The following is a 57389-nucleotide window of genomic DNA, read 5'->3' as shown; positions in this document are numbered from 1 at the left end:
GACCAAGAGCAAATCCGTCAAACGATTGTGTCGATGCCTAACTATTTTTCCGATTACGATACAACCGTAACTTTCATTACGCAAGAAGAGCTTGAAGCTGAGCATGCAGGCATGCCTCATGGCGGATTTGTCATTCGCAGCGGCGTAACCGGAAGCGGTAATAAACAAATTGTTGAATTTGGCCTGAAGCTTGACAGCAATCCGGAATTTACGGCCAGTGTGCTGGTATCTTATGCAAGAGCTGCCCATCGTTTGAGCAGAGAGGGACAGCAAGGCGCCAAGACGGTGTTTGATATCCCGCTGGGATACTTATCTCCAAAATCGGCTGAAGAGCTCCGCAGCGAGCTTCTATAAGCTGCAAAAAGCCCTGCCGCATATGCGGCAGGGCTTTTTTTGTTCTTATTTATACGATACCTTGTGCGATCATGGCATCAGCTACTTTAATAAAACCTGCGATGTTGGCACCAGCCACAAGATTGCCGGCTACGCCATATTCTTCTGCAGCATCTACGGCACTGCTGTAGATGTTTTTCATGATCTGATGGAGCTTTGCATCCACCTCTTCAAAGGTCCATGACATTCTCATGCTGTTCTGGCTCATCTCCAGCGCGGATACGGCAACCCCGCCTGCATTGGCGGCTTTAGCCGGTCCGAACAACACGCCGCTGCTGATGAACTGCTCAATCGCTTCCAGCGTGGAAGGCATATTAGCTCCCTCACCGATGGCTTTTACGCCGTTCATGATGAGTGTCTTCGCTGCTTCTTCATCCAGCTCGTTCTGCGTGGCGCATGGAAGCGCGATGTCGCATGGAATGTTCCAGATGCCCGTGCAGCCTTCGGTATACTCGGCATGCGGGTGAATCTTGACGTATTCGCTGATCCGCAGGCGATCCCGTTCCTTGAGCAGTTTGACGGTCTCGAGGTTAATTCCGTCCGGATCATACAGGTATCCGTTGGAATCACTGCAGGCGATGACGTGCGCACCGAGCTGCTGTGCTTTTTCAATCGCATAGATGGAGACGTTGCCCGAGCCGGACACCACGACGCGGCTGTCTTTGAAGCTAAGGCCCTGCGAAGCCAGCATCTCCTGTACGAAGTAGACGCAGCCGTAACCGGTTGCTTCCGTACGTGCCAGGCTTCCGCCATAGATGACGCCTTTGCCTGTCAGCACGCCGGCCTCATGTCCTCCGCGGATACGCTTGTATTGGCCGAACATATAACCGATCTCGCGAGCGCCGACACCGATATCGCCGGCAGGCACATCGGAATCAGGTCCGATATGGCGGTAGAGCTCGGTCATGAAGCTCTGGGTAAAACGCATGACTTCCTGATCGGATTTGCCTTTTGGATCGAAATCCGAGCCGCCCTTGCCGCCGCCGATGGGCTGGCCTGTGAGCGCATTTTTGAAGATTTGTTCAAAGCCAAGGAATTTGACGATGCCGGCATAAACCGAAGGATGGAACCGGATGCCGCCTTTGTACGGACCCAGCGCGCTGTTAAACTGGACGCGGAACCCGCGGTTTACTTGGGTTTTGCCTTGATCATCCACCCATGGTATACGGAAGGTGATCATTCGTTCAGGCTCGACAAGGCGTTCCAGAATACCGTGTTCCCGATATTTCGGATGCTGGGCTAAAACAGGGACGAGGGAATCGACAAATTCCCGGACGGCTTGATGAAATTCTTTCTCGTGCGGATCCCGGGCCACCACTTGGTTATAGATGGATTCCACATAGTCTTTCGCGGCATTAAGGGGTGAAGAAACAGAAATATTCGTAGTCACTTTTGCGATGCACTCCTTCAAATCGTTAAAGTAGAATTGCGTGATAAATCGTCGGTTTTGCTGGAAAAGAAAGCCTGTCTCGGACAATTTGTACTAAAACATTAAAAGTTTGCACTCAGCATTTTTAAGTTAAAAAGAATTTTATAGAATCTTGCCTCGTATTACCAATAAAATGTTTTTTGCGAACTCATTAAATATTTCTATAAAGTTGTCATTTGGTGTAAGTTAATAAGCCATAACCCCATGTTTCGTGTAGCGAAAATGCAAAAAATGATCCGAATTTGTCATGGAAAAATACAAATAAAAGGAACTTTGCCTTCAATTTTTTCGGCATGTTTCGCGTCTGACTATATGGAAAAATTGGAATTTAATTACAGTGATTAAAGGCATGAAAAAATTTTTGGCAGCGATGTTTATTTTGGCATTAAGTGCCTTGACGGCATAATAAAAAAAGATCGAAACATGCCCAAACGGCTGTTTCGATCTTCTTCTTATTCATATAAGGATAAGTCCGGCTTTATTTCGAAATATCGATAAATCCTTCGCCAAACACGTCGCGTACGTCGTGAATCGTGACAAAGGCATTTTTATCCTCCGCACGGACGATTTTTTTGAGCATGGAAACTTCCTGTTTACTGATGACGATGTAGAGCACATCTTTGGTCTGACCGGTGTAATATCCATAACCCCGAAGTACGGTCACCCCGCGGTCCATAATCTCCGTAACCCGAATCGCGATGCGGTCATGATGAGTCGAGATGATGGTAACGGCCTTTTTGGGATTCAAGCCCTCGATAATGAACTCCATCGCCTTGGTTCCAATATAGAGGATGACCACGGTGAACATCACCTTCTCGATCCCGATTACAAAGACGGACAGTCCGGCCACGATCAGGTCAAAGAACAGCAGGGCATAACTGATATTCCAATCCCAATATTTATTAGCCAGACGGGCCAATATCACCGTACCTGCCGTTGTGCCGCCCACCCGGACGATGAGTCCAATTCCGACGCCGGCAAACAGCCCGGCGAAGATGGCATTGATCACCGGCTCATCCGAAGCGATGTGCCAGTTCTCCGTCAAGTGCAGGAACAGGGAGTGAAAGGCTACAACGATAATGGTATAGACGGTCGTTTTTTTATCCAGAAGCTTATAGCCGACAATCAGCAAAATTCCGTTAATCACTATGCCGACCAGCGCCGGGGACCATTTCAGCACATAAAACAGAATAATCGATATCCCGGTGACGCCGCCTTCGCCAAAATCGTTGGGAATGACGAATAAATTGACGGCCAGCGCAAAAATAAATGCCCCGATAAGCAGCATGATCATATCAAACGCTCTTTTTTTCATACGATATACCTCCATGACTTTCAACAAGCTCACAAAAAAAGCGACTAAAGGAAAAAATCATCCTTTAATCGCTTTATGCAAACACAGGTTGCGCAGCTCTTTTGATACTCTCATTATAATAATCATTACATGGAATGTAAATGATTTTAATTCACTGAGCGTAGGTGACGACGGAAATGCCTGCGTTGTAGCCCCCCCTTGCAGGCGGGGCATTTTTTATGGGGTTTATCGAGAGGAAGGCGAGAATAGGAGCGCAACATTTCGAAATGGGGTCTGTGATAAAACTAAAAGTGAAAGAAGAAGAGGGGATGATGAGAACATGAATACATTGAATGGGAAAGTTGCTATGGTCACGGGCTCCAGCCGAGGCATCGGACGTGCCATCGCGATACGATTGGCGAAGGAAGGAGCGTTGGTAGCCGTTCATTATGGCAAGAACCATGAGGCGGCGGAAGAGGTCGTCAGCGAGATAACACGGGCTGGAGGAGAAGCTTTCTTGGTAGGGGCAGATCTCGCATCCTCGGATGGAATAAGTGCCCTGTACGCGGCGCTGGATGAGACATTGAAAGCACGAACAGGCAATACGTATTTCGATATTCTGGTTAACAACGCAGGGATCGGCTTAGTGGAAACCATCGAGGAGACCACGGAGGAGAGCTTTGATGAAGTGATGCGAATGAACGTGAAGTCGCCATTCTTCATGATTCAGCAGGCTCTGCCACGTCTTCGGGACGATGGGCGCATTATCAATTTATCTTCTGCAGTAACGCGAATTTCCTTGCCTAATATTCCGGCGTATACGATGACGAAAGGGGCTATTAATTCACTGACCCTCTCTCTGTCGAGCCAGCTGGGTTCCCGCGGAATTACGATCAATGCGATCCAGCCCGGATTCGTAGCTACCGACATGAATGCTGCCATGCTTCAGGACTCGGCCTCGTTTCAATTCGGAGCCGGTTATTCGATCTTCGGAAGATGGGGTGAGCCTGGGGATATCGCCGACATAGCTGCGTTTCTGGCATCTCCGGACAGCCGCTGGATCACCGGTCAATGCATCGATGCCAGTGGAGGTTCCCATCTGTGACCTCGGTCTTAGCCGCAAATCCATGAACATGGAAAGAGCTTCATTCCGGCGGCATGATTCCTTTTTCCGGTATTTCCTCTATAATGTTTGAAGAAGTTACAAGGCAGGAAGTACCAGGATGGAGGAAGGCCAAGGATGTGGAATATCGATTTTGAGCAGGCGTACGACAAACGCGTGGGTGCCACCGAAGAACAGATGGCCCGTTTTGTTAAGGAGTGGAATGAGGAGCTGTCTGCGGCAGAAATAGAGGACATCAAGGGAAGACAAGTGAATCCTTTTCACAAAACGTCTCCCTTTTACGATCAATATACGCCGCTCGATCCTGCAGGTTGGAAGCTGCCTCAGCGAAGTTTTCCCGCTAGCTATTTGGACTTGTTGAAGTACTCCAACGGTGGAGAGTTTCAACAGGGAGAACGTCTTTTTCAGTTCTTTAGCACGGATGATCTGAGGGAGATGAACCTGGCTTACGAGCTGCCGGAGTATATGCCGAACGCGGTGTCGTTTGCCATGGATGGAAGCGGAAATCATTATATGTTCGATATGAGGGAAGATTCGATAAACGGTGAATATCCGATTCTGTTCGCGCATTCCGGCAGCTTGGGGTATGAGGAGTGCGAACAGGTTGCGAATTCTTTGCCGGCGTTATGCACGGAGAAGTGGGAGCTGTATTGAGAAGGATAGGAATGCAAGCAGGGAAACCCAGGGTCCAATTGGGGGAAGGAGGAAGCGTAGGATTACTCTTATTGGCAGGGTTAGCATATCTTGAAGGAGAAGGGCCCGCGCGTAATGTGCGGGCTCTTCTATTTTGCGCTCAGCAGTCGTTCACGTACCATGTAACTATGTCATTAGGCCAGTACTTCGACAGTAAAACCGCCCGGAGCTTTAACGTAGAAGGTCCATCCGTGCGCTCTTTGAGGCGCTGTGACATCAAAGCCGTCATCGCTTAGACGCTGATGGATCTCATTTACCTTTGCTTCGTTTTCCTGAATAAAGCCGATATGAAACGTCTTGGGATAGTTGACCTCGGTACCCCGCATTAAGGTCAGCACCATTCCCTGATCGTCAAACAGTGCTGCAAACGACTGGCCACGCTCGTCTCCAATTTTGAATCCGAAATAGGTTTGCAAAAATTCCTTTGCTGCGGTTACATCGGTGACGGTGAGGTTAAGATGGTTCAGTATCATAGCGTACACACTTCCTTTCCGGAGAATAAGTGATTCTTGATTCAAGCGTAGCACATGAATGCAAGTGGAGGGCTTACGCAGGTTTAGGCCCGGAACGGGTGGCAAAACCCGTCACATAAGTTGAATGTTTCAGATAAGACTTCGTACAAGCAAGAATAGGGAAACGTATTTTGACAGTGATTCTGCTATAATAATCGGTAGATATACCCCCCTTATTCAGAAAAAAAGGTGAATTTTCATGCTTTCATTTACTAGACTAACCAAATGCAAACCCCCGATCCCGTAATTTCTTTGCCAGCCAACTAGAGATTTTTTGAAATGATAAGGGGGATGTTAGCTGTGCAAAGAAAAATCTCAAATCCATCCATATGGCTATTGATTGTCCTTGTGGGTTTCCCGCAAATTAGTGAAACGATATATACACCATCATTACCGGATATTGCCCATCAATTGGGAGCAAGCAATAATGCAATCCAACTGACGCTCAGCATTTACTTTCTGGGCTTTGCCTTCGGCGTGTTTTGCTGGGGAAGGCTTTCGGATTCCATCGGACGTCGCCCTGCTATGCTGTGGGGCATCCTGGTTTATGGAATAGGCAGCTTGGGCTGCTATCTGTCCGGTTCGGCCGAATGGTTATTGGTGAGCCGATTCATTCAGGCCTTTGGTGCCAGCACCGGCTCGGTTGTCACCCAAACCATCTTACGTGAGAGCATCGATGGAGCCAAGCGACATGCGGTGTTTGCCCAGATTTCGGCTGCGCTTGCGTTTACGCCTGCTATTGGACCGCTCATTGGCGGCTGGGTGGATCAATCTCTTGGCTTCCGAGCGGTGTTCTTGACGCTGGTTTTAATGAGTGCCGCCATTCTGGCGTATACCTGGGCTTCTCTGCCTGAAACCAGAGTAAAGGCTACCTTGAAGATTAATACTCTCTCCGTAGCCAAGCGTCTTGTCACCGACCGCAGAATATGGGGGTTCGGTTTTCTCATTGGAGCCACCAACGGCATATTGTTCAGTTACTATGCGGAGGCCCCGTTTATTTTTATTGAATTTTTTCAGATGAGTCCCGGCGGATTCGGTTTCTTCGGTATCTTTGTTGCGATGTCATCCATCCTGGGTGCGATGCTGTCGAAGAAACTGCTGACCAGGCTCCAGGCTGAGCGCATTATCGTGATTGGCACGATCATTACGATGCTGGGGGCCCTTTCCCATACCGTTCTTGCTGTTAGCGGAATTAACGCCACCCTAATGCATATGGTGTTGATGGTAGCGTGCATTTTTATTCTTCTGCTCGGTATCGGAATGGCGATTCCGAATTGCCTTAGTCTGGCGTTGAACCAATATGGAGATGTGCTCGGAACGGCAGGAGCGATCTTCGGATTGGGTTATTACATTGTCGTCAGCCTGATTACCAGCGGCATGAGCCTTCTTCACAATGGCTCGTTAATCACAATGCCCTTGTATTTTCTTGGGCTTGGGGTTGTCATGGTTTGCGTGAGCAAGAAGTTGCTGGATATACGCTAAGGTAGTCCGGTATCTTGTTCAAGTTTCATATAGGATTGAAAAGAAGCTGTCCCATTCCTAGCAGGAGGGGCAGCTTCTTCTTGTTCCACTGGATAAATAGAGCGGCGGTGGTACGCCTACTGATAAAAGATGCCCCGCAGGAGTGGAATATTTATCCATAGTTTGGTGCCATTTTTTATGGGCATAAATCCTGGTGCCTAATTGTCATACGACATTTTGAAGTGTCTTGGCATTGTGAGTGACGAAATGACACTTGTTGATATGACAAGCCATTTGCCATACTCGGTTCAGCCAGTTGTTATAAGGCAAATACATTTTGAGGAGGGACCCTGTATGAATAAAAAGATTCGCACCATCGCGGTTCTGTTATTATCCGCTATGGCAACGACCGCTATTATCCCACCTAACAGCCGGACAGCTGCCGCAACAATGTCCACGACTAATGCACCAGGCTTTGAAAGTCATGAACGGGAAGTCTTCCCATATCTTTGATCCAAAAGGAACGATGACTCAAGGCGAATTCTCAGAAGTGCTGCTTCGCGGCCATGGGTGGCATAAACAGCCTTACATGATTGAACTCAATAAGAAGCAGATGAAAGCCGGACTGCCTAATTATCAGCCTAATTCTCCGATCACTAGACAAATGGCGGCGGTGATGATCCAAAACCTGAAGCAGGTAGAGCCTGGAACGAAGGTTAAACTGAGTGGCACAACGGATGCCTGGGCAGTTGAAGCCATCAAAGCGCTTATTTCTCAAGGGATCATGGACCCGGATACCAAGGTTAAATCTGATGGCTCCGTGAACTTCCGTTCAAAAGAACTTTTGAAACGTCAAGAGGCTAGTGCCTTGTTGGATCAAGCATTTAATTACTATACTTTACCGATTAGTCATTAATTTACCTGACTCGACTATAAACATGCTGAGACTGTCCTCCGTCCGAAACCTGACGAATTTCGATGCCCTGGCGGCATTGGATCACTTGGCCTTCCTCCATTTGTCGCTGCCGAAAGTCGAGCACCTGTGCGATTTCTCTCATATAAAATCTTCGGCAGCTCGAACTGGATTACATGAAATTCCTGCAGGTGATGGACAACCTGTGGACCGCGGACCGGTTGGAGGTTCTAATGCTGAAGGAGATTCCTACAAGGATCAAGGCAGAAGTATTCGATGGCTTAACAAGAATGGAGTGCCTGCGCCAGATAGACTTCCGGTTTATCGATACCGGCAAAGGCCGAATTGCAGCACTCCGCAAGCGAATGGCGGTAGTAGGCAAAGAGTATCTTCTCTATGAGAATATCCCTGAGGAGAAGCGGATACGCTCGATGGCTCTTGAGCATCTCTTGGAAATTTTGATGTAGGAATGCAGATGATCAACAAAATAATGAAAAGCCCGCAATGGTAGCGAGCTTTTTGCGATTTTAATCTTTGTATTCCTCTCCGCTCGCAGGCCGCGAGCATCAGATCGGTCCTTCGGTTCCTTTATAGTCTTCCAATTGCCACGATCAACGCCAGAACTACAAAAAAGATATTCACGCCGATCTCCCGGTACTCTTTTCGCCAAATATGAAACATCATCCCGAGCAGTGCGACCGCAGCCAAAGCCATCGCGGCGATCGGCGTAAGCACCGGAGCTATGTTCAGCGCCCACGGCAAAACAAGGCCCAGCGCTCCGAGTAGTTCTACGATTCCGATCAGAACAACTAGAGTTTTCGGTACATCCTTTACCCAGGACCATGTTTTTTTTGATGACTCGATACGAACGGTTTTCATCCATCCCGAATATACGAAGCCTGCCGCCAATATGAATTGTACGATCCATAACGTCACATTCATCTTTTCTTTTCCCCTCACTTGTTCAATTTCGATATCTGCCTCTATACTAAAGTGAGAAAGCCCAATCAGGAAGTAGGCACTTAAACCTAACCAGGTAACCAAAAGTAAACCCTTGGCATGATCAGAAAGTGAGGAATAAGAATGACGGTGTATTGCAAATTCGGAACCGCGCTGGAAATCCTCACGGGCAAATGGAAATCATTGATTCTTCTACGCCTGCTGAGCAACGGTACAATGCGGTTCAGTGAATTACAAAAAGCCATTCCGGATATTTCGAAAAAGATGCTGGCCCAGCAGTTGAAAGAACTGGAATATCACGATATTGTGCATCGCGAAGTGTTTGCGCAAATTCCGCCAAAGGTCGAATACTCGATTACAGAGTACGGACAACTCATGAAGCCCGTGCTCCAGACAATGAGCGACTGGGGGGCCGGGCATGTGCAGCATATGCAGAAGCTGTACGGCGAAGAAGACGAAGCAGAGGCAAAACCGTCCGACCTTCGGAAAATCGATTCCTTGCGGTAAACGTTTCAGTATTAAGCGCACGCTAAAAAAGCCCGCAAAGATCGCGGGCGTTTCCTTTTTTTAAGTATACAAATAAAAACGAACGCTTAACCCTCTTCCCCTGTAGCTACCGGATTCTCCTCATAGCTGATCCAATCGCTCCAGCTGCCCGCATACAGCTTCACATTGCCATAACCGGCTTCCTCCAGGGCAAGCACGTTCGGACAAGCGGTGACGCCGGAGCCGCAGTATACGATAATCTCGGCATCCTGCGGAATGTCGGAAAAATGCTTGCGAAGCGCGCCTGCATCCTTCCAATGTCCGGAGTCGTCCAGGACGCCCTTCCAGAAGTAGTTCACCGCACCCGGAATATGTCCGGCTTTGGCGTCCAACGGTTCCTCGGCTCCGGCATATCTGCGCGGTTCGCGTGAATCGATGAGGGTTTTGTTACCATGCTGCGAAGCCGCGCGCACCTCATCTACGAGGACCAGTTTATCGGGCTTAAGATTGATGTCATAGGGTACCGGAATGACGATCGGCTGTTCATCCGTTACCGGATACGAAGCGTTCTTCCAAGCGGTAAAGCCTTCATCCAACACATAAGCCTGTTCATGCCCGGTGTATTTCAGCAGCCACCATAGTCGGCTGGCCATGGCTCCGCCCTGGTCGTCGTAGATGACGACACGGCTGCTCTCCTGAATGCCGGACTGGCCGAGACGCTTTGCAAGCTGATCCAGGTCCGGTAGAGGATGGCGTCCGCCATGTTGAGTGATAGGAGAGGAGAGGTCCTTCTCCAGGTCGAGGTAAACGGCACGCGGAATATGCGATTCCTCGTAAGCGGCTCGGCCGCTTTCCGGCTTGCCGAGGGCAAAACGGCAGTCGACGATGACCAGATCCGGTTCATAGAGTCTCGCCAGCAGCCATTTCATTGACACGATATTGTTCATATACCAGGACACCGCCTTCTATTAAGAAATAATGAGATTAAGTAACCGAATTATATCATATTGCTGCTTCCGATTACGTATATAACTAAAAAGCCGACCTGTCTCATAGAAGGATGAGATCAGGTCGACGATATGAGAATGAATAATGGCAAGAATCAGGATGAACGCTTTATTTCTTGATAGCTTGAAGCAGCATGGAGGTGTAAGCCTCGGCGCCTTCCGGCTCCAGATGGACACCGTCAGACCGGAAGTATTCCGGATGATCCTTACTGGCTGAATACCAATCCACCAGTGTAACTTTCGGGTTCTGGGCAGCTGCTTTTGCCAGCATGCCGTTCACGTTCTGTTCCCAATCGCGCGGAACCCGCGTGTTGATAAGCAGAATTTGCTTAGCTGAATCCAGAGGACGCAGAAGGGAATCGAGATCCTTTTGCGAGAAAGCGCCGTTGGTTCCCAGCCCGATGATGATAATGCCGCCATCTATCCGATTCTGGGTCTTCATGGCAGGGATCAGGTCATCGGCCTGACGCATTTGGCGGCCTATCTCTGCATCGATGTGAATGCCGGGCAGCGATTTCTCCAGATAAGGGGATACCCCGAGCATGACCGAATCCCCAATGGCCGTGACGGTGGACTGGGATACCGGAGGATTTTGAGGCTTATTCGTTGGCTTCGAATGATTGCTCTTTCCGCCTGTCGTTTCGCTTCCCGAGTCCTTGAATTGATCCGGCTTATCGGACTTCTCCTCACCAGGTTTACCCGCTTTATCTTCATTCGGTTGATCCGGGATTGTTTTTTCGGAATCAGCCTTATCCGGGTCTTCGCTCCCTGTGTCGGTGTTCTTGTCTTCGTTGTCAGCGTCAGTTCCAGCAGGAGGGTCCGGTTCTTCGTTTCCGCCTGTATCTTCATCGCCAGAATGTGTCGCTTCGTTCGGAAGCGGCATTTCATCCGTTTCTTTAGCAGGGTCCGGCTTCTTAATAACACCAGGCTGCTTCGCGTCGGTAGGCGGAGGGGAGATGTTCCCGTCGTCAGTGCCTGCAGGAAGCGGCGTTTGTCCTTGCGGTGGCTCCATCGCCCCGGACTCCCCGCCTTGTTTCTGATCCGGCTCCTCCGGGGCAGGATCATCAAGGCTCAGCATGGCAGCGATATCGCCTACCGTTCTCGCAGAAGATACGCTGCTCATCATCCCTGAGCAAAAAATACCGATTAGAATGAGCGAGCTTAGCGACACGACCCAGCCTCTTAATGAAATCGAAGCCGGACGGCGGCGAATGGAGCGGGCTTTAAACCACACTTTCTTCAGTCCGCCATGGCGTATCGGTTCTTCAACATACTTCCAGGATAGGGCGGCCAGCAGCACGCTTGCCGCGATTTGCAGTGCAACCTGAGGCAGACTCAGATTGTCTGTGCCGGATGCAGGTGAGGTCAGGATCATCACCGGGTAATGCCATAAGTAAATGCCATAGGATCGAACGCCAATCCACAGCAGGGGCTTCCAGCTTAACAAGCGGCTGATCGAAGCTGCAGGATGCGCCAACACCGCAACGAGGACGGCGGCGGCCAGAGAGAAGAGGAACATGCCCCCTTGATACAGGAACGAATCGTACCGGTCCACCCGCCACATCATGAACAGTATGATGAGCATTGCCGCTGCGCCTGTTAGGTTGAGTCTGCGCCGGGCAGCCCTTGAAACATGGGTGGACAGCTTCCAACTGGGCCATACGATAGCAAGCCCTGCTCCGATGAGCAGACCAAACGCCCGGGTATCCGTTCCATAGTAGACCCGGCTAGGATCATCTCCCGGTTGATAGATCACTGCCATGGCGAGAGCTGAAATCGCGGCTCCGGCAGCAATGAAAGTGAACAGCTGTCCCCTGCGGGGGAATAGCTTGAGTACGGCTAACATGATTAGGGGCCACAGCAAGTAGAACTGTTCTTCCACGGCAAGCGACCAGAAATGCCCCAGTGGAGACGGCGGGCCAAATGATTCGAAATAAGATTGCTGCTGAAAAATAAACTGCCAGTTGCTTATGTATGTAACCGCACCGAGCACCTCACTCCGAAGCGTAGCCAGCCGAGATCGGTCAAATAGCGTAACCCACACCACCAGGATGAACAGCATGAGCAGCATGGCCGGCAGGAGACGTCGGAACCTTCGGATCCAGAAATCTTTCAGATCGATCCGGCGATGATAATGCCATTGCGATGCCAGAATATCCGTAATGAGATAGCCGGACAGTACGAAGAATAAACTGACTCCGAGAAAACCACCGCCTGCAAAACCGAAATTCCAGTGGTATCCCATCACTCCGATCAAAGCGAGGGCCCTCAGCCCATCAAGACCGGGCATGTAGCGTGAATGTGGCTTATCTGATGCCGGCACGGGAGATCACTCCTTTCGAAGGATCTGCGCTTACGCCGCCCTGGAACAGCCGCTGCGATAATATGTAGGACATATTCTCAAACGTCTGGGTGCTGAATAGTGAATGTGTCATTTGGAACATGGTAAACCTTCCCTTTCCTTTATAGGAGGATATCTTAAATTAAGGAGACGCTTATCGAATCCTGTAATATCCTGCAACACGATGTCATAGCCAATACTATCATTCCAGGAAAAACAGAAGGTGACAAAAAAGTGAAGCTACGGCTACATTATGATGTCAATAATAAAACAGATTTTTCATTTGAAAGGATAAGTCTACACATCTCGTTATCCATGATTCGGTAACCAATTGTTAGCTGTATCACAATAGGCCATAAGAAAGAGGAGGTCCCTGCCTCCTCCAACATCAGGATGATTCGACATCCATGATTTCCCTTTTATTAATGTAGAATATGGGTCAGATCGCCGCTCCCTGCCGTTTACGAAAAAAGGTTTTGAGTGCCTCGTACACTTCCCCTTTGTCTTTAATGACATGATACATGAATTGGTCCAGCTTGATATTCTTATAAGCCGACATCAGCGTGCTGCTGCGATTGTATTGATTGACTTCGCCATAACCGAACATATTGCTGACCTTCAGCAGTTCGCCGATGAGTTTGACGCAGCGTTCATTGTCGGACGTGAGGTTGTCGCCGTCGGAGAAGTGGAAGGGATAAATGTTGTATTTGGAAGGGGGATAACGGTGATGAATGATATCAAGCGCCTTCTGATAAGCGGATGAACATATGGTTCCGCCGCTTTCACCCCGTGTGAAGAACTCTTCTTCGGTCACTTCTTTTGCCTCGGTATGGTGGGCGATAAACACGATTTCGACTTTCTCGTACTGCTTGCGAAGGAAGCGGGTCATCCAGAAGAAAAAGCTGCGCGCGCAGTATTTCTCGAAGGAGCCCATGGATCCGGACGTATCCATCATGGCGATAATGACCGCATTGGATTCCGGGATGACGGTGTCGTCCCAGGTCTTGTAACGCAAGTCGTCCGGACTGATCCCGTGGATGCCGGGTTTGCCGTCTCTTGCATTGCGGCGCAAATTCTCCAAGATGGTGCGTTTCTTGTCAATGTTGGACATGATGCCTTTTTTGCGGATGTCGTTGAAGACGATGGACTCTGTCTCGATCTGCTCTTTATCCTTGGGCTGCAGCAGCGGGAGCTCCAGTTCCTCAAACAGCATATTCTCCAGTTCTTCCAGGCTGACCTCGGTTTCCACGATGTCCTGCCCTGCCTGATCGCCGGCCGATTCTCCCTTACCGGGCTGGGCTGACGAAGGGTCGCGTCCAAGGACGTCCCCAACCTGACTGTCACCGTCGCCCTGACCGACATGCTTTTGCTTTTGATAGTTATAGATGAAACGGTATTCGTCAAGGCTGCGGATCGGAACTTTGATGATCTGCTTTCCGTCGGACAGAATAATGTTTTCCTCGGTAATAAGGTCGGGCAGGTTGCGTTTGATGACTTCACGAATTTTATGCTGATGACGTACCTGATCCTGATAGCCCTTGCGGTGCAGCGACCAGTCTTCACGGGATACGACAAACGACAGGGCGTCTTCATTTTGCATGGACAGTCACCTCCCAAGTATTGCCTTGACACGGTTGCCGTCTTTTTGGCTGTAGTAATTCATTATATTCGGGAGAAAGAGCGATATGTGAGTATCAATCCGGGTTTGTCATGAAAAAGACACTTAACCCGAGATGAATCAGGCAAGTGTCTTGAAGTGGCACTCCTTAAGCATTTAATACGAATAAGAAAAGAGCTCCGATGGTGATGATGACTACGCCGTTCACGATGGTGGCAATCACGGCGACAGCACGCTTGCGTGTTTTGGATAAGCAGCCTACAACGCCAAGCACCAAGCCGGTGATATTGATGATCATCACGATGATGAACACGGCCGCCAGCGTGGTCATCGCTTCCAGCGTTTCCTGAGTCGGCTCAAGGAGCGGTCCGTTCTCCGTCATGTATGGCTCAATCATCGTGGTGCCGAGCGCGCCGAGCAGAATATACCCGAGCAGCGTCACGATCGACAAGATGAATGAGGCGATGCCGAAGCGGGAGTTTTTTCTATCCTCGGGTGGAATAAAGGTGGTTTTGGGTCGCTTAGGTGAACCTTGGTCCTCGGATGGGGAGGCAGGTGATTGTTGATCCATGTACATAATCGCTCCTAACATAAGAATTCATTCTCTAATGGGTTCGTGTGGTCTTCAATAAAAAGACATCCTTATTAATCTTTCACAAAATGGCCCTGAAATCAAGTCCAAAGCGTCTCACATGCCGGTGGAAAAGCTTCCTTGAATCCGTTACACTTAATTTGATTACATAAGGACACGGGTGTCCGCTGAAAAAAGGGGTTGAAGAGGCATGAGTCGTAGATTCATCGCATGGGGTTCGATCCTGATGGCATTATCTGTCGCTATCGGGGCATTCGGCGCCCATATGCTGGAGGATAAGATTACGCCGGACGAACTTGCCATTTATGAGACCGGAGTCCATTATCATATGATTCACGGACTTGCGGTGCTGATTACGGGGATTGTGGCGAAGGTTCTTGGCGAATCCCGGAAGCTGTTCTGGTCAGGGACTTTATTCATTGCGGGAACCGTCATATTTTCCGGAAGTCTCTACGTGTTAAGTTTATCGGGCTTGAAGTGGCTCGGTGCGATTACGCCGATCGGCGGTGTATCCTTTATCGTGGGCTGGCTGATGCTGATGTCTTCGGCGTTGTCCCGAAAAAATGCTTGATATTAAAAAAAACGGCTTCACCGATCCCTGCTTATGGGGCGGCGAAGCCGTTTTTTTGATGAATACCGTGGACTTAATACCGACTCAGCTGACGCTGAACTCATCAATTTCATTGAGCTTGAAGGTATACACTTGTTTCTCATCGACATGATAGACGTTGACCAGGAAATTGCTTTCATCATAGTTGAGAATTCGGCAGGGAAGACTTGTCTGCTTACCGTGGCGGTTGGTTGTCAGGCGAACAAGGCGATTGTCCTTACTGTATACTTTTATCCATTCAAAGGGATCACTTCCGGTGAGTGGAGTTTGGACAGGAGGAGCGCTTGCAGCGATCTTTTTTTCCGGCGAGGAAGCCGCAGGTGGCGCAGGTTTCTCTATCTGAGAAGCGGCAGAAGCCATCTTCCCGGAGGCTTTGCTAATAACGGAATCTTTCTTGGCTTGAACCAAGGTGTTGATAATTTCTCCAAGTTCCATTCCGGACTTAACCCGGAAATCGACGACTTCAGTCTTGTCGTTCAGCATTTCCAGCAAATATTGCAAAGCCAGTGCGTTGGAGGAACTCTTGACCAGAATATCAACGTTGAATAAAAAGCCGTTATCGTCGGTGGCAGGAATTGTGTTCATAGCTTTTATTATTCACCAGCTTTCACATTGTTTCTACTGAATCAAATATACCATAATTTTCGAATATTCATAGTCCTAATGTCATGCATATTTCATCTTTATTCTATTGACTTACGAGTCATTCGCACCATTACGTGTGGGCTGGAATGCATAATATGAGAGACATTCGCACCATGTCGGTTCCAAAAGAATAAACATAATTCTAAGCCGACGTGAGGGGAGGTTTGTTGATATTGGTGACTTTACTGCCGATCGATATTGAAGGACATACCGTTATGGGCGTCGAAGTAAAGCTTCCGAAAACAACGCTGCTGGCCGTATACACTTCCCGGGGCTATATTATGTGCGGTGCACTCGATGTGGGCCTTCTTAACGAAAAGCTTGCTGACCGCAAGATTATCGCAGGAAGAGCCGTAGGGGTTCGCACATTGGAGCAGCTGCTGGAAGCGCCGCTGGAATCGGTAACCCTGGAGGCAGAGAAGTGGGGCATTCATCCTGGCTTGGCTGGCAAGGATGCGATCCTGCGCATGTTATGAGTCATGTATGCCTTCTGTTCCAAGAGTGATTCCTGTGCGGATCGCTCTTTTTTTGGAGATAACAAGGTTTAGACTTCAGATGCACTAAAATGCAAACCGTAAAAAAACGGACAATTCGGCTGGGGGCCGGTTGTCCGTTTTATGATGCCATAAAACATTTGGCGGATATAGCGGTTATTCGAACAAGCTTTTTAAGCTCTCATGATAAGGAGCTTGCACGACGCCTTTTTCCGTAATGATGGCTGTCACATATTCATTCGGCGTAATGTCGAAGGCAGGGTTGTACACTTTTACGCCTTGCGGAGCTGTGCGCTTGCCGAAACCTTCCGTGATCTCTTCGGCAGGACGTTCCTCAATCGGAATATCGGCGCCTGTCTTCGTATTCAGATCAATTGTGGACAGCGGGCAAGCTACGTAGAAAGGAATGCCGTGAGCTTTAGCAAGTACCGCTACTCCGTACGTTCCAATCTTGTTTGCGACATCGCCGTTTGCGGCAACGCGATCCGTACCGACGATAACCGCTTGGATCCAGCCTTTGGACATAACCATGGCGGCCATGTTATCCGCCAGCAGTGTAACGTCAATCCCCGCCTGCTGCAGTTCAAAAGCAGTTAAACGCGCGCCTTGCAGGACAGGTCTTGTTTCATCTGCGAACACCTTGATGTTCAGGCCCTGCTCATGAGCCAGATACATCGGCGCCAGGGCGGTACCGTATTTGGCAGTTGCCAATCCGCCCGCGTTGCAGTGGGTGAGCACGCCCATGCCGTCCTGGAAGAACGGCAGCGCGTTTTCACCGATGCGGCGGCATACATCCTCATCCTCGGCACGAATGGCTTCGGCTTCGGCGAGCAGCGCCGCGTTCAGTCCGGCTGTATCGAGATCGGAAGCTGCCAGCTTCTCAGCCGCAAGCTTGATACGGTCCAGCGCCCAGAACAGATTGACGGCTGTCGGTCTGGACGTTGCGAGATAAGCGCAAGTTTTTGCGACTTGTTGCAGCCATCCCTCGTTATCGTCGGCTTCAACCTGCATGCCGCCAAGGACTGCGCCGAATGCTGCCGCGATGCCGATAGCCGGCGCGCCGCGGACTTTCATGGAGTGAATGCCTTCCCAGACTTCCTCCGGTGTGAAGAGCTGAAGATAGACAATCTCTTCCGGGAGCAATCGCTGGTCCAGCAGGACCAGATGGTCTCCCCCCCAATAAACGGAGCTTAGCGGCTCATAGGTGCTGGCATTGCCGGTAGTCATACCGCTCATATCGATACCTCGTTTCCTTTAGTTGCTTGCGTAATCAAAGTTAAAATGTCTTCAAATGACTTGATGCTGCGATGATGTCGCACGAGATTTTTGCCGATGGCCAGCGCTTTGCGCTGCGCAGCTTCTCTGGCTTGATCATCGGCTATGGTGTCGATGTCCGCAACATGGGACAATCCGACGATGCGCCGAATCATTTTGCAGCCCGCGAATCCTGCAGTATCCTTCAAAATCTGTGATACATAGTGGTCCTGATAGCCTGGCGTGCGGGACATCTCGTCCAAGAGATCATCATTCCACAGCGCGCGGAAGTTGTTCTCGAAGTGGGTCCAGACGTCGCTTGCCATCTCGAGGAGTCTGGCTTCCCGGGCAGCCAGCGTATGCTCGTCCCGACTCCAGCCCGGCTGTGACGCATAGTTTAGCAGCAGATTGCCGATGACCGCACCGATATCGAATCCCATCGGACCGAAATAAGCGAATTCCGGGTCGATTACCTTGGTGGATTCCGGCGTGACGAAGATGCTGCCTGTATGCAGATCCCCGTGCAGCAGAGCCTGTGCGTGAGTCAGAAACTTCTCCCGAAGCAGCGCGACCTCAAAGTGAAGCGGCAGGTCGGCGCGTAGGGCTTCCGCTTCATCAGCTATGCTCTGCGCATAATTGTTATTGGCGGATTCGCGGTATGGATCTTCGAAGATTAAGTCTTCGGTGATTTTGCATAAATCCGGATTGACAAAGCGGCCGGCAAGTTCCTTCTTCTTCTGTTGATTCATCCCGAGATCCGACGTGTAGAACAACGTTCTGGCCAGGAAGCGGCCGATATGCTCTGCGAACTTCGGATAGGCATTGCCCTCAATCAGGCCTTTGCGCATGATGGTATACTCGCTCAGGTCTTCCATTACGGTGTAGGCGAGCTCATCCGAATAACCGTATACTTCGGGCACAAGGTCGGGGCAAATGGAGTACTCCGTCTCCAGCGCCAGTCGTTCGATGCGGGCCCGGTCGAGAGACAGCGGCCAAGATTCGCCTACAACTTTTGCATAAGGAACAGCTTGCTTGATAATGATACTATCAGCCGTATTTTTGGCGGTGACATGAAACACCAGATTGAGATTGCCGTCGCCGATTTCGCGGCATTCGAGCTGGGCATGGTCCGGGAACCGGCCCGGTATACTTTTAGCTAATTGTATAGCTTCTTCCGCGTTCAGCGGATGATATGCAGACATGGATGGTCACCCCCAAATAGAATAGAAGAAAATCAAAGCCAACTTTTTTGCTTGGTATTACCTAGTATAACGTTTTTTCGCGAATTTTGTATAATTTTTTGGCAAGACGAAAGGTTATTGAACCTGATTCGCTCCGTTGTCCAAAGGGTAAACTACAAATAGACGCCCAAGCACAGGATGTACTCATATATTAATGAAGGAATAGCATTAGCAGATGGTACCCGTTACAATGGGTATACACCGCTCTGCACAATGTTCCTTTGACGCAGTACAGGGTGCATTTCATATAGAAAAGGAAGGGATTAACCATGGCAAAAACTACATCTGGCAAAGCTGCAGGAAAAACGAAAAATGCAAGTCTGGAGCAATTGTTGAATCAACAGGTTGCGAACTTCAACGTGCTCTATGTCAAACTCCACAACTATCACTGGTATGTATCCGGAGAGCAATTCTACTCCCTTCATGTTAAATTTGAAGAATTGTATGACGAAGTTACACTTAAGATGGATGAGGTGGCGGAGCGCCTGCTCTCGATTAAAGGCAAACCGGCTGCTACGATGAAAGAATATTTGGAACTTGCGACTGTCCAGGAGGCTTCGGGCAACGAGGATACCCGTGGCATGGTACAAGCCTTGATTGAGGACTTTGCAACCGTATCCGAGGAGTTGGCGGAAGGCATCGAAATGGCCGAGGAAGCCGGCGATGCGCCAACCGCGGACATGTTCACCGGCTTTAAGGCAGATCTTGAGAAGCACATGTGGATGCTGCGTTCGTTCCTTGGGTAAAGCGTAATACAACAGAATGCTGCCTGTTCTTCCCTTGTATTTGCAAGAGCAGAGGGTGCCGGTTATCATGCCGTGTGCCTTATAGCTCAAGATGTTGACCTGAGCACCGTCTGTCAACGCGCGATAAACGCCGGTGCCGGATGCCGTAATAGAATCTCGGAAGCAACCGCAAATATGGAGGGGAACAGGGTGAACCAAACAGGCTTGGCCGGTCTATCGGTCATGCCTGTTTTTTAATTGTTACGGTTGTCCGAATGTTGTCCGCAAAACGCTTGTCCGGTTGAAATACGTCATATTTTATTATAAAATGGCTTGAGAATCATTGATAATCAGTTTAGAATGATTATAAATAAATAATTATTTTTTGTTTTATGAAATCAGGGCGTCCAATCCTGTTATCATATAGGACAACAATACACTACCTATTCAACGGAGGGAATCTAATATGTCAACCAAGTTTGTCATTGAAGGATTGAAAGCAGCAATCGAAGGCAAGGAGATCCTTAAAGGTATCAACCTTGAGATGAAAGGCGGAGAAGTTCATGCCATCATGGGACCAAACGGTACAGGCAAAAGTACTTTGGCTTCCGCGTTGATGGGTCATCCTAAATATGAAGTTACCGAAGGGAAGGTATTCCTTAACGGCGAAGACGTGCTGGAGATGGAAGTTGACGAGCGCGCACGCGCAGGTCTGTTCCTGGCCATGCAATATCCGAGCGAAATCGCCGGCGTTACGAACTCCGACTTCCTGCGCAGTTCCATCAATGCGCGCCGCGGTGAAGGCAACGAGATTTCCCTGATCAAGTTCATTCGCCAAATGGAAGGTAAAATGAAAGAACTCGAGATGAATCCTGAGTTCGCTCACCGTTACCTGAACGAAGGTTTCTCCGGCGGTGAGAAGAAACGTAACGAAATCCTGCAAATGATGATGCTGGATCCGAAACTTGTCGTGCTTGACGAAATCGACTCCGGTCTGGATATCGATGCTTTGAGAATTGTAGCGAACGGTGTAAATGCCATGAAATCCGAAGAACGCGGTTTCTTGATTATTACCCACTATCAACGTTTGCTTAACTATATCACTCCAGATTATGTTCACGTGATGATGCAAGGACGCATCGTAAAATCCGGTGGTCCTGAATTGGCAGAGCGCCTGGAGGCAGAAGGTTATGACTGGATTAAGGAAGAGCTGGGCATTACTGATGAAACTGTAGGTCAAGACGCGTAAATAGACGGGAGGAGGAAACGATATGACTACACAAACCATTCTTCCGGTCAACGCTGAGGCTCTGAAGGCATTGTCCGAAAGTAAACAGGAACCGGCCTGGCTGACAGACAGCCGTCTGGCTTCCCTGGAACTGGCTGGCCAGTTGGAACTGCCCAAGCTGGAGAAACAACGCATCGAGCGCTGGAACATCCAAAGCTATGGTGAATATAAAGAGAGCAATAAACTTGCTTCCCTTGACGAACTGCCTGAACAGGTAGCCAAACTTGTTGAAGGTTCAAGAGAAGGCGGCCTGGTTATCCAACGCAATTCGGGAACCGTATATGTGAGTCTGGCTCCGGAACTGGCTGCCAAAGGCGTCATTTTCACCGATTTGGAAACAGCGGTTAAAGAACACGAGGATTTGGTTAAGCCTTATCTGCACCAAGCGCTTAAGAATGACGGGCATGCGATGGCTGCTCTGCATGCTGCGGTATGGAACGGCGGGGTATTCCTCTATGTTCCTAAAAATGTGGAGGTTGATGTTCCGCTTCAAGCCGTTATGCTGACAGACGATGCCGAAGCGACATTTGCACCGCATGTGCTGGTAGTAGCCGAAGCAAACAGTCAGATCACTTATGTAGACAACTACATTTCGGATTCCTTGGCTGCGCCGGTGACCCATAACGGAGCGGTGGAAGTCTTCGTTAAAAACGGAGCGAAGGTGCGTTATGCTTCCGTTCACCAGTTGGCTGTCGAAGCAACCGATGTTACATTCCGTCGTGCGGTGCTGGACAATGACGCTTCGATTGAGTGGATTGTTGGCGAGATGAACGATGGCGATACAGCTAGCGATACCATGAGTATTCTGAAGGGCAACGGTTCGACATCCGATGCGAAAGTCATCGCGGTCGGCTCCGGCTCCCAGAAGATCAACTACACCACGCAAGCGAAGCATTTCGGCAAGAGCTCGGCGTCCCAGATGATCACCCGTGCAGTCATGCGCGAAGAGGCACAAGCCATCATCAACGGCATTACCAAGATTGAGAAGGGTGCAACGAAGGCGGACGGACAACAGACCGAACGCGTGCTGATGCTTAGCCCGAAAGCCCGCGGCGACGCGAACCCGATTCTGTTGATTGACGAGGATGATGTAACAGCCGGCCACGCAGCATCCGTAGGACAAGTGAATCAGGAGCAAATTTACTACCTGATGTCCCGTGGTATCTCGCGTCCCGTGGCGGAATCCTTGATTATTTACGGCTTCTTGGCTCCGGTTGTCAGCGAAATTCCGCTTGAGGGACTTCGTGACCAACTGCAGGGGCTCGTTGAAAGGAAGCTGGGACAATGATCGCCTCTGTCCGTGAGCAATTTCCCATTCTTCATCAGGAGATCAACGGACATCCGCTGGTATATCTCGACAATGCCGCGACATCACAAAAGCCGCAGGTGGTCATAGATGCTATCAAGCGGTACTACGAGTGGGAGAACTCCAATGTGCACCGCGGGGTTCATACACTCGGCAGCCGTGCTACCGATGCTTATGAAGGAGCCAGGGAGAAGGTTGCCCGTTTCATTAATGCCGAGAGTTCGGAACAGATTATTTTCACCCGTGGTACGACGACGGCCCTAAATCTGGTAGCATCGTCCTACGCGCGCTCCGTTTGCGGTCCCGGGGATGAAATCGTCCTGACGGAAATGGAGCATCACAGTAATCTCATACCGTGGCAGCAGGCGGCTATTGCCGTTGGCGCTACGCTGAAATATATTCCTCTGCAGCCTGACGGCACGATCCGTGTCGAAGATGTCGAGGCACTCGTTACCGAACGGACCAAGGTTGTAGCCATCGCTTACGTATCCAACGTCATGGGCGTTGTGCATCCCGTGAAACAAATTGCGGAAATCGCACACCGCCACGGTGCCGTCATAGTAGTTGACGGTGCGCAAAGCACACCGCATATGAAGGTGGACGTCCAGGACCTGGATTGCGATTTTTACGCTTTGTCCGGCCATAAGATGTGTGCTCCAACAGGTATCGGCGCATTATACGGCAAGAAGGCGCTGCTGGAATCAATGGAGCCGATCGAATTCGGCGGAGAAATGATCAATGATGTTGGATTGTACGAATCAAACTGGAAGGAGCTCCCTTGGAAGTTCGAGGGGGGTACCCCTATCATTGCAGGGGCTGTCGGTTTGGGCGCTGCCATCGATTTCCTGGAGGAAATCGGAATGGACGCCATCGAACAGCATGAGACGCAGCTTGCGGCCTACGCCATGAACCGCATCTCCGAGATCGACGGGATTACCATTTACGGTCCTCGTGAACGTAAAGTGGGCCTTGTTACCTTTAATCTCGGCGACGTTCACCCGCATGACGTGGCAACGGTGCTGGATGCACAGGGGGTTGCGATTCGTGCAGGACATCATTGCTGTCAACCGCTTATGCGTTGGTTAAAAGTATCCTCTACGGCACGCGCGAGCTTTTATCTGTATAATACAGAAGAGGACGTTGATCGATTAGTTAGCGCCTTAATCCAGACAAAGGAGTATTTTGGCGATGCAACTTGACGATTTGTACAGACGTGTCATCATGGATCATTATAAGAACCCCCGCAATCGTGGTAAATTTGAAGAAGATGCGGTAACCATCGATTTGAACAATCCGACTTGCGGAGATCGCATTTCCTTGCAGCTTAAGGTAGAGAACGGCGTGGTAGCCGATGCCAAATATACGGGGGAAGGCTGCTCCATCAGCATGTCTTCCGCTTCGATGATGACGGACGCCGTAAAAGGCAGGACGCTGGATGAAGCGATCAGCCTGGCAGACCGCTTCTCCTCCCTTATGAAAGGCGAGGCCGTAGATTTTGAAGAGTACGAGGATATTGAAGCCCTATCCGGTGTCAACAAGTTTCCTGCACGCATTAAATGCGCAACACTTGCGTGGAACGCACTCCGAAAAGGAATAGACGCGAAGTAAGCGAATGAATAGATCGATAGGGAGGTAAGTTAAATGGCTAAAAAAGCACCAGAAATTGAAGAGTATAAATATGGTTTCCGTGACGAGCACAAAGCTATTTTTCAAACCGGCAAAGGTTTGACGCGTGAAGTTGTTATGGAAATTTCCAAAATCAAGAACGAGCCGGAATGGATGCTGGAATTCCGTTTGAAAGCACTGGAGCAGTTCGAGAAAATGCCAATGCCTCGCTGGGGCGGCGATCTCGATGAGTTGGACTTCAACGATATCCAGTACTATGTAAGACCTTCCGACAAGCAAGGCAAGACTTGGGAGGAAGTACCTACCGAGATCAAGGAAACCTTTGATAAATTGGGTATCCCGGAAGCAGAGCAGAAGTTCCTGGCGGGTGTATCCGCACAGTACGAATCCGAAGTTGTATACCATAACATGCAAAAGGATCTTGAGGATCAAGGCGTTATCTTTATGGATACCGATACGGCTCTTAGAGAGCATCCGGAGATCTTGAAAGAATATTTTGCAACGGTTGTGCCTCCAACGGATAACAAATTCGCTGCGCTGAACAGTGCCGTGTGGTCTGGCGGAAGCTTCATCTATGTTCCAAAAGGCGTGAAATGTGAAATTCCGCTGCAAGCGTATTTCCGTATCAACTCCGAAAACATGGGTCAATTCGAACGTACGCTGATCATTGCGGACGAGGACAGCTTTGTGCACTACGTAGAAGGATGTACGGCTCCGATCTACAGCACGAACTCGCTTCATAGTGCGGTAGTAGAGATCATCTGTAAAAAGAATGCGCGCGTTCGCTATACAACCATTCAGAACTGGGCGCCAAACATCTACAACCTGGTGACCAAGCGTGCCGTTGCTGAAGAGAACGCCACGATGGAATGGGTGGACGGCAACATCGGTTCCAAGCTTACAATGAAGTATCCTGCCGTTATCCTGAAGGGTCGCGGTGCAAAAGGGATGGTATTGTCCATCGCTGTAGCAGGCAAAGGCCAGCACCAGGATGCAGGAGCCAAAATGATTCACTTGGCGCCGGACACGACTTCTACGATCGTATCCAAGTCCATTAGTAAGCATGGCGGTAAAGTAACATACCGTGGACTGGCTTCCTTCGGTCGGAATGCAGAAGGCGCGAAAGCCAACATCCAGTGCGATACACTCATCCTTGATAATGAATCGACGTCTGATACGATTCCTTACAATGAGATCAAGAATGACAACATTACGCTGGAGCATGAAGCGACCGTATCCAAGGTGTCCGAGGAACAATTGTTCTACCTCATGAGTCGTGGCCTTAGCGAGTCTGAAGCTACGCAAATGATCGTTATGGGCTTCATCGAGCCATTCACCAAAGAACTTCCAATGGAATATGCCGTTGAGATGAATCGACTCATCAAATTCGAGATGGAAGGTTCCATCGGCTAAATATTTCTTATGTACAAGGGGGCAAATCACTCGGGCACGAGTGGTTTGCCTCTTTTTTTAATGCTGGGGATGTCTGGATTGTTTATATTATGTTGATTCAATGTGACTTATATAGTTGCGTGAGCCCGTCTTGAGAGGATCCGCCTTTTATTTTGCCAGAAATCAAGAGTGAGGGGATGTGAGAAATGTCACAAAAGCGCGCGAAAAACCGCCAACATACAGTCTGACGGTTATATGGGCTATTTATAAGGGGCCTTAGTCGAAACCCCGGTTACAGAAGAATCTCCTGGATCTCGGTATTATACTCCTTGGAGAGGTCGATGAATCGATCCTCGGTCTTCACAAGCGGACGGAAGTAATCCGAAGGATTGTTCATGACGATGATGCCGGATTCGCCAGTCGTCAGCAGAACCTTCTTACCGATAAAGTTCGGCAGCATCTGCTGGATGAAGGCATGCGTCGGCTTGCCGTTCAGCTTCCCGAAGCTAAGACTATACAGCTCCCGAAGTACGGTTAACAGCTGCTGCTTGGATTGATAGACCCGGTTCGTTGTCATCGCGCTATATACATCGGCTACAGCGCAAATGTGAGAGTATGGATGAATCTGGTCTGCACGGAGCGCTCGTGGATAACCGGAAGCGTCGTCCCGTTCATGATGCTGGAGCGCGACCATAGCGGTGACCTTATCATCCATGGATTCAGAGATCATCTCGTAACCATAAATGGTGTGCAGCTTTACTTCTTCATATTCTTGAGAAGTCAGTTTCCCTGGCTTGTCCAATATATCTCTAGGAATCTTGCTTTTGCCGATATCATGGAGATAGCCGGCTTTGCCGATTTCATAAGCTTCCTTGTCGGAGTAACCCATCCAATCCGCGATGTAGTACGATAACATTCCAACTTGAATGGAGTGCCTGTAGGTATAATCGTCTTTACCATTAAACAGCAATAGCAGGGAGACAACATCCGTATGCTCGTTCAGTGAGTCGACTAAGGGCATGAAAACATCGTCCACAACGGACTCATTGAATTTACCGGATTGTGACGCTTCCGTAAATAAGGTAGAGCACCCGTCAAATGCAAGATTGAAATGAGGTTTAACCTTGTTGTATGAATCTGAAATTTCAGACGAAGAATCGAGGGATACAGACAGTGCGCGTGGCTTTATTTCTATGTAATCGATACCGTGCTGCAGTAGCTTGGATATATCCTCTAAACGAAGGGTAACTCCTTTTTGTAGAACATGAACGCCGTTTGTGTTGTAAGCATCATGCTGCATTTGATCACCGGGTATCAGGTCCGTGACATGTACTCTCAAATCATTGCACCTCTTGCCCTTATATAAGTAAAAAGATCAAAACTATCTTAGCAAGAAAATTATGGTTTTACAATGTGTAATCATGACTTATTGCCTAACGGTTGGGTCCCATGGTCCGGTCTGCGGGCCTCTCCACTCTGAACCATTGTCCCAGATCTCCTTCTTCCAGATTGGAACGGATCGTTTCAGTTGTTCGATGGCATAACGGCTGGCCTCATAACATGCATTCCGATGCGGGGAGGATACAGCGATCACAACACTGGTTTCTCCAATTCCGACCGTACCGATACGGTGGGAAATCGCACATTGCGTACCGGGCCATTGTCGAAAGATGTCCGCGCATATTTGCTGCATTTCTTTAAGCGCCATCGGGATGTATGCTTCATACTCCAGCGTAACCGTTCGCATCTGGCCGGTCATCTCTCGCGTTGTACCTACAAAGGATAGCGTTGCTCCATGATTATCGTCATGAACTTTGGCAATGGTTGCCTCTACGGACAGGGGGTCGTAGGATATCGTGCATTTCCCATCTGCCGAGGACCTGGATCCGGAGTCCTGCGGGGTTGTACCGTCACCACCGGACACAGGCGGAATTAGAGCTACCTCGTCGCCGCTCTGAATAAGCTGTTCCGAGGGCGCATACTCTTGATTGACCGCGACGAAAGCCGTGGAAATCTGAGATTGGGCATCAGGATAAGCCTTACTAAGCAGCAGCTTTAATTCCCCGGCAGTAAGGGGCAAGCCAGGTACGCTGAATGTAAGCGTAGCTGTGCCGATTCGATCAGCTAATCCTGCAAATAGTAATATAGAAATGGTTGTTGACATTCTTCATCACCTCGTAATTCTTATGGGCTACAATATACCATATTCTTCGCTAAAATGTTATGCTTGTAAGACCGGAAATTATCGAATAACGAACTTGGGGAGGGGGCCGCCAAATGGGGTTAGGAAGCAACAAACAGAAGCTGACGATATTGTATACCAACGATATACATAGCCATTTTGAGATGATGAGCAGTGTGGCGGCACTTATTTCCCGGGAAAAGGCGGCTGCCGGTGATGGGGCAATCGTACTGGATATCGGTGATCATATGGACCGGGCATCGGTGGAAACCGAAGGCACCATGGGCCAAGCCAATGTGGATGTCATTAATTTGACAGGATACGACGCCATTACGATTGGCAATAACGAAGGGCTCACCATTTCATATGATGTTCTGGAGAGTGTATACGCCGGACTGCAGTGTCCCGTTGTGTGCTGCAACATTAGTGAGACTAAGAGTGGTAATCCTCCTCGATGGATGAAGCCGCATGTGATCCTGGAACGAGAAGGCATTCGAATCGGGCTTACCGGCGCAACGGCTGCTTTTGCAGGTTTTTATCAATTGTTAGGCTGGGAAGCCGGAGATCCGGTGCAGGCTATTGCTGAGCAAGTGCGAGCGCTTCAGGGCCAGTGTGATATCATAATCGTTTTATCCCATTTAGGACTAACGATTGATAAAAGATTAGCAGAAAGTGTTGAGGGGATTGATGTTATTCTTGGCGGTCACACCCATCATATACTCGAGGAGCCCCTGATGATTGGAAAGACAGCCGTGTGCGGTGCAGGCAAGTTCGGACAATACGTAGGTCGCCTCGTCATGCAGCGCAGTCATGCTGAAGATCGCTTTACCTGTATAGAGGGAAGTTTGCTCCCCGTGGATAAAAACTTGATGGAACCCATCGTAGAGCAGGCGATCATGAGGCACCATGAGCTGGCAAGGGAGAAATTAACGGAGGCCGTTGCCGTTAATGATCGTAGTCTGCCCATTCACTATGAGGAGGAGTCGCCGTTTGCAAACCTGCTGGCTCAGGCGGTGCTGCAGCACACGGATGCGGATTTTGCCATCGTAAACTCGGGACAGCTGCTCGGGCCGCTGCCGGAGGGCGAGATCAGCACAGGTATGCTGCACGGTCTGTGCCCGTCACCGATTAACCCCTGCATCGTGAAGCTGCGCGGAGAACATATCTATCAGGCACTTGAGGAGAGTTTGCTTCAGGAGTTCAGCGGAAAGAAGATAATGGGCTTTGGTTTCCGCGGTTATATATTAGGCGGCCTGGCAGTCGATGGGTTGAAAATTCACTATGACAAGAACGGAGAGCCTTACCGAAAGATCACGCACATCTCCATGAAGGGGCAACCGCTAGAGCCGCAGCGGGAATATAAGGTGGGGACACTCGACATGTTCACTTTTAAAATCGGATACGAGTCGTTGTCACTTGGTAAGGATACGGTATATATGCTGCCGGAGTTTATTAGAGACCTGCTGCGAAGTGAGCTATCGAGGCCCGGTTCGCTTGAAGAGTCCATGATTCCACGCTGGATATCCTGACAATCCCGACTAACTTCCTTTGGCCGAGCATACATATGAGGAGGACAAAGGTAAGGGAGGGGAAGGACCATGGATTTTATCACATCCATTATACTGGGGATCGTGGAAGGACTAACCGAATTCATTCCGGTGTCTTCCACAGGTCATATGATCTTGACGGCCAAGGTGCTCGGTTACGACGATCAAACTCCGATCATGAAGACGTTTGAGGTTGTCATTCAGCTTGGCGCCATTATGGCGATCGCGATCGTTTACTGGAATCGAATTTTGAACCTGCTCGGCTGGAGCCGAAGTGAACCGCTGACCAAGAAAGAGCCTCGAAAAAGATTGAATCTGATTCATATATTTTTGGGAATTGCTCCGGCCCTGCTGGTTGCATTTTTCGCGAGGGATTTTATCAAGAGCCTGTTCCATGCGCAGACGGTGCTGTTTGCACTTGTTGCCGGCGGTATTTTTATGATTTTTGCAGAATGGTACAATAAGCATAAAGTTCAAGTGACATCGCATGATTTGGATGATTTGACATACAAGCAGGCCCTTCAGATTGGCGTCTACCAGATCATATCCGTATTATGGCCGGGCTTTTCCCGCTCGGGCTCCACCATCTCCGGAGGAATGCTTAGCGGGGTGAGCTATAAGGCATCGGCCGATTTCTCGTTCATTATTGCAATTCCCATTATGTGTGCTGCATCCGGATATGAATTGCTGGATTCTTACCGATATTTTACTTTAGATACGATCGGCGTATTTCTTGCCGGATTTATCGTTTCGTTTGTTGTTGCCTATTTTGTCGTCTTGGCCTTCATGAAGCTCATACAGAAGATAAGGCTTACTCATTTTGCGATCTACCGTTTTGTTCTCGCTGCCGTTTTTTGGCTGTTTATCATGCATTAAGCAGGAGTAGACACAAGGAGGAGATCCGGCTTCTTCGTATCGTGATCCACTGAAGACTGGACGCTATATCCCACACAAGTTTGAGAATAGCAGAGGAAGTGACGGATTTTGCGTCTTATACCTATCAACGCGTTGAGGCCGGGAATGGTTCTTGGTAAGAGAATATATAATAGTGACGGTTTAATTCTGCTTGCCGAAGGCGTGGAGCTGACGACAGGACTGATTCGCCGTCTGGGCACGTTGGAAATCGGGTATGTCTATATCGAGGAGCCGATGACAGAGGATATCCTGGTTCCGGAGTTGTTGACCGAGGAGACACGGCTGCAGGCGATCCAGTCGATACGGACGAGCTTTAAGACCCTGGAGAGCCAGGCTGCTCTGAAGGGAAGCTTCCTTCATTTAGGCAAAACGTTCTCCGGGATGATGGAGTCTATTATGGATGAAATATCGGATCATGACGAGGGCATGGTGCTCCTGACGGATATGAATACGAACGATTACAACCTGTATCGTCATTCGCTTAACGTCTGTCTATATTCAACGGTTCTTGGGGTGTCTTACGGCTATAATCGGGATGATCTGAAGGTGCTGGGCTTGGGGGCATTGCTTCACGATATCGGCAAGACGAGGATATCGCAGAAGCTGTTGAATCATCCAGGACGGCTGAGCGAAGAAGAATTTCGCGAGGTCCAGAAGCATACCGAGATCGGGTTCAAAATATTGAAAGACGAACCGAACATTCCGTTGTTATCGGCGCATTGCGCCCTGTCGCATCATGAACGCCTGGATGGCAGCGGTTATCCCAGAGCCTTGAAGGGACCTGAGATTCATGAATACGCCAAATGGATTGCGATTACGGATTCTTACGATGCGATGACAACGCAGCGGGTGTACAAGCCTGCCTTATTGCCGCATGAAGCGGTAGAGGTGATGTATGCAGGCTCGGGAACACTATATGAACAGTCATTCCTGGCCATGTTTCGGGATCGGGTAGCGATATATCCTCCTGGGATCACCGTGAAATTACATACGGGTGAGAGTGGGGTGGTATCCAAAATTCACGCACATGTGCCGCATCGACCTGTTGTCCGCGTATTAACCGATGCCGAAGGCACCCCGCTATCTGCACCTTATGAATTGGATTTGGCTGAAACACTGGCCATTATGATCGCTGGTATCGGGCGAGCACCATAGATCAAACTTACACTTAAGGAGGTAGACTCGTGAGACGTAACAGCCATACAACATTGCTGCATACATGGGGGCGACAGATATACCGCTACCGTAAAGCCATTGTTGTAACCTGGCTTCTTTTGTTTTGCGGACTGCTTCCGTTTGCATTCAAGCTGCCGTCCATTCTGCAGCACAACGGGTTTACGCCGAAGGATAGTCCGGCCCAGATCGGGATTGAGAAGCTGGAAGAGGGATTAGGATTGTCGGCAGCTTCGCTGGATATTGTCGTAGTGAGCCAGCACGATGAGAATTTGACGGCAGGCACGGCACAGCGGCGAATATTGACGGAGCTTGAGCCTTTGCGAGCCCGTCCCTATGTCAGGGATATTTATATGAATATGGCAGCTCATAAGGCAGGCCAGGATCATATCGTATCCGTGACGGTGCTGCTGGATCTGGATTCCACGGAAGCCTTGAAGCAGTTTGAAGAGATTCGAGACTCGGTTCCGGGCATCACGGGAGCGGATACTTACATAACAGGGAATACCGCCATCTTCGCCGATATGAACCAAGCCGTCAAAAGCGATATCATCCATGCTGAGATGATAGGCATTCCCGCAGCTCTGCTCATTCTGGCGGTCGTATTCGGAACGTTGACTGCCGCGATCCTGCCATTGTTAGCCGGTGTTGCCAGCGTGGTGGTCACGATGGGAATCCTGTATTTCGTAGCTTTGGCCGACGGCTCGATCAGCAATTTCCTACCGAATGTCGTAACGATGCTGGGCCTGGCCGTGGGCATCGATTATGCGTTGCTGGTCGTAAGCCGATTCAAAGAAGAGATGCGGACACGGAGCGGAGATGTGGGCACTGCCCTGGCTGTCACTTGCGCAACCGCCGGCAAAGCGGTGATGTTCTCCGGGGCAGCCGTGTTGATCGGTTTTGTGGCGATGAGTTTCATAGATCTGCCGATCTTCCGTTCCTTCAGCATAGGCGGCATTACCGTGGTGCTGTTATCAGTGTTGGCCGGTAATACGCTTCTTCCCGCATTATTGGGAATATTGGGTCCGCGTATAGAAACGCTTCCTCTATTCCCTGCCGCTTACCGGACGCTTCGGGCACGGCAGACCTCCGGTTTGTGGAGAAGGCTCTCCAAATTTGTCATGGCGCATCCTGTGACCATCTCTATCGCAGCGATCGGTTTACTATTGGTGGCGATTTATCCGGTTCGGGACATGAATATCGCCATCCCCGCAGCCGAAGTGCTTCCCCCCGCCTATGAATCCCGATATGGATACGACCTGCTCACACAGGCTTATGATAAGCGTGAATTGAATTCGATCGTTGTAGCAGTCGAGCTTCCGGCCTCTTATGAGGATTCGCGCAGCATCGAGCTAATGAAGGCATATACGGATGAAATCAGGATGATGCCGGGTGTGAAGCAGGTAGAGAGTTATCTGAGCATCGGCAGAGGTTCGGTGGAGGAAGCCTCGAAATATTTGTCCCGCGAAGATATCCGCCATCAGCTGGAGCAGCATCGTTTTGTTAGGGGAAATTTCGCAGCCGTCGCCGTGATCCCGGAGTATGGCGAATCCCATGCATTGACTATGCAGCTCGTCCGAGCGTTACGGATGATGGATACGAATGAGCTGACGACCTATGTCACCGGAAGCCCCGCCTATAAACTGGACATCATGGAAGCCATCCATCAGAATATCTCCTACGTTCTGGTCTTTGTATTTGTAGTTACCTATGTCATTCTCCTATTGGCGTTTCGATCGGTCGTGCTCCCTTTAAAAGCAAGCATAATGAATATGCTCAGCCTCGGAGCCGGACTCGGTATCGTGGTATGGGTGTTTCAAGAGGGGATTGGCGCGCAGTGGCTGGGTGTATCCTCCACGGGATCCATCTTTGCGCTTTTGCCAATCCTGATATTCTGCGTGGTGTTCGGCATATCGATGGATTATGAAGTCATGATGCTCTCGCGAATCATGGAGAATTACGAACGGACGGGAGATAACGAATTCAGCACAGCCGAAGGCTTGGAGAGTACGGGCGGGCTGATTACAAGCGCAGCCCTGATTCTGGCTGTCGTCGTAGGTGCCTTTGTATTTACGGATAATGAAGTGATGAAAGCGATCGGTTTAGGCCTGACTGCAGCCATTCTGCTGGATGCCACCGTGATTCGGGTGCTGCTTGTGCCTGCGTTTATGAAGATGATGGGCAGAGCGAATTGGTGGAGTCCAAGATGGATGTTTCCGGCCCATAAGCTTACTTCCAAGGAAGGCCCAGACCAACATGGGGACAGTGGATGATTTCCCAGCCGAATCAAGCAGACCGGCCTTCTGTTCGGGTATGTTATAATCATATAATGGACATTATCAAAACCGTAGAGTACATATAATGTAAGTTGTACTGAATGAATCGGTAATTCAAAGAAATAAGGTGAGTGAACCATGAGTAATACAGCACAGCCATTTCCATCAGCCGTAAGGCCCATTTCGCCGAGTTATGATCCGTGGGATCCGATAACTTCACTGCGCGAGCATGGTCGTCATGTGCTGACCAGTGTGGAAATGACAGTGACGCATCTTTGTAATATGCGCTGTGAACATTGCGCTGTCGGTGATATGCTTGTCATGAAGGAAGCGCCGATGCTGCCACTCGATACGATGCTGAAGCGATTGGACGAGGTAGAGCATCTGCAGACGATCAGTTTGACGGGCGGTGAACCGGCATTTCTTGGAAAAACAGTGGATAACGTGATTGTTCCCTTGCTGAAGTATGCCAAGGAAAGGGGCATCCGGACTCAGATTAACTCCAATCTGACGCTCGATATAAGTCGGTATGAGAAAATGCTGCCTTATCTGGACGTTATGCATATCTCATTCAATTATTTGAACGGGGACGACTTCTATGAAGTCGGGTTTGCGAATAGTGCACGTCCCGTCTCCAAGGAAACGGCATACAAAATGTACGATACAATGCTGGTCAATTCGGAGAAACTAAGTGCGGCAGGGATGTACATATCCGCTGAATCGATGATTAACTACCGGACGCATACGAAACTCGGCGGCATCCACAAGCTGATCAAGGATATGGGCTGCAAGCGGCACGAGGTTCACCCGATGTATGCCTCAAACTTTGCTTCCGCTCTGCCCGTTCTGTCCTTGGACGACACGAAAGCTGCCATCCACCATTTGCTGGATGTCCGGGATCGGGACATGTGGATGCTTTTCGGTACGCTGCCCTTCTATGCCTGCAGCTCCGATGATGATGACCAGGAGATCATTCGCCGCCTGCGGCAAGAACCGAACGTAACGGTCCGGAATGACCCGGATGGCCGTAACCGGGTGAATGTGAATTTATTCTCGGGCGACGTGTATGTGACGGATTTTGCTGATATCCCGGCTTTTGGTAATATTAAGGAACAGAAGCTTGACGATATTTTTAACGAATGGACAACAGGACACCCGTTGAACCAGACGGTTAACTGTCACTGCGATGCAGTGAGCTGCTGTGGGCCGAACCTGTTGGTGGCCGACATGTACTACCGGGGTGTGGATTTCAAGTCAAGGCAAGCAAAGACAAACTAGAACCCTAGAAAGAAGGCGTGTCATCATGGCGGAGGAATTTGAGGTCGGGAAACTGATTTTGAATTTGCTCTTGGTTTTCCTGCTCGTTTTGTTGAACGGCGTGTTTGTAGCGGCAGAATTTTCACTGGTAAAAATGCGTCAATCCCGGTTGACCCAGCTCGTTAGCGAAGGGAACCGGCTGGCAGGCATTGCCCTGAAAGTAAACCAGAAGCTGGATGCCTATTTGTCCGCAACCCAGCTTGGGATCACATTAACTTCCCTGGGTCTTGGCTGGATTGGGGAGCCTGCCATTTCAGATTTGCTGGTGGCCCCTATTATGCATAGCATTGGATTTACGGATGAGCGATTGATAGGCACAATATCGGTGGCGGTGGGCTTCTGTATTATCACTTTCCTGCATATTGTGTTAGGGGAGCTTGCACCGAAATCGTTGGCTATTCAGCGGACGGAGGGCACGGCTTTGATTCTGTCGGCGCCGCTGCTTTGGTTTTACCGCATTTTTCTGCCGGTGATCTGGGTCCTGAATGCTTCCGCTAATCGCATTCTGAAGATGGTTGGCATCGAGCCGGCAAGCGAGGCCGAAGCGGCCCACTCCGAGGAAGAGATTCGGATTCTGATGAACGAGAGCGCAAAGAGCGGTGTCATTGACGAGAACGAGATGAAATTAATGGACAACCTGTTCGATTTTTCTGACTTGAGAGCCAGAGAAATTATGCTGCCAAGGACGGATATGGACGTTCTTTTCACCAATTATACCTTGGAAGAGAATCTTCGGATCGTCAATGAGACGAAGCACTCCCGTTACCCGGTCGCAACGGACAACAAAGACCGCATCATCGGATTTGTCCACATTACCGATCTCTTGCTGGCGGAGCCTGAGAAGCAGCGTGATCTGGCTTCCTTGATGAGACCGATTATGGACGTATCGGAATCAACGGAAATCAGCGAGGTGCTGCGGAAGATGCAGGCAAGACATGAGCAACTTGCGCTCGTGGTGGACGAATATGGGGGGACGGCAGGTATTCTCACAGCCGAGAAGATTTTGGAGGAGATTGTTGGGGACCTGTACGATGAATTTGAAGATGAGCGGCCTGAAATTGAAGTGTATGATGAGTACTTTTCAGTGGACGGGCGGATGCTCATTGAAGAAGTGAATGATTTGACCGGTTTAATGATTGAAGAGCATAACGTGGATTCCATCGGCGGTTGGTTGTTCAAAGAGCTTGAAGGGAACCCGGTGGTCGGGAAGAAAACCACCTTTGACGGGGTGGTCTTTGAGGTAGAGGAGTCTACACGGTTGCGTGTAACTCGCGTCATGATTCATCAGAAGCTCGAGAGCAGCTTCATTTAGAACTAGCAAGACTCTATTTGTTAGGAAGTGGATTATGTCGATTAAGCAGCTGATCTTTATCGGTCTCAGTCTCCTGTTGCTGTACGGAATGTTTACGGTTGGAGCTCCGTTCTTGCTGGCCATCGTGATTGCTATTGCATTGGAGCCGTTAAATCGGCTCTTAATGAAAAGACTTCGCATGAACCGCATTGCGGCCGCAACGGTGACAAGCACGCTATTCCTCCTGTTGATGCTGCTCCTGGCTTATTTGATCGGTCTGCAGGTGTTTAACCAGCTGGTCGAATATTGGAGCCGGGCTCCGCAATATTTTGAAGGGGCCAACGAATTCCTTCAGCATACGATAATACAAGCGCAAGACATGTTGAACGGCATTTCGCCGGGTCTTGCCGACAGTCTTACCGAATTCATGTCGAATATTTCTTCCTATATACGGTCGCTTGTCAATTCAGTATCATCAACATTTTTGTCCTTTGCCAAAACGCTGCCGAACCTGTTCGTCACGTTCATTGTATTCTGCGTAGCGGTATACTTGTTCGCTTTCAGCCTCGATACGATGCGTGAGAAAGTGTTGTCGCTGTTTGATGAGACATCACAGTCGCAGGTGAACGAGGTGCTGATCAGCCTGAAAAAATCAATTTTCGGCTTTTTGCGGGCACAGCTGATCCTCAGCCTGTTTACGTACGTGATTACGCTGCTCGGCTTACTGGTATTAGGCGTTAACTATCCGCTTGCCATCGCTTTGCTTGTCACCATTGTCGACATTCTGCCGATTCTGGGCGTAGGATCCGTTTTGATACCATGGTCCATCTACCTGCTCGCGGTAGGCGATATTTTTACAGGAGTCGGCTTGATCTTCATGTTCATTCTGATTACCGTGATCCGCCGCGTGCTGGAACCGAAGGTCATCGGGGATGCTGTCGGCATCGGCGCATTGCCTGCCCTGGTCAGCATGTATATCGGATTTAAACTGGTTGGCGTGATCGGATTTTTTATCGGCCCCCTTGTCGTTATTATCTATTCCGCTATGCGTAAAGCGGGCTTGTTCCAAATCAAAATCAAATTTTGAGGACAACTTCATGAAGACCCTTTTCCCGGAAATATTCCAGGGAAGAGGGTTTTTTTGTCATTTTGGAGTTCATTTTCTGGGCGGAAGACATATGTTAAATACGAAGAGTCCTTGATAACGACGGATCGTAACGATAAGGAGGAAATCCCTTTGAAGGAAAATCCAGAGGTGCGTGTATACCCGGTATTTCATTCGCCATTTGATCCATGCCCGCCTAAGCTTTACAGATCGTATGTGGTACCTGTTAACCAGTATGTCGTGTTTCAACCGCCGGGTCTGCCCCAGTTTAGCCCTGCTGAGGCGCTAAGGCACGGAACGTTATGGCCATCCTTGTATAGCCCGTATACTTCGCGAAAATTTAAAGGAGAGTGATGTGCCGTGAATGAAGCCAGACCCCAGGTTGGAGATCTGAAGTATTACGAAATGCTGGAGCAGCTTCAGGCATTGGATTTTGTCCTGGTGGAGCTGAATCTGTTCTTGGACACTCATCCGAATGATCTCAAGAGCATCGAGCAGTTCAATAAACTGACGCAGGAGAGAACGGTGCTAGCGAAGCAATTTCAAGAGCTGTATGGGCCGCTGCAAAATTTTGGCCGTGCTTATTCCAAGTATCCGTTTGAATGGGCCGAGGGTCCTTGGCCTTGGCAGGTTTAACAATGACGGTATGGCAAGGGGGCTGCGGCTTTTTTTCACCTTATGCATGCAGCCCTCATGAAGAGGAAAAGCGAGAACAAGGAGGCGGAAGAGCCCATGTGGGTATATGAAAAAAAACTTCAGTATCCGGTGCGCGTCAGTAAATGTGATCCGAGAATGGCAAGATTTCTAATGGAGCAGTATGGAGGCGCCGACGGCGAACTGGCTGCTGCGCTGCGTTATTTGAACCAGCGGTATACGATTCCGGACAAAGTGATCGGATTGCTCAACGATATCGGAACCGAGGAATTCGCACACCTCGAAATGATTGCCGCGATGGTGTACAAATTGACGAAGGATGCCAGCGTGGCGGAGCTGGAGGCTGCCGGGTTGGGAGCGCACTACGCCAACCATGACAATGCGCTGTATTATGAGAATGCGGCCGGGGTCCCTTGGACGGCAACCTATATTCAAGCCAAGGGCGATCCGATTGCGGATTTGTATGAGGACATTGCGGCGGAAGAGAAGGCACGCGCTACATATCAATGGCTCATCGACATGACGGATGATGTGGACCTGCAGGACAGTCTCAAATTTTTGCGGGAACGTGAAATTATCCACTCCATCCGCTTCAGGGAAGCCGTAGAGATCATCAAGGAAGATCGGGCAACGAAAAAAATATTCTAGGGAGAGGGTATCGTTTCGCCATCCGAATGTATAAACAATGACAGGCCCGGTCGATATCTGTCCGGGCCTGTCTGTTTAAGTTAGATAGGATTTAGGGGGGCCGCTATATCCCGTGCGGCTGCTCCGAGTCATGATCATGATAGGGCAGCCGGACCGTAAATGTAGCTCCTTGCCCCTGCTGGCTCTGTGCCTGAATCGTGCCGCCATGCGATACGATAAATTCCTTGGCAATCGCCAGACCCAGTCCCATACCGCCTTGATGCCGCGCACGTGCTCCGTCCGTACGGTAGAAGCGGTCAAAGAGATAGGGAAGATGCTCCTCCTCAATTCCTGGACCTGTATCCCGAATATCAATCCGAAGCATGCCGGAAGCAGGCTCCTCTTGGATCGTGGTGTGGACAAGCCCGTTTTGAGGTGTATACCGAACCGCGTTGATGAAGAGATTCAAAAACACCTGTGTGATTCGGCTTGGATCCACAGGAACGGAAGTGTGCTCTGTAGCGCTCGTCAAACGCAGGGTCAAGTTCTTGGCATCGGCATCTGGCTCGATACGTTCCTGTATCTGACCCAGAAGATCCAGCATGTCCGTGGGTTTCCGAACAAGCGGGAGCTGCTTCGCTTCGGCCAGAGATAGTTGATGAAGGTCGCCCACGAGACGGGTTAAGCGAATCAACTCATCCTGGATGGGAAGCAATAGTTCCGGCTGGATCGGCTGCCTGCTCTGCTGAAGCAGATCCAGCTTGCCTCTTACGATCGTCAGCGGTGTTCGAAGCTCATGGGCGACATCAGCCACCAGATTGCGGCGGACCATCTCGGACTGCTCGAGCCTGGAAGACATGCCGTTGAAAGCAACCGCGACCCTCCCGTATTCATCCTCCGAGGTAACGGGAGCCTGAACACCATACTCGCCCTGACCGAGTCGTTCGATAGCCGGGACGAGTTTGCGCAGGGGGGCAGTGAGCCTCCGCGATATCCAGTAGGCCGCCCCGAGGGAAAGCAGGATAAAGAGGACGGTGCCTCCTCCCAGCAAAATGATGATCGATGTGGGCGTGCCGACCCGAAGCTTGGTCAGGTTTGCCACATCCGTATCATAATAATACAGCTCCGCGACCGGTTCGCCTTCAACATGCAATGTCCGCTTTACCCCGAGGCGTTTGATCTGCTTCTCCACAGCCTCCCCCTCATGCAAGAGGGTCTTTTGTTCCCCGGATGTCAGAAGGATGCTTTCCAGGCGGTCGGCTGAACGGGGACTGTCCGCTAACCACGCCTGATCCTGAACGGCACGGAAAGTATGCCCATTCTTCACGTAGTAACCGAGCAGCCGCTCCTGTAGCTGATCCAGCTCTTCTTCGCGCGAGGTTTGCAGCATGGCATCCATGGAATCGCGGATGACGACATAAGTAAGAAGAACGAAGACGGTGCTGAAACCGATAATGAACGATGAGAGGACGATGAATATTTTGCGGCCCACGCTCATGGCTGCTGCTCAAACCGGTAACCGAATCCATACACCGTTTTGACAAAAACGGGCTCGGCCGGGTCATCTTCGATTTTTTTGCGGATTCGGCTGATATGGGCGTCTGCGGTCCGTTCATCATTGTGAATATCATCCTCCATGGCCGCCTGAAGCAGCTGCAGGCGGCTGTAAACCACGCCAGGCCTGGAAGCAAGGGTCAGGAGGAGTTTGAACTCGGTAGGTGTAAGCTGGATTTCCCGGCCGCGTTTCCATACCCGGCATTGGTTTTCCGAGATCATCAACTCGCCGCGCTTCAGCATTTCTTCGGTAACCGTTTCGCCTTCTATTCTGCGAAGGACCGACCGGATACGCGCGGCCAGCTCCCGGAGGGAGAAAGGCTTGGTCATGTAATCGTCTGCCCCTACCTCCAGCCCGATCAGCTTATCGGTTTCCTCAACCCGGGCGGTAACCATAATGATGCCGACACGGCTTGATTTTCTGAGCTCCCGGCATACTTCAATGCCGCTTAGTTCCGGCAGCATCCAATCCAATACGACCAGCGACGGTTTAAAGTCCCTCACTTTGGCCAAAGCCTCCGTGCCTGTCGCAGCGGTAATGATGTGAAATCCTTCCTGCCGGAGGAACGGCTCCATAAACTCAATGACTTTTCGTTCATCGTCCACAAGAAGCAAGGTATGTGCCATGCAAGGATCCTGCCTTTCCATTTGATTCGATAGGTTCAGCCGTAAATCCCCCCCATTATATACGGTTTCCAGCCGCAATTGGAAAATTTCACGGAATCCGCAAGCCATCATCACAAGATCGCAACATTTCGGTGATAGGATGATTTCGTAAAGATATTTGAATCAAGAGAGGGGTGTCGACATGACGCAACAAGCTGTAGGAAAAACACCGCTGGTCGTATGGATATCGTTAGGGCTGGCATGGATATTTGTTGTTTGTATTGCCATTCAGACGCTGTTTGCCGGCATGGCGCTGTTTCATGATGGATCGATGTGGAGAAGCCATACCCTGTTTGTCCATTTTTTTGAAATCGTGCCGGTCCTCATGCTGATATTTGGTATTGCAGGCAAACTGCCCGCCCCGTACAAATGGAAATCGCTGGTTCTGTTGTTATTGGTCTTCAGCCAATACCTCACCGCCAACCTGCCTGGCGCCGGGGCCTTGCATCCGGTCATCGCCATCGGATTGTTCTGGCTTGCGGTGGATACGGCGCGTGGTGTCCTGCCGTCCGATCGACGGGAACAGAAGGGGTAGCACGAACATGAGAAGCCTTGCCGCGGTGGTTATGGCTTTAATTGGAGGTTTTGCGGGCGGGGTCGTTCTGAATGCAGCGATTGCCGTTATGTCGCACATCATATATGGAGGAGACGAGAGCGGGTTGAAGGGTCTCAAGTACCTGCCGTTTGTTACCTCGGCATGGTACGCCGCTACTTTAATGATCTGGCGGCGCCCGGAATATAAACCATAGCGCTTCGTTCCGCCTTTACCCTTCAACCGCCAGCGATACCCAAACGAACAGGATATAGAATAGAATGGGAATCATCACTCCCATGGACAGCAGCAGCCATACAAGCGGCGTCCGGATCATATCCTTCACAATTATGATCGGGCTGCGGACATATCGCCCCTTCTTGAGGCGGTACACCATCCGCTTGAGAATCGCAGCTTGTTCATGGGGCTCATAGCGGCTCAGCTCTGCGATCAGCTCGACTTCCAGCTGCTTGATTGACGGTGCAGGTTCAGACTCCCTTGTTCCAGGCATGTAAATCCTCCTCTCGTTAGTACGCGTTATATGTATAACAACGATAAAGCTCCCTCGGTTATGCATATTTTATGTACAGAAGATCAAAAGTAATGAGGAATTGGGGTTTGCAGATGTGATATGGTTCCTATATGATGAGGAAAGATTAGACTAGAATCAGATTATATGGAGCGAAGGGAAGGACCAAATTGGAAAATACTGCAACGTTGATCAAGCCGGAAGCGATGATATTTGACATGGATGGAACGCTGTTTCAGACGGAGACCCTGCTGCTGCCCGCCTATCACAAATTGTTCGACATTTTGCGTGAAGAGGGGCACTATGAAGGAGAAACGCCGGATGAGGAGCTCATGCTTGGATGTCTGGGAATGCTGCTCGAAGACATTTGGAAGATTGTCATACCGAATGGAACGCCGGCAGCCCATCGACGTGCAGACGAGCTGCTGCTGCAGCTTGAGCTCGAAGGCTTAAGCAATGAAGCAGCCGTATTGTATCCCGAGGTGAAGGAGACGCTGGAGGAGCTTCATCGGCGGGGCGTCCGATTATTTGTTGCCAGCAACGGCCTGGAGCATTATGTGAAAGGCATAGCTGAAGCGAGAGGGATCATGTCGCTCTTTGAAGGAGTCTACAGTGCCGGAGAGCATGGAACGGCTTCCAAGGTGGATTTGGTTAGGCTGCTGCTGGATGAACACGATATCCGGGACGCCTGGATGGTAGGGGACCGGTCATCGGATGTGGAGGCGGGCAAAGAGAACGGACAAACCGTCATTGGCTGCCGCTATGCAGGCTTTGGCGGGGAGCAGGAGCTTAAGGGATCAGATGTCGTTATTCATTCTTTTTCACACCTGCTCAGGCTTCATGATCAAGCCGAATAGATAGATAGGAGTCGCAAAGGCTGTTTCCAAGGGTAGCAAGCAACCCTCTTGGAAACAGCCTTTGCGCGTTTTTTGGATTCTTTAATACGGTTTTCTTACGATCTAACTTAAGCATTTTTTGCGGATTTTTTCTGACTGTACACCCACAGTGCATATTCTAAGGGCTTCACCATCGATTCACGGTAGGCAGCCATATCGCCGATTTGAGAGAAGACTTCCCTTGATGGCTTCGGATTCACCTCGAGAAGAAGAACTCTTCCGGTTTTATCCACGGCCAGATCCAGGGCAATCTCGCACAAGCCTCCATACTGTCCGTCAAGAAATTGGGCCACATCCACACCGAGGGAGTCGGCTTCCTCGCGGATGCTGGCGCGCTTTGCCGGATCTGCGATCCATTTGCTTAACAATTCTTCCATCATGGTCGCACGCCCGCCGCCATGCAGGTTGGAGGTCACGCTTTTCGGCGCTCCGACGCGTCCCACGCAGCCGGTCACCTGCCATTGACCGGATCCATTTTTCTGTACGAGCATCCGGTAATCATGCACTCTTCCATCCGGCAGCTCCAGCTGGATCCCCTCTTGAACCAGATATCGATCTCTATTGCCCCAGCCCGACAGATATTGCGCCAAATGGCCTGAAGGCATTCGCTTCGGTCTGATGATGCTCCGGTTGGAATTGCGTCCCCGGATTTCATACGTGCCCGCAACACCAGGTACCTTCGTAATCCGCAGAATTCCGCGTCCGCCCGTTCCGTTAATCGGTTTAAAATAGACGGTAGGATGAACGTTGAGCATCCGGTGGATGTCGCTTGTGCTGGTCACGATCCGAGTATCCGGCAGATGGGGACGGAAGCGTTTCTTGGTGGATAATACTTGATGAATCGTCCATTTGTTGCGTAAAGGTCTGTTCAGAAACAGTAAATGCCGATAGCGTGAACGAAAGCGCAGCAGCTGTTGAAAGCGAGGGCTCTTTTGAATGCGGCAGCGATCAAAGATCATATTGGGGAACGAGCGCCATCTGCGGCCCCATCTCCGGCGATCCGGATCGTATTCCATGGCGTTGATCAGGCCTTGCGTACTGTTAACGTCAGCAGGGGTGAAGACGTAAACGTCAAGCCCCATCGCTTTTCCTTCCCTGATCATATGCTCGTAGATATGCCGCTCCTCCAGCGTTTTCCGTTCATCCAAGTATAACGTCATAATACCTAAGACGGGTTTTGACACAGAAGTTCACCTTCTTGAACAGAGTCAGCACGAGATGCTGAAGAACTGTGGAATGGGTGCAGGGGAAGGGTTCCGCTCATAACGAGTGTAGGTTTGCCCGTCGGACCTTGCTCAAGCGCTATGGCCTGAAGCCCTGCATGAAAGCACATTTGCAAACTTGGCGAATGATCGGCGGCCACTTTGCATCGCAGCCGCCCGAATTTGGATAATTGTGAGCGGATCAGGGAAGAACCGATATGCCGGTTGCGGTATAGAGGGTGCACAGCAACCATGCAGGCACCTTCCCCATAATCCGCCGCAAAGCACATCCCCACAGGTATGCGGCCGACATCACTTCGAACCGTAGCTGCCACAATCGAGGTGCCGGGCTGCAGCAGCTCGTCATAGGATAGCAAGGCCAGACGCTGGTAACCTTCGCGGGTTAGACGTTTGTTGCTGTACCGCCGGAAGAAATCGCTGCACTGCTGTCTGGCATGCGGCCATTCTTCGGGGTTTGAGAGAGATAGACATGAAATTTCCACATGATCCCCTCCTTTCATGTCTTCTTTAGCCGTTGCTCTGGCTGATGCAGGGGCTATCTTTGATTGATCAGATATTCGGAATATTGAAAAATCCGCTCCAGTGACTTTTTCCGGATCGCGGGTTCGTCAAATTTCATGGGTCTTGAATTGGCTTCGAAGAACCAAAGAACGCCTTCGCTATCAATTCCGAGGTCCATGGACATTTCGCCATGGATCTGACCAGAGCTCTTCTCAATCTGCCTTGCCATATGCACGGCTGCTTTTTTAACCTCGCTAAGGATGGCGTCGGACCGTTCCTGACCGAACACCATCGGCAGCAGCTTCTCCGGATCCTCAATCGTTCCTCCGCGAGGAACATGTGTGGTGATGCTTTTGGCGCCTGCCATTCGAGCTCCAATTCCTGTAACTGCCCAGGAGCCGTACTCGTTCTTTTGCACAAGTATGCGGAGGTCGAAGGCGCGACCGTGGACCTGGGCCAGCTCGATTCCTTGCTGGATCAGGTATGAGCTTCCTTTAGTCTCCTGATACACCCGGTTCCAAAGCCGCTCTAAGGAGGCTGCTTTGTAGGTGGTGCTGTTTTTGTTGTTCTGTATCTGTATGCGGTAGGGCAACGATTTGTTTTTCTGATACCGTACCCTCATGATCCCTTGCCCGGCTTTGCCGTCCTCGGGTTTAAGATACAGGTAGGGCTTCCGCTTCATCATTTCATATAAAGTAGGGTAACCCTTTAAACGCTTTGTCAAAGGTGCCCACTTTTTGGTTAACCGTGATTTGTTCAGCCAAGCAAACAGCCGCCATTTATTGAAGAAGTGTGGATTGTAGATATCGATCTGGGGATGTTTTTGGCATTCCTTGATTTTGCGTCGAACCCAGGGAAGGGCTTCATCCTCTCGGTAAGGGATCCGGTTATATATAACCTGGGGCAGAGGGCATAGCCTCTGCTCCCAGGAATGGTCACTGTTCAGAATATAGCCTTTGACAGTACCCGTATCAAGCTTCAGATCACGTACAGTGACGACATAGACCAGAAAGCCCATATCCTTCCCCGTCTTGATGATTTCCTGAAAGTTTTGCCGGTTGCCCCTGAACATCGTATGCGAATCGTGCATGGTCAGGATGGCTACAACCGGTCTTCCATCACTCTCCACTCGGTTGTTCACGAGTCATTCCCCCTGTGGAAGCCGCTGAGATACATACTGTGTTCAAAAATATGCTCCACCGATGCTTTTCCTTCCCCTTTAAGAGAAGGGTGGTTGAATATCGATCGGCCCGGCTTTGAATTCGCTTCAAACATCCATATCCTCTCGTTATCATCTATTCCTATATCGAACCCGATTTCTCCTAACAGATGCGGATGATGATTCTCGATGGCCTCCGACATCGCGATGGCGGCGTCCTTGGCACGCTCCAGCACATCTCGAGCTTTGGAGCCGAAGGCCCGGCTGAGCGCCTGCTCCGGCGTCATCAAGGAGCCCCCGTTCTTGATATGCGTTGTGACGCTGCCCCGGCCGGCTTTTTTGGCACCGATACCAACCACGGACCACCGGTTTTTGCTGTTCTTATGCATATGGAATCTGAAGTCGATAGGGCAGCCATCGATTTCAATGAGGCGGATTCCTTGCTGGATAACATAGTTACGCAGCTTGGAGCCGTGCTTGGCCTGAAGCATACGCATCAGACTGTTAAAGCTTGGGAACTTGAGAAGGGTGTTACCCCCGTTTCCGTGATATCGCGCAAAGTATCCTTTTTTGGGAAGATAGGTTAACCGGTAAATCCCGAGGCCTAAGCTTCCGGCTGAGGGCTTATAATATACAAAGTTATGGCGCTCCATCATATCCTTAATCCGCTCGGGACTAGGATTGTTATGCGTTTCCGGCAAATATTTGCCTGCCTGCACGTCGCCGTCCAGCTGGGAGTACACATCGGATTTATTGAAGAAGGCCCAGTTGAAAAATTTAATGTTGCGCTTCAGAAACCGATCTCTCAGTTGATTGGTAAAAGGGGAGAAGTCGGTTTTTCGGCTAGGCAGGCGATTATAGACGACATTTGGGAGCGGAACGGTTTTGCGGACAAAACCGCCGCCGGAACCGAGCATATAGGCATGAACTGTTTCGCGCTGCCAATTGATATCCCGGGGGGCAAAGGCATATACGAACATTTTTTTGTTGCCCTCACGAAGAAGCTGTCGAATATACGAGGTTCGGGCTCCAAAGGGGCTGGATGGATTATGAGGTCCGTCGGAGAGAACCCCAACCACGGGCCCCAGCTCGATCTCTCCTTCACGGGGGGAATGGATATAGACAGGGCCCTGTCTGGGAACGTGGATACCGTTTCGGACACCGTTGCTTAAATAGATGTGTTTCCCCGATCGATCGATCGGTTTTACAGCAGCCGAAACCGTGTTGGTACCGATGCGTAGCTTAATCGATTTCCTGCTTGATAGCCCCAGGCTCTTCAGAAGCGAACCGGATAAAAAGACGACTTTTTCGGGCTGCTGCGAGAAATGAATATTTCCGAAATTCAAACTCATGTATTTACCCTCCTAAGTTGTCGAAGCAATAAATAACGGGCGTATTGAATCGGATGTTCGACGGACAGCCGGGCTGCGTGACCATCTCCCGTTAGTGTAAATGCGCGGCGGCCCGGTTTGGAGTTAACCTCCAGGATCCAGATCCGTCCCTTTGTATCCACGCCAAAATCGATTCCCAGCTCGCCAAGTCGGCCGAATCCTTCTTCGAGCAGGGATGGAAGCTGAGCGGACAGATCTCGGATGGTCTGAATGATCTTCATGGCCTTTTCTTCTCCGAAATCGGTCGTTAGATAGGGAAGGGCCGGATATGCGGTGCCTCCCCCGTGAAGGTTCGAGGTCAGTCCTTGGCTTACGCCTTGCCGTGCAGCGATTCCTGTGATGGACCATCTGCCGCGGTTATTCTTTTGAACCAATGACCGAATATCAAACGGATCTCCGTTGCGGTTATGAAGCTCCAGGTAGGGTTGAATGATAAACCGGCGTCGACCGGTAAAACGGCTCACCCATTCGTTCATCTCTTGTGCGGGAATAGTCTGCTGGAACATGCGATTGCTCCGGTCCCTTCCTTGCAGTCTGACACGCTGTTGATCTGTCAAAGCGAGGTACAAAGTATGCCGACCCTGAGAGCCTCCGCTAGGCTTCATGAAAAGTCTGCTGTCAAAAGCCAGCAGTGCCCTGCTCAGTGATTCGGCTCCCGTATAACTTAAGGTTGCCGGCAGATATGGCCTTAAGGCGGAGGAGCGCTTTAATAGTTGATGCACTTTCTGCTTGCCGGGCAGACCGCGTGCCCACAGTCTTACGCCCTGCTGCAGCATTCGGTTCAGATACGCACCGGCGGCAGCCGTTTCCTCACCGTTTCGGTGCAGACATCGGTCATAGATGACATCTGGAGGAGGAAAGGTGCCGAAACTCCAGCCTTTTTCTGGATTGAATTGATATCCTTGTATCCTATCTATGGAGCTTTCAACACCAGAAGCAGAAGAGGCATCATCGGGACAAAAAACAAATACCTGCATGCCGAGTCCCTTGGCCTTCGAGCTAAGTTCACGGAGGAATTCCTTCTCTGCGAAGGGAGGGAAGCCCGGTTTGCGGCATACCATGACACCCAGGGTGCCTATCTTGTTTGACGACATAATGTTCTCCTTTTTTAGAACCCTGTCAAGTATTGACAGTACTGAACGAGCCGCACGGCTGACGGTCTTACTTTGGAGTCGGCATTCAGCGGTGCATTTTCACCTTTGGACGGCTTGGAGTTGACCTCCAGGAGCCAAATGCGGCCAGCCGTATCAATTGCCAAGTCAATGCCGAGCTCCCCGAAATGATAGGGAATGGCAGCCTCCAGTCCATGAGCAATATCGAGCGCCGCTTGATTCATTCGGGCGGGGGCCGTTTGTCTGGAGGTTAACGGGATACTGCTCATGGCAAGCGCGTCTTTGACGGAAGATAGCGTACCGCCTCTGGCAAGATTGGAAACAAAGTGGTTTCCGCCGGCAATACGGGCCACGACCGAAGTCACTGCCCACTTTCCATTCTTGTCTTTATGAACAAGCGCGCGAAAATCAACGTTTCGCCGGTTGATGCGGATCAAATCCAGCCCTTGCTGAATTTGATAACGCGTTTTTTTTATTTTCCCAGATAAGCTGCTGAACAGCTTTGGAAGTGAGGAGTAGGTATTCTTCTTGCTTCCTTCAAGAGAGGTGGTCATCGTTTGATATTTGCCGTTCTCTTGGCGGGATATCCGGATGATCCCTTTTCCCAGACTACCCCGCACCGGTTTCAGGAAGACCGTCCGATAAGTGGCGCACATTTTTTTGAGCGTCGGATAACCGCTGAGCAAATAGGATTCGGGCAAATATTTCTGAAGTTTCACATCAGGCCCGAGTGCCTCGAAGACATCCGATTTATCGAGAAATTTCTCGTTAAAGATTTGGGTGCCGAATCGCGATTTTACTTCTCTCATAAAATGCTGTACGCTAGGACTATTCTCCAGTTTGCGGGTAGACAGCCGGTTATTAATGACGTCCGGAGCTGGAACGCTGAGCTTTTTCCATCCCGCGTCATAAGCAATGGCTTCAAGTGTTGACGGGTTCGAACCGATCATGTCAGGTGTGAAAAAATATACATATGCGCCCTGTTTTTTGGCCGCGTTGACCATTTCCAGGCAGAAAGCTGAGATTGATCCGAAAGGTTTATCAGGTTCATCCGGTTGATATCGGCTGACCATGATCCCGATAAGCGGACCGAGCTTCAGCGTTCTTTCCGTTGGATAATATTTGACATTCATGACGGTTCGAGGAAGAAGTCCCGAATGGCTGAATACCGAAGGGTTTAAGGCCAGCGAGTTCGATTTTCCTCCTGAGATAACGCGGACTTCCTGCTTGAAGGAGCCAAAGGCAAGCTGTACCTTTGAATCTGTCGGGATACGGAGCTGTCTGATGAGCCGGTCACCAAGCTTGATATCGTTATCCGAAAGCTGGGCTGAGCGGATTAATTGAGTCGATATCTTGGATTTGGTGTTGGATTTGATCTTGGATTTGCGCATGATGGATCTCCTTCCGACAACAACTGGATACTTAAGTGAACAGACAAAAGACTTCATCTGATCATTGCATGTAATGCATCATATGAGGACATATATCCCTTGGTGATTGTACTGCTCGGGAAAAAGGAGTGCTGAAAATGCAGAACTGGCTGTTTATTTTGGTGAACGTGTGTGTTGCTGCTTTTGTTGGCGGCATAACGAACCACTTTGCAATAAAAATGCTGTTTCATCCCCGTGAAGAAAAAATCATCCTGGGCCGCCGCGTACCCTTCACGCCAGGGCTCATTCCAAAGCGCAAGGACGAAATAGCCGAGTCGTTGGGACGTGTGGTCTCGGATTACCTGGTGACAAGCGAGGGATTGCAGGAGCTTATTCGAAAGCCGGTGTTTCGGGGTAAGATAGAGGACAGCCTCTATCGGAAGCTGGAGGAATGGAGCCAGTCGGAGCTGAGCTTCGGAGACTTGGCGCTAAAGGTATGGAGCTCCGAACAGTGGGAGCAATTGAAGGTCCGTGCCGAACAATCGGCCCGCCAGTTCACAGCCCGGGGTGCCGCAGCAGTATGGCACGGATACGGATTGGAGGCAAAACCGCTGAAGGAGCTTGTTCCCGGTTGGTCCGAGGAAACGATTCAGGGCTGGAGCGGGGCTGCCGCCGATATTGTGCTGAAGGAGCTGAGGAGCACGCTGTTGTCCGCGAAGGGGCAGCTTATGCTATCGGATGTGGCTTCTTCACTCATCGATAAGGCAGGCGGATTTCTGGGGACGATGGCTTCGATCTTTGTGGATGAGGATAAGCTGGTCCAGAAGCTGACGCCCATGCTGATTCAGCAGTTGGAGAGTGAGAAGGTCCGCAAGACCATCACGGATATTATCTCAGGAAAGCTGTCGTATTACGGTGAAATGCCGCTCGGGAATTTCATCGAACATGCCGCTGGTGAGCCGGGCCTCGCTTGGGTCTCCCGCACATTGGATGACAAGCTTCCTTGGTCCAAGTGGATTAAGCAAATCGAGTCTCTTCGCGTAGGCGAGCTGATTGGACCGCGAATGGCTGCCATCGAAGCAGCTCTGCCTGGACTGCTCGATAAGGGGCTGGGCTTCCTTGAGCGAAGTATCCCGGCGGCCATGAAGGCTGTAAACTTACCGCAGCTCGTTCAGGAGCAGGTGGAGAAGTTCCCGATTGAGCGGCTGGAAGAGATCATCCTGAGTGTGTCCGGCCGCGAATTCAGGGCCATCACCTGGCTTGGGGTGCTGCTGGGCGGAGTGATCGGATTGTTCCAATCCATGCTGACCATACTGTGGAGATAAGAATTTTGATGGAGTAAGGATTAAGGCGAGAGGCGAATTCAAATACGGCGTTTAAGCCGAGCATATTGGAGGAATTACGAATGAACATTTATGACAAGGCACATGATTTGGCAAAAGCGATGAAGGAAAGCAAGGAGGTAGAAGAAATTACCTCTGCTATGAAACTCGTGGATGCAGATCCGGAGAGCAGACGCATGCTGGATGATTTCCGGCAGCGCCAGATGGAACTTCAACAGCGCATGATGTCCGGCGATATGCCGGCACAGGACGAAATGGAGAAGATGGAGAAGCAGTTTGAGGTGCTGAGCCTGAACCTGAACATCCGCCGTTTGTTCGACGCTGAGCGCCGTCTGAGTGTCATAATCGAAGATGTGAACAAGATTATATCGGATAGTCTTCAGCATCTGTATGGTCCAGCCCAACCCTAGACGTTCCCTTTTTAGGGCTGCGGACAATAAACTTCAACACAAATTAGGTACATTTTTAAAAACTTGTCTCATAAATTGCGCAAGCTCCTCATAGAGTAGAAATATAGATTTCAGAGAGTAGAGGAGCTGCGTTTACAATGAAAAAAAAGAAGAACAAGTTTAAACACACCGCTTACTTATTGGTTGCACTCGGCATGTTGATATACGCCCTTCCCAGCATTTCTTTCTCTGGCGGGTTCTCATGGGTTTCGCTGTTCGGTGCAGTCTGGGCAGGATTTGCCCTGCTCGTGATCGGTTCGCATCTCTATTACCTTATCGGTGTAGATGAAGCGAAACAGAAAGCGCTCGATGAGATCCGCAAGGAGAAATTGCGTCAATGGGAACTGAAATGGCCTGAGGAACAGAAGAGTCAAGAAGCCAATTAAGCGTTGGATCACAGCGAGCGCTGTGATGAACAAAAACCTCCTTTAAGGGATACGGTGGGATCGCCCATCCGTTAACCTTCAGGGGAGGTTTTTTGTGTCTGACGGGTATGGGAGCTTCATAGGACGTGATATAATAGATACAGTATGGTACAGATAGTGTTCTGGGGGTGTAACAGTTGGACGTTCGAGATGATACGATTACCAAACACGAGCAATTGGTTCAGCATATTGAAAGTTTGAAGGTTGGAAGTAAAATCTCGGTACGACGGTTAGCCAAAGAGATGGGCGTCAGCGAGGGAACCGCTTATCGGGCGGTAAAGGAAGCGGAAAGCCTGGGCATCGTGGTCACGAAGGAACGGATCGGCACGGTTCGTGTGGAACGGAAGCCGCGTAACATATCCGAGCAGCTTACGTTTGCCGATGTCGTTGAAATTGTGGAAGGGCATGTGCTTGGCGGTGCGGAAGGGCTTAATAAAAGCCTGCATAAATATGTGATTGGCGCCATGAAGGTGGAGGCGATGATTCGATATATCGATGCCGGAAGCCTCATGATTGTCGGTAACCGCGAAGATGCCCATTCCCTGGCACTCGAGCAGGGGGCGGGCGTGTTGATTACGGGCGGTTTCGGAACCAGCCGGGAAGTGAAACAGCTGGCAGACCAGCTGCATCTGCCCATTATATCGTCCAGGCATGACACGTTTACCGTCGCCTCCATGATTAACCGTGCCATTTTTGACCGATTAATCAAGAAGAAAATTATGCTGGTGGAGGATATCGCTCATGATAAGCCGAAGAATCACCAGTTGAAAAACTCCGTCACCGTTCAGGAATTCAAACGGATTTCACAGGCGACCGGGCAAATCCGGTATCCGGTAACAGACGAATGGAACCGGGTCATCGGCATCGTCGGGGTTCGGGATGTGGAAGGGCTCGCCGAAACTCAGCCGATCGAGAAAGCGATGACCCGCAATCCGGTAACGGCAAGCATGAAAACGTCGCTCGCATCTGCGGCGCAGATTATGATGTGGGAAGGGATCGATTTTCTTCCGATTGTGGACCGGAACCGCAAGCTGCTTGCAACGGTTACTCGTAAAGAAGTGTTAGGGGCACTGCGGGATGCGCGAAACCAGCCTCAGCTCGGCGAGACGTTTGATCAGCTGATCTGGAATGGGATTGCAGAGGATCGGGATGAGGAAGGGCGTTTGTTCTTTCACGGTTTTATCACGCCCCAAATGGCTTCAGAACTTGGAACGATTTCGCAAGGGGTGCTCACGACCGTCATGAGCCAAGCTGCGGTTAAAGCGGCCAAGGATATTAGCGGCTGGGATCATGTACTGGATCATCTGTCGACGTATTTTATCCGGCCCGTGCAGATCGAGGATCCGATCGTCATTATGCCAAAATTGCTGGAGATCAGCCGCCGTACCTGCAAGATGGAGATCGAGATCCAGCATCAGACAAACCTGATTGCAAAAGCGGTCATGACGATGCAGGCGATCGATCACGGCTAACGTTAAACTCCGGACAAATAAAGGGGCATCCCGCAGGTCTTCATGGACCTTGCGGGATGCCCCTGTTCCGTTCAATTTGACTTAGCTGGCCGTCCGCGAATTCTTCAGTCTGCTGTAATAGGTGCGGCTTCTTATGCCGGCAAATATATTAAATGCGCCAAGCACCAAGAACACGGCTTCTACTATGACAGCCGGCGTGGAGCCGCTGAACAGAAACATGCAGACCAGCGATAGGGAAACCAGCATAATGCCCATACAGAGGTTCATCATGGACATATAGATGCCGCGGTCAGCGGGATCGGCTACACGCCGGGCGCGAATGCTATAGAGCGCCGCCGCGACCACGGACAGAACGAGAATGATGTACAGGACATAGTGGATGACAGTTATCATGAATGGAAGGCTCCTTCATATTCGGTAACATGCTCGCAATGTGGCTAAAGGGATGTGTTCATGTGCTGCTTCGTGATCTAAAGTATGACTTTTTGAACAATCTCTAAAAGCATGTTAGATTCGATCATTTACAATAGTATGTATTGTATCATGATCCGGTTGACTTTGCATCCACATGATCAACGCTAACCCAGATTTGCAGCACGCCTTCCATGACGAGCATAGTCTTGATTTGGACCTTGTAATCTTTCTCGCGGACCGTATAGATTTTGTCGCTGAGGAGTGAGCGCGTCAGCTTGCTGTCTGCGTCGATATCAAACACGTTGCGGCCGCGAAGGGCTGCCAGATCATCGCTCATAAGCCTGACGAGCTCTTTGATGATGACGGGATCCAGCGGCAATTTGTCGTTTTGTTCGCTGCGGATCTTGATTTCCTTGATGACCGTGGATTGTTTATTGTATTTTTTTAACGAATCGATATCTTCTTCATATTGCGTTATTTTGAGCTGCTGCTCCTGATTCGTTAACCATAATTTATTGTAGGCTGCATGATAAACCGAATTGTAGACGATGCTGCCGACAACCATCCCCAGCACGAAGATGGATGCGACCTGATAGAAGGGGCGGAAGCGGTGGGCTGGAGGTACGCGCATCATTCAGCTCCGGCTGAAGCACACCCATTTGACCAGCTCGCTGCCCATATGTGCTCCAAGAAATGCAAAACCCAGATATAAAACCTGCTTGATGGCAGGGGATAAATTCCCGTCAAGCACGTTGCTTTCAATGACTCGCATTGGATCAATGGTGCCCCCGATCGCGGCCGCAAGCGCCCATATCTTAATCCGGTCGGCCACTTCAACCATGGTCAGGGTCGGGGGCTGCAAGGACAGCACGGCGCCCACGCCTCCTACCATGGCTCCCCCCAGCACGATGCCGAAGGCTATAAAAAAGTCCAGGATCGCTTTGGATAAAAAAACGCTCATGCCCTCATGTCTCCTTTCTACTCTCTACTCTCGGTGGATGTTATGGCAAACGCCTGTCCACGTATTCCCTAGTTTCATTCTATGGGCGGGCCTAGCGGGATTATGATAAAATGGTATAAAGACTTTTTCAGATATTTCTGGATGGATTTCAAATATACATGTACCGGCGAAAGGAAGGCGTTACGATGAGCTCTTTCGTGCATTTGCACGTGCATAGTGATTACAGTTTGCTCGATGGAGCGGCACGTATCGGTGACCTGGTGCGGGAAGCGGCGGCGCTTGGCATGAAATCGCTGGCCCTGACGGATCATGGCGTGATGTATGGTGCCATTCCGTTCTATAAAGCCTGCCTGGCGCAAGGCATCAAACCGATTATCGGCTGCGAGGCCTATATCACGGCAGGCTCCCGCAAGGAGCGGGGAAGCCGCAAGGATCAGCCGATCTATCATTTGATTCTGCTTGCCAAGAATGAGACCGGCTATCGCAATTTGATGAAGCTGTGCTCGATCGGGCATTTGGAGGGGTACCATTACAGACCCCGAATCGATATGGAGGCGCTGGCCGCCCATCATGAAGGCATCATATGTCTCAGCGCTTGCTTGGGCGGCGAGGTTCCCCAGCATCTGCTTCATGGACGCGAAGCGGAAGCGAAAGCTGCCGCGCTTCGTTATCAGGCGATTTTTGGAGAAGATTACTATCTGGAGCTGCAGGATCACGGAATTCCGGAGCAGAAGCGCGTGAATCCCCAGCTGATTCAGCTAAGCCGCGAGACCGGCATTCCGCTGGTAGCGACCAACGATGTGCATTATCTGACCGAGAGCGATGCCGAGGTTCAGGACGTCCTGATCTGCATCGGCACGGGAAAGACAGTTGAAGATGAAGACAGGCTGCAGATCCAGACGAACCAGCTCTATTTGAAGAGCGGCAGCGACATGGAGCGATTGTACCCCCATGTGCCTGAAGCTATATTGAATACGGCTAAGATTGCGGACCAATGCAATCTGGAGCTGGAATTCGGCAAATCGATTTTGCCGGAATACAGCTCGCTCCCGGAAGGGAGGAATGCAGCCGAATACTTGCGGGAGCTCTGCTTGAACGGTCTGCAAGAGCGTTACGGGAATACGGAGAGGTGGCAGGATGAAGCAGAGCGCAGCGAGCTGGAGCAGCGACTGAACTATGAGCTTGGCGTCATCGAGAACATGGGCTTTAGCGATTATTTCCTGATCGTATGGGACTTTATCGCCTACGCCCACCGGCAAGGCATCGCGGTTGGACCGGGCCGGGGTTCATCGGCGGGCAGCCTGGTGGCCTACACTCTTCAGATTACGAATGTGGACCCGATGAAATATAAATTGTTGTTTGAACGCTTCCTGAATCCGGAGCGGATTACGATGCCGGATATTGATATCGACTTCAGTGACGAGCGCCGGGAAGAGGTCATTGATTATGTGGTGGATAAATACGGGAAAGAGCATGTCGCCCAGATTATTACGTTCGGTACGATGGCGGCAAGGGCGGCCGTCCGTGATGTTGGACGTGCGCTGAATGTGCCGTTCGGGGATGTGGACAAGGCGGCCAAGCTGATCCCTAACCATCTGGGCATCAGCATCGCGGGAGCGATGGAGCAAAGCCCGCAGCTGAAGGAGCAGTACGAGACGAAGCCGAAGGTGCGCGAGCTGATCGATATGGCGATGAAGGTTGAGGGCATGCCCCGTCATGCTTCGACCCATGCAGCAGGCATTGTCATTTCCCGCGATCCGCTGACGGATGCGGTTCCGCTGCAGGAAGGCAGCGAGAAGACGGCGCTGACGCAGTATTCCATGGAGAATCTGGAGAGCGTGGGCCTGCTCAAGATGGATTTTTTGGGTCTGCGGACGTTGTCCATCATAGAGCGCACGCTGAGATGGATTCAAGAATTGACGGGCAGAACACTCGATTTCGAACAAGTGCCGGATGACGATCATCTGACGTATGAGATGCTGGGGCGCGGCGATACCACGGGGGTATTTCAGCTCGAATCCGCGGGCATCCGGCGGGTGCTGAAGGATCTGAAACCTTCGGTGTTTGAGGATATCGTATCCGTGAATGCCTTGTACCGTCCGGGTCCCATGGAGTTTATTCCGAAGTTCATTCAAGCCAAGCACGGCCGGATCGAGCCGGAGTATCCCCATTCGGACCTGATCCCGATACTAGGCGATACGTACGGCATTATCGTCTATCAGGAGCAGATCATGCAGATCGCTTCGACGATGGCGGGCTTCTCGCTCGGGGAAGCGGATTTGCTGCGAAGAGCGGTGTCGAAGAAGAAGCGCGAAGTGCTGGACCGGGAGCGGAGCCATTTCGTTTCGGGCAGTCTCAAGCTCGGTTATAGCGAGGATGAGGCCAACCGCGTGTACGATATGATCGTCCGGTTCGCGAACTACGGATTTCCCCGTGCGCATGCCGCCGCTTACGGCGTGCTGGCCTTCCAGACGGCTTATCTTAAGGCGCACTATCCGGTTCCGTTTATGGCCTCCATGCTGACTGCCGTTATGGGCAGCCACCGGAAGGTGGCCGAATACGTGCTGGAGGCACGGCGCCTCGACATCGAGGTCATGCCGCCGGACGTCAACGAAAGCGGAACGTATTTTACGCCCGTCATGAGCGGTTCTGCTGTCCAGGGCGGTGATGATGAAGACCAACGTCCCGCCGGAGGCGGAATCCGATTCGGGCTAGCCGCGATCAAGAACGTAGGCACGCAGGCGGTGGAGAATATCGTCGAGATCAGGCGTGAAAAGCCGTTTGAAAGCCTGCTCGATTTTTGCCGCCGGGTGGACCTCCGCGTATGCAACAAGCGCGTGATCGAGTCGCTTATCCAGGCAGGGGCTTTTGATTCCTTGCAGGGACACCGTTCCCAGCTGGT

The 57389-nt window shown here is 50.5% G+C and carries 59 protein-coding genes and 1 pseudogene (2 of these 60 cut by a window edge); 34 read left to right on the top strand and 26 right to left on the bottom strand.

Features of this window, described 5'->3' with window-relative positions:
- On the top strand, window positions 1–354 hold the 3' end of the coding sequence (locus tag M4D81_RS22365; protein ID WP_071217940.1) for a diaminopimelate dehydrogenase. The gene continues 630 nt to the left of window position 1, outside the view; 354 of the gene's 984 nt are visible here — the last part of the coding sequence; its start codon lies beyond the left edge, outside the window; the stop codon is at window positions 352–354.
- 49 nt (window positions 355–403) lie between these two features.
- Here the strand turns inward: M4D81_RS22365 and gdhA are convergent, their stop codons facing one another.
- Window positions 404–1783, bottom strand: a complete 1380-nt coding sequence (gene gdhA, locus M4D81_RS22360) for an NADP-specific glutamate dehydrogenase (protein WP_071217941.1) — start codon at window positions 1781–1783, stop codon at window positions 404–406.
- Between the two features lie 517 nt (window positions 1784–2300).
- On the bottom strand, window positions 2301–3137 hold the full coding sequence (locus M4D81_RS22355) for a YitT family protein (protein WP_071217942.1): 837 nt from the start codon (window positions 3135–3137) through the stop codon (window positions 2301–2303).
- Between the two features lie 319 nt (window positions 3138–3456).
- Here M4D81_RS22355 and M4D81_RS22350 point away from each other — a divergent pair, with 319 nt between their 5' ends.
- Together M4D81_RS22350 and M4D81_RS22345 are read left to right on the top strand one after the other, a co-directional pair.
- Window positions 3457–4221 carry an SDR family oxidoreductase gene (locus M4D81_RS22350; RefSeq protein WP_260068090.1) on the top strand — a complete coding sequence of 255 codons (765 nt, stop codon included), beginning with the start codon at window positions 3457–3459 and terminating at the stop codon, window positions 4219–4221.
- Window positions 4222–4356: 135 nt separating this feature from the next.
- Window positions 4357–4893 (top strand): SMI1/KNR4 family protein, encoded by a 537-nt coding sequence (locus M4D81_RS22345; RefSeq protein ID WP_260068089.1) that lies wholly within the window; start codon window positions 4357–4359, stop codon window positions 4891–4893.
- Window positions 4894–5066: 173 nt separating this feature from the next.
- Here the strand turns inward: M4D81_RS22345 and M4D81_RS22340 are convergent, their stop codons facing one another.
- The gene (locus M4D81_RS22340; RefSeq protein ID WP_260068088.1) at window positions 5067–5405 is read right to left on the bottom strand and encodes a VOC family protein; all 339 of its coding nucleotides are present in this window, start codon (window positions 5403–5405) and stop codon (window positions 5067–5069) included.
- Window positions 5406–5744: 339 nt separating this feature from the next.
- Between M4D81_RS22340 and M4D81_RS22335 the strand changes: the two genes are divergently transcribed.
- From M4D81_RS22335 to M4D81_RS22320, 4 genes and pseudogenes are all read left to right on the top strand, one after another.
- Window positions 5745–6926, top strand: a complete 1182-nt coding sequence (locus M4D81_RS22335) for a multidrug effflux MFS transporter (RefSeq protein ID WP_260068087.1) — start codon at window positions 5745–5747, stop codon at window positions 6924–6926.
- A 333-nt stretch (window positions 6927–7259) separates the two neighbouring features.
- Window positions 7260–7418: a hypothetical protein gene (locus M4D81_RS22330; protein ID WP_260068086.1), complete on the top strand. Its 159-nt coding sequence runs from the start codon at window positions 7260–7262 to the stop codon at window positions 7416–7418.
- Window positions 7378–7821, top strand: a pseudogene (locus M4D81_RS22325) (penicillin-binding protein); the annotation flags it as partial. The gene M4D81_RS22330 and the pseudogene M4D81_RS22325, both read left to right, overlap by 41 nt.
- Window positions 7822–8051: 230 nt before the next feature.
- A complete protein-coding gene (locus M4D81_RS22320) occupies window positions 8052–8285 on the top strand; it encodes a hypothetical protein (RefSeq protein WP_260068084.1) in 234 nt (77 codons plus the stop codon).
- Window positions 8286–8406: 121 nt separating this feature from the next.
- Here M4D81_RS22320 and M4D81_RS22315 read toward each other — a convergent pair whose 3' ends face one another.
- Entirely contained in the window at window positions 8407–8760 is a 354-nt protein-coding gene (locus M4D81_RS22315) for a DoxX family protein (RefSeq protein ID WP_260068083.1), read from the bottom strand.
- 141 nt (window positions 8761–8901) lie between these two features.
- Between M4D81_RS22315 and M4D81_RS22310 the strand changes: the two genes are divergently transcribed.
- A complete protein-coding gene (locus tag M4D81_RS22310) occupies window positions 8902–9285 on the top strand; it encodes a winged helix-turn-helix transcriptional regulator (protein WP_260068082.1) in 384 nt (127 codons plus the stop codon).
- A gap of 86 nt (window positions 9286–9371) precedes the next feature.
- Here the strand turns inward: M4D81_RS22310 and M4D81_RS22305 are convergent, their stop codons facing one another.
- From M4D81_RS22305 to M4D81_RS22285, 5 genes are all read right to left on the bottom strand, one after another.
- Entirely contained in the window at window positions 9372–10211 is an 840-nt protein-coding gene (locus tag M4D81_RS22305; protein ID WP_260068081.1) for a sulfurtransferase, read from the bottom strand.
- A 169-nt stretch (window positions 10212–10380) separates the two neighbouring features.
- Window positions 10381–12594, bottom strand: coding sequence for an acyltransferase family protein (locus tag M4D81_RS22300; protein WP_260068080.1), 2214 nt, complete (start codon window positions 12592–12594; stop codon window positions 10381–10383).
- Window positions 12578–12715 carry a hypothetical protein gene (locus M4D81_RS22295; protein WP_201259340.1) on the bottom strand — a complete coding sequence of 46 codons (138 nt, stop codon included), beginning with the start codon at window positions 12713–12715 and terminating at the stop codon, window positions 12578–12580. Before M4D81_RS22295 ends, M4D81_RS22300 begins: the two co-directional genes overlap by 17 nt.
- Window positions 12716–13051: 336 nt before the next feature.
- Window positions 13052–14212 carry a sporulation protein YhbH gene (gene yhbH / locus M4D81_RS22290; RefSeq protein ID WP_113057531.1) on the bottom strand — a complete coding sequence of 387 codons (1161 nt, stop codon included), beginning with the start codon at window positions 14210–14212 and terminating at the stop codon, window positions 13052–13054.
- A gap of 166 nt (window positions 14213–14378) precedes the next feature.
- Window positions 14379–14801: a hypothetical protein gene (locus M4D81_RS22285; protein WP_233355059.1), complete on the bottom strand. Its 423-nt coding sequence runs from the start codon at window positions 14799–14801 to the stop codon at window positions 14379–14381.
- Window positions 14802–15012: 211 nt separating this feature from the next.
- Between M4D81_RS22285 and M4D81_RS22280 the strand changes: the two genes are divergently transcribed.
- Window positions 15013–15393 (top strand): DUF423 domain-containing protein, encoded by a 381-nt coding sequence (locus M4D81_RS22280; protein WP_260068079.1) that lies wholly within the window; start codon window positions 15013–15015, stop codon window positions 15391–15393.
- Window positions 15394–15477: 84 nt separating this feature from the next.
- Here M4D81_RS22280 and M4D81_RS22275 read toward each other — a convergent pair whose 3' ends face one another.
- Window positions 15478–16017: a hypothetical protein gene (locus tag M4D81_RS22275; protein ID WP_260068078.1), complete on the bottom strand. Its 540-nt coding sequence runs from the start codon at window positions 16015–16017 to the stop codon at window positions 15478–15480.
- A 233-nt stretch (window positions 16018–16250) separates the two neighbouring features.
- Between M4D81_RS22275 and M4D81_RS22270 the strand changes: the two genes are divergently transcribed.
- Complete coding sequence (locus M4D81_RS22270; protein ID WP_113057527.1) at window positions 16251–16553, top strand: YunC family protein; 303 nt, start codon at window positions 16251–16253, stop codon at window positions 16551–16553.
- 174 nt (window positions 16554–16727) lie between these two features.
- Here M4D81_RS22270 and mtnA read toward each other — a convergent pair whose 3' ends face one another.
- Together mtnA and mtnK are read right to left on the bottom strand one after the other, a co-directional pair.
- Window positions 16728–17807 (bottom strand): S-methyl-5-thioribose-1-phosphate isomerase, encoded by a 1080-nt coding sequence (gene mtnA, locus M4D81_RS22265; protein WP_220684112.1) that lies wholly within the window; start codon window positions 17805–17807, stop codon window positions 16728–16730.
- Window positions 17804–19027 (bottom strand): S-methyl-5-thioribose kinase, encoded by a 1224-nt coding sequence (gene mtnK, locus M4D81_RS22260; protein WP_260068077.1) that lies wholly within the window; start codon window positions 19025–19027, stop codon window positions 17804–17806. The genes mtnA and mtnK overlap by 4 nt, the downstream gene beginning before the upstream one ends.
- Window positions 19028–19335: 308 nt before the next feature.
- Between mtnK and M4D81_RS22255 the strand changes: the two genes are divergently transcribed.
- From M4D81_RS22255 to sufB, 6 genes are all read left to right on the top strand, one after another.
- Entirely contained in the window at window positions 19336–19812 is a 477-nt protein-coding gene (locus M4D81_RS22255) for a Dps family protein (protein WP_071218026.1), read from the top strand.
- A gap of 445 nt (window positions 19813–20257) precedes the next feature.
- Window positions 20258–21040, top strand: coding sequence for a Fe-S cluster assembly ATPase SufC (sufC, locus tag M4D81_RS22250; RefSeq protein ID WP_071218027.1), 783 nt, complete (start codon window positions 20258–20260; stop codon window positions 21038–21040).
- 22 nt (window positions 21041–21062) lie between these two features.
- Complete coding sequence (gene sufD / locus M4D81_RS22245; protein WP_071218028.1) at window positions 21063–22367, top strand: Fe-S cluster assembly protein SufD; 1305 nt, start codon at window positions 21063–21065, stop codon at window positions 22365–22367.
- Window positions 22364–23584 (top strand): cysteine desulfurase, encoded by a 1221-nt coding sequence (locus tag M4D81_RS22240; protein WP_071218029.1) that lies wholly within the window; start codon window positions 22364–22366, stop codon window positions 23582–23584. The genes sufD and M4D81_RS22240 overlap by 4 nt, the downstream gene beginning before the upstream one ends.
- Window positions 23574–23993, top strand: coding sequence for a Fe-S cluster assembly sulfur transfer protein SufU (gene sufU / locus M4D81_RS22235; RefSeq protein ID WP_071218030.1), 420 nt, complete (start codon window positions 23574–23576; stop codon window positions 23991–23993). Before M4D81_RS22240 ends, sufU begins: the two co-directional genes overlap by 11 nt.
- Window positions 23994–24026: 33 nt before the next feature.
- Window positions 24027–25424 carry a Fe-S cluster assembly protein SufB gene (gene sufB, locus M4D81_RS22230; protein ID WP_071218031.1) on the top strand — a complete coding sequence of 466 codons (1398 nt, stop codon included), beginning with the start codon at window positions 24027–24029 and terminating at the stop codon, window positions 25422–25424.
- Window positions 25425–25695: 271 nt separating this feature from the next.
- Here sufB and M4D81_RS22225 read toward each other — a convergent pair whose 3' ends face one another.
- Both M4D81_RS22225 and moaD read right to left on the bottom strand, forming a co-directional pair.
- Window positions 25696–26742, bottom strand: a complete 1047-nt coding sequence (locus M4D81_RS22225) for an HD-GYP domain-containing protein (protein ID WP_071218032.1) — start codon at window positions 26740–26742, stop codon at window positions 25696–25698.
- A gap of 87 nt (window positions 26743–26829) precedes the next feature.
- On the bottom strand, window positions 26830–27567 hold the full coding sequence (gene moaD / locus M4D81_RS22220; RefSeq protein ID WP_071218033.1) for a molybdopterin converting factor subunit 1: 738 nt from the start codon (window positions 27565–27567) through the stop codon (window positions 26830–26832).
- Between the two features lie 113 nt (window positions 27568–27680).
- Here moaD and M4D81_RS22215 point away from each other — a divergent pair, with 113 nt between their 5' ends.
- The 10 genes from M4D81_RS22215 to M4D81_RS22170 all read left to right on the top strand — a co-directional run bounded on the left by M4D81_RS22215 (window position 27681) and on the right by M4D81_RS22170 (window position 38511).
- Window positions 27681–29114: a bifunctional metallophosphatase/5'-nucleotidase gene (locus tag M4D81_RS22215; RefSeq protein ID WP_260068076.1), complete on the top strand. Its 1434-nt coding sequence runs from the start codon at window positions 27681–27683 to the stop codon at window positions 29112–29114.
- A 69-nt stretch (window positions 29115–29183) separates the two neighbouring features.
- Window positions 29184–30008 (top strand): undecaprenyl-diphosphate phosphatase, encoded by an 825-nt coding sequence (locus M4D81_RS22210; RefSeq protein WP_071218035.1) that lies wholly within the window; start codon window positions 29184–29186, stop codon window positions 30006–30008.
- Window positions 30009–30116: 108 nt separating this feature from the next.
- Window positions 30117–31202 carry an HD-GYP domain-containing protein gene (locus tag M4D81_RS22205; protein ID WP_260068075.1) on the top strand — a complete coding sequence of 362 codons (1086 nt, stop codon included), beginning with the start codon at window positions 30117–30119 and terminating at the stop codon, window positions 31200–31202.
- A gap of 29 nt (window positions 31203–31231) precedes the next feature.
- On the top strand, window positions 31232–33493 hold the full coding sequence (locus tag M4D81_RS22200; protein ID WP_260068074.1) for an MMPL family transporter: 2262 nt from the start codon (window positions 31232–31234) through the stop codon (window positions 33491–33493).
- 141 nt (window positions 33494–33634) lie between these two features.
- Window positions 33635–34774 (top strand): radical SAM/CxCxxxxC motif protein YfkAB, encoded by a 1140-nt coding sequence (gene yfkAB, locus M4D81_RS22195; protein ID WP_260068073.1) that lies wholly within the window; start codon window positions 33635–33637, stop codon window positions 34772–34774.
- Between the two features lie 25 nt (window positions 34775–34799).
- The gene (locus M4D81_RS22190; RefSeq protein WP_071218039.1) at window positions 34800–36125 is read left to right on the top strand and encodes a hemolysin family protein; all 1326 of its coding nucleotides are present in this window, start codon (window positions 34800–34802) and stop codon (window positions 36123–36125) included.
- Window positions 36126–36159: 34 nt separating this feature from the next.
- The gene (gene ytvI / locus M4D81_RS22185; RefSeq protein ID WP_071218040.1) at window positions 36160–37191 is read left to right on the top strand and encodes a sporulation integral membrane protein YtvI; all 1032 of its coding nucleotides are present in this window, start codon (window positions 36160–36162) and stop codon (window positions 37189–37191) included.
- A 150-nt stretch (window positions 37192–37341) separates the two neighbouring features.
- Complete coding sequence (locus M4D81_RS22180) at window positions 37342–37563, top strand: spore coat associated protein CotJA (RefSeq protein ID WP_074961779.1); 222 nt, start codon at window positions 37342–37344, stop codon at window positions 37561–37563.
- Window positions 37564–37569: 6 nt separating this feature from the next.
- On the top strand, window positions 37570–37845 hold the full coding sequence (locus tag M4D81_RS22175; protein ID WP_071218041.1) for a spore coat protein CotJB: 276 nt from the start codon (window positions 37570–37572) through the stop codon (window positions 37843–37845).
- A gap of 96 nt (window positions 37846–37941) precedes the next feature.
- Window positions 37942–38511 (top strand): manganese catalase family protein, encoded by a 570-nt coding sequence (locus M4D81_RS22170; RefSeq protein WP_071218042.1) that lies wholly within the window; start codon window positions 37942–37944, stop codon window positions 38509–38511.
- 103 nt (window positions 38512–38614) lie between these two features.
- Here the strand turns inward: M4D81_RS22170 and M4D81_RS22165 are convergent, their stop codons facing one another.
- Together M4D81_RS22165 and M4D81_RS22160 are read right to left on the bottom strand one after the other, a co-directional pair.
- Window positions 38615–39988 (bottom strand): sensor histidine kinase, encoded by a 1374-nt coding sequence (locus M4D81_RS22165; RefSeq protein WP_260068072.1) that lies wholly within the window; start codon window positions 39986–39988, stop codon window positions 38615–38617.
- Window positions 39985–40671: a response regulator gene (locus M4D81_RS22160; RefSeq protein WP_216530503.1), complete on the bottom strand. Its 687-nt coding sequence runs from the start codon at window positions 40669–40671 to the stop codon at window positions 39985–39987. Before M4D81_RS22160 ends, M4D81_RS22165 begins: the two co-directional genes overlap by 4 nt.
- A gap of 181 nt (window positions 40672–40852) precedes the next feature.
- Between M4D81_RS22160 and M4D81_RS22155 the strand changes: the two genes are divergently transcribed.
- Complete coding sequence (locus M4D81_RS22155; RefSeq protein ID WP_260068071.1) at window positions 40853–41245, top strand: DUF6220 domain-containing protein; 393 nt, start codon at window positions 40853–40855, stop codon at window positions 41243–41245.
- A 7-nt stretch (window positions 41246–41252) separates the two neighbouring features.
- Complete coding sequence (locus M4D81_RS22150; protein ID WP_071218045.1) at window positions 41253–41459, top strand: DUF5957 family protein; 207 nt, start codon at window positions 41253–41255, stop codon at window positions 41457–41459.
- Between the two features lie 15 nt (window positions 41460–41474).
- Here M4D81_RS22150 and M4D81_RS22145 read toward each other — a convergent pair whose 3' ends face one another.
- The gene (locus M4D81_RS22145) at window positions 41475–41753 is read right to left on the bottom strand and encodes a hypothetical protein (RefSeq protein WP_260068070.1); all 279 of its coding nucleotides are present in this window, start codon (window positions 41751–41753) and stop codon (window positions 41475–41477) included.
- A gap of 188 nt (window positions 41754–41941) precedes the next feature.
- Between M4D81_RS22145 and M4D81_RS22140 the strand changes: the two genes are divergently transcribed.
- Window positions 41942–42628: an HAD family hydrolase gene (locus tag M4D81_RS22140; RefSeq protein WP_071218047.1), complete on the top strand. Its 687-nt coding sequence runs from the start codon at window positions 41942–41944 to the stop codon at window positions 42626–42628.
- Window positions 42629–42735: 107 nt separating this feature from the next.
- On the opposite strand, the gene M4D81_RS22135 is transcribed toward M4D81_RS22140, so the two are convergent.
- The 6 genes from M4D81_RS22135 to M4D81_RS22110 are packed head-to-tail and all read right to left on the bottom strand — an operon-like array spanning window position 42736 to window position 49444.
- Window positions 42736–43851 carry a YheC/YheD family endospore coat-associated protein gene (locus M4D81_RS22135; protein ID WP_260068069.1) on the bottom strand — a complete coding sequence of 372 codons (1116 nt, stop codon included), beginning with the start codon at window positions 43849–43851 and terminating at the stop codon, window positions 42736–42738.
- Window positions 43833–44372 carry a GNAT family N-acetyltransferase gene (locus tag M4D81_RS22130; protein WP_260068068.1) on the bottom strand — a complete coding sequence of 180 codons (540 nt, stop codon included), beginning with the start codon at window positions 44370–44372 and terminating at the stop codon, window positions 43833–43835. Before M4D81_RS22130 ends, M4D81_RS22135 begins: the two co-directional genes overlap by 19 nt.
- A 53-nt stretch (window positions 44373–44425) precedes the next feature.
- On the bottom strand, window positions 44426–45532 hold the full coding sequence (locus M4D81_RS22125) for a YheC/YheD family endospore coat-associated protein (RefSeq protein ID WP_260068067.1): 1107 nt from the start codon (window positions 45530–45532) through the stop codon (window positions 44426–44428).
- On the bottom strand, window positions 45529–46902 hold the full coding sequence (locus M4D81_RS22120) for a YheC/YheD family endospore coat-associated protein (RefSeq protein WP_071218051.1): 1374 nt from the start codon (window positions 46900–46902) through the stop codon (window positions 45529–45531). Before M4D81_RS22120 ends, M4D81_RS22125 begins: the two co-directional genes overlap by 4 nt.
- Complete coding sequence (locus tag M4D81_RS22115) at window positions 46899–48035, bottom strand: YheC/YheD family endospore coat-associated protein (protein WP_260068066.1); 1137 nt, start codon at window positions 48033–48035, stop codon at window positions 46899–46901. Before M4D81_RS22115 ends, M4D81_RS22120 begins: the two co-directional genes overlap by 4 nt.
- A 14-nt stretch (window positions 48036–48049) precedes the next feature.
- Entirely contained in the window at window positions 48050–49444 is a 1395-nt protein-coding gene (locus M4D81_RS22110; protein ID WP_071218053.1) for a YheC/YheD family endospore coat-associated protein, read from the bottom strand.
- A gap of 137 nt (window positions 49445–49581) precedes the next feature.
- Between M4D81_RS22110 and M4D81_RS22105 the strand changes: the two genes are divergently transcribed.
- The 4 genes from M4D81_RS22105 to M4D81_RS22090 all read left to right on the top strand — a co-directional run bounded on the left by M4D81_RS22105 (window position 49582) and on the right by M4D81_RS22090 (window position 53112).
- The gene (locus tag M4D81_RS22105) at window positions 49582–50748 is read left to right on the top strand and encodes a DUF445 domain-containing protein (protein WP_260068065.1); all 1167 of its coding nucleotides are present in this window, start codon (window positions 49582–49584) and stop codon (window positions 50746–50748) included.
- 80 nt (window positions 50749–50828) lie between these two features.
- Window positions 50829–51176: a YlbF/YmcA family competence regulator gene (locus M4D81_RS22100; RefSeq protein ID WP_071218055.1), complete on the top strand. Its 348-nt coding sequence runs from the start codon at window positions 50829–50831 to the stop codon at window positions 51174–51176.
- A 137-nt stretch (window positions 51177–51313) separates the two neighbouring features.
- A complete protein-coding gene (locus tag M4D81_RS22095) occupies window positions 51314–51601 on the top strand; it encodes a hypothetical protein (RefSeq protein WP_076324342.1) in 288 nt (95 codons plus the stop codon).
- A gap of 176 nt (window positions 51602–51777) precedes the next feature.
- The gene (locus tag M4D81_RS22090; protein WP_071218057.1) at window positions 51778–53112 is read left to right on the top strand and encodes a DRTGG domain-containing protein; all 1335 of its coding nucleotides are present in this window, start codon (window positions 51778–51780) and stop codon (window positions 53110–53112) included.
- Window positions 53113–53193: 81 nt separating this feature from the next.
- On the opposite strand, the gene M4D81_RS22085 is transcribed toward M4D81_RS22090, so the two are convergent.
- From M4D81_RS22085 to M4D81_RS22075, 3 genes are all read right to left on the bottom strand, one after another.
- On the bottom strand, window positions 53194–53505 hold the full coding sequence (locus tag M4D81_RS22085) for a YtpI family protein (protein ID WP_260068064.1): 312 nt from the start codon (window positions 53503–53505) through the stop codon (window positions 53194–53196).
- Window positions 53506–53653: 148 nt separating this feature from the next.
- Window positions 53654–54157: a sporulation membrane protein YtrI gene (locus tag M4D81_RS22080; RefSeq protein ID WP_071218059.1), complete on the bottom strand. Its 504-nt coding sequence runs from the start codon at window positions 54155–54157 to the stop codon at window positions 53654–53656.
- 3 nt (window positions 54158–54160) lie between these two features.
- The gene (locus M4D81_RS22075) at window positions 54161–54487 is read right to left on the bottom strand and encodes a YtrH family sporulation protein (RefSeq protein WP_071218060.1); all 327 of its coding nucleotides are present in this window, start codon (window positions 54485–54487) and stop codon (window positions 54161–54163) included.
- A 185-nt stretch (window positions 54488–54672) separates the two neighbouring features.
- Between M4D81_RS22075 and M4D81_RS22070 the strand changes: the two genes are divergently transcribed.
- Window positions 54673–57389, top strand: the 5' portion of a protein-coding gene (locus tag M4D81_RS22070; protein ID WP_260068063.1) for a DNA polymerase III subunit alpha. Its footprint extends 1012 nt past the window's final position; the window shows 2717 of its 3729 coding nt (coding positions 1–2717); its start codon is at window positions 54673–54675; its stop codon lies off the right edge, out of view.

Origin of the sequence: Paenibacillus sp. p3-SID867, assembly GCF_025142895.1 — a bacterium.
Classification (GTDB): domain Bacteria; phylum Bacillota; class Bacilli; order Paenibacillales; family Paenibacillaceae; genus Paenibacillus_AQ.
The sequence above is the reverse complement of the archived record's forward strand: the minus strand, read 5'-3'. Positions and strand labels throughout refer to the sequence as shown.

What these genes read in the sequence shown, in the direction of transcription:
- M4D81_RS22105 (WP_260068065.1), top strand. Translation starts at nt 49,582, where the DNA reads ATGCAGAACTGGCTGTTTATTTTGGTGAACGTGTGTGTTGCTGCTTTT.
- sufD (WP_071218028.1), top strand. Translation starts at nt 21,063, where the DNA reads ATGACTACACAAACCATTCTTCCGGTCAACGCTGAGGCTCTGAAGGCA.
- M4D81_RS22085 (WP_260068064.1), bottom strand. Translation starts at nt 53,505, where the DNA reads ATGATAACTGTCATCCACTATGTCCTGTACATCATTCTCGTTCTGTCC.
- M4D81_RS22255 (WP_071218026.1), top strand. Translation starts at nt 19,336, where the DNA reads ATGGCAAAAACTACATCTGGCAAAGCTGCAGGAAAAACGAAAAATGCA.
- M4D81_RS22280 (WP_260068079.1), top strand. Translation starts at nt 15,013, where the DNA reads ATGAGTCGTAGATTCATCGCATGGGGTTCGATCCTGATGGCATTATCT.
- M4D81_RS22150 (WP_071218045.1), top strand. Translation starts at nt 41,253, where the DNA reads ATGAGAAGCCTTGCCGCGGTGGTTATGGCTTTAATTGGAGGTTTTGCG.
- M4D81_RS22075 (WP_071218060.1), bottom strand. Translation starts at nt 54,487, where the DNA reads ATGAGCGTTTTTTTATCCAAAGCGATCCTGGACTTTTTTATAGCCTTC.
- M4D81_RS22285 (WP_233355059.1), bottom strand. Translation starts at nt 14,801, where the DNA reads ATGGATCAACAATCACCTGCCTCCCCATCCGAGGACCAAGGTTCACCT.
- M4D81_RS22355 (WP_071217942.1), bottom strand. Translation starts at nt 3,137, where the DNA reads ATGAAAAAAAGAGCGTTTGATATGATCATGCTGCTTATCGGGGCATTT.
- yhbH (WP_113057531.1), bottom strand. Translation starts at nt 14,212, where the DNA reads ATGCAAAATGAAGACGCCCTGTCGTTTGTCGTATCCCGTGAAGACTGG.
- M4D81_RS22170 (WP_071218042.1), top strand. Translation starts at nt 37,942, where the DNA reads ATGTGGGTATATGAAAAAAAACTTCAGTATCCGGTGCGCGTCAGTAAA.
- sufU (WP_071218030.1), top strand. Translation starts at nt 23,574, where the DNA reads ATGCAACTTGACGATTTGTACAGACGTGTCATCATGGATCATTATAAG.
- mtnA (WP_220684112.1), bottom strand. Translation starts at nt 17,807, where the DNA reads ATGAGCGGTATGACTACCGGCAATGCCAGCACCTATGAGCCGCTAAGC.
- M4D81_RS22115 (WP_260068066.1), bottom strand. Translation starts at nt 48,035, where the DNA reads ATGTCGTCAAACAAGATAGGCACCCTGGGTGTCATGGTATGCCGCAAA.
- M4D81_RS22305 (WP_260068081.1), bottom strand. Translation starts at nt 10,211, where the DNA reads ATGAACAATATCGTGTCAATGAAATGGCTGCTGGCGAGACTCTATGAA.
- M4D81_RS22145 (WP_260068070.1), bottom strand. Translation starts at nt 41,753, where the DNA reads ATGCCTGGAACAAGGGAGTCTGAACCTGCACCGTCAATCAAGCAGCTG.
- M4D81_RS22210 (WP_071218035.1), top strand. Translation starts at nt 29,184, where the DNA reads ATGGATTTTATCACATCCATTATACTGGGGATCGTGGAAGGACTAACC.
- M4D81_RS22160 (WP_216530503.1), bottom strand. Translation starts at nt 40,671, where the DNA reads ATGGCACATACCTTGCTTCTTGTGGACGATGAACGAAAAGTCATTGAG.
- M4D81_RS22275 (WP_260068078.1), bottom strand. Translation starts at nt 16,017, where the DNA reads ATGAACACAATTCCTGCCACCGACGATAACGGCTTTTTATTCAACGTT.
- M4D81_RS22345 (WP_260068089.1), top strand. Translation starts at nt 4,357, where the DNA reads ATGTGGAATATCGATTTTGAGCAGGCGTACGACAAACGCGTGGGTGCC.
- M4D81_RS22310 (WP_260068082.1), top strand. Translation starts at nt 8,902, where the DNA reads ATGACGGTGTATTGCAAATTCGGAACCGCGCTGGAAATCCTCACGGGC.
- M4D81_RS22315 (WP_260068083.1), bottom strand. Translation starts at nt 8,760, where the DNA reads ATGAATGTGACGTTATGGATCGTACAATTCATATTGGCGGCAGGCTTC.
- sufB (WP_071218031.1), top strand. Translation starts at nt 24,027, where the DNA reads ATGGCTAAAAAAGCACCAGAAATTGAAGAGTATAAATATGGTTTCCGT.
- M4D81_RS22215 (WP_260068076.1), top strand. Translation starts at nt 27,681, where the DNA reads ATGGGGTTAGGAAGCAACAAACAGAAGCTGACGATATTGTATACCAAC.
- M4D81_RS22110 (WP_071218053.1), bottom strand. Translation starts at nt 49,444, where the DNA reads ATGCGCAAATCCAAGATCAAATCCAACACCAAATCCAAGATATCGACT.
- M4D81_RS22320 (WP_260068084.1), top strand. Translation starts at nt 8,052, where the DNA reads ATGCTGAAGGAGATTCCTACAAGGATCAAGGCAGAAGTATTCGATGGC.
- M4D81_RS22080 (WP_071218059.1), bottom strand. Translation starts at nt 54,157, where the DNA reads ATGCGCGTACCTCCAGCCCACCGCTTCCGCCCCTTCTATCAGGTCGCA.
- M4D81_RS22095 (WP_076324342.1), top strand. Translation starts at nt 51,314, where the DNA reads ATGAAAAAAAAGAAGAACAAGTTTAAACACACCGCTTACTTATTGGTT.
- M4D81_RS22190 (WP_071218039.1), top strand. Translation starts at nt 34,800, where the DNA reads ATGGCGGAGGAATTTGAGGTCGGGAAACTGATTTTGAATTTGCTCTTG.
- mtnK (WP_260068077.1), bottom strand. Translation starts at nt 19,027, where the DNA reads ATGTCTGCATATCATCCGCTGAACGCGGAAGAAGCTATACAATTAGCT.
- M4D81_RS22120 (WP_071218051.1), bottom strand. Translation starts at nt 46,902, where the DNA reads ATGAGTTTGAATTTCGGAAATATTCATTTCTCGCAGCAGCCCGAAAAA.
- ytvI (WP_071218040.1), top strand. Translation starts at nt 36,160, where the DNA reads ATGTCGATTAAGCAGCTGATCTTTATCGGTCTCAGTCTCCTGTTGCTG.
- M4D81_RS22165 (WP_260068072.1), bottom strand. Translation starts at nt 39,988, where the DNA reads ATGAGCGTGGGCCGCAAAATATTCATCGTCCTCTCATCGTTCATTATC.
- M4D81_RS22100 (WP_071218055.1), top strand. Translation starts at nt 50,829, where the DNA reads ATGAACATTTATGACAAGGCACATGATTTGGCAAAAGCGATGAAGGAA.
- M4D81_RS22240 (WP_071218029.1), top strand. Translation starts at nt 22,364, where the DNA reads ATGATCGCCTCTGTCCGTGAGCAATTTCCCATTCTTCATCAGGAGATC.
- moaD (WP_071218033.1), bottom strand. Translation starts at nt 27,567, where the DNA reads ATGTCAACAACCATTTCTATATTACTATTTGCAGGATTAGCTGATCGA.
- M4D81_RS22330 (WP_260068086.1), top strand. Translation starts at nt 7,260, where the DNA reads ATGAATAAAAAGATTCGCACCATCGCGGTTCTGTTATTATCCGCTATG.
- M4D81_RS22350 (WP_260068090.1), top strand. Translation starts at nt 3,457, where the DNA reads ATGAATACATTGAATGGGAAAGTTGCTATGGTCACGGGCTCCAGCCGA.
- M4D81_RS22340 (WP_260068088.1), bottom strand. Translation starts at nt 5,405, where the DNA reads ATGATACTGAACCATCTTAACCTCACCGTCACCGATGTAACCGCAGCA.
- M4D81_RS22295 (WP_201259340.1), bottom strand. Translation starts at nt 12,715, where the DNA reads ATGTTCCAAATGACACATTCACTATTCAGCACCCAGACGTTTGAGAAT.
- sufC (WP_071218027.1), top strand. Translation starts at nt 20,258, where the DNA reads ATGTCAACCAAGTTTGTCATTGAAGGATTGAAAGCAGCAATCGAAGGC.
- yfkAB (WP_260068073.1), top strand. Translation starts at nt 33,635, where the DNA reads ATGAGTAATACAGCACAGCCATTTCCATCAGCCGTAAGGCCCATTTCG.
- M4D81_RS22155 (WP_260068071.1), top strand. Translation starts at nt 40,853, where the DNA reads ATGACGCAACAAGCTGTAGGAAAAACACCGCTGGTCGTATGGATATCG.